At 64.9% G+C, this 43,271-nt stretch carries 43 protein-coding genes, 1 tRNA gene and 2 pseudogenes; 27 read left to right on the plus strand and 19 right to left on the minus strand.

What is annotated here, in order from left to right; translation table 11 throughout:
- Positions 1-53 precede the first annotated feature (53 nt).
- Together CF70_RS29230 and serA are read left to right on the plus strand one after the other, a co-directional pair.
- The gene (locus CF70_RS29230) at positions 54-974 is read left to right on the plus strand and encodes a S1C family serine protease (protein ID WP_051649193.1); all 921 of its coding nucleotides are present in this window, start codon (positions 54-56) and stop codon (positions 972-974) included.
- 232 nt (positions 975-1,206) lie between these two features.
- Complete coding sequence (serA, locus tag CF70_RS29235; protein ID WP_035873632.1) at positions 1,207-2,418, plus strand: phosphoglycerate dehydrogenase; 1,212 nt, start codon at positions 1,207-1,209, stop codon at positions 2,416-2,418.
- A gap of 29 nt (positions 2,419-2,447) precedes the next feature.
- Here the strand turns inward: serA and CF70_RS36795 are convergent, their stop codons facing one another.
- The gene (locus CF70_RS36795; RefSeq protein WP_414629486.1) at positions 2,448-2,624 is read right to left on the minus strand and encodes an H-NS family nucleoid-associated regulatory protein; all 177 of its coding nucleotides are present in this window, start codon (positions 2,622-2,624) and stop codon (positions 2,448-2,450) included.
- Here CF70_RS36795 and CF70_RS36800 point away from each other — a divergent pair.
- The 5 genes from CF70_RS36800 (at position 2,596) to CF70_RS29260 (ending at position 6,660) form a co-directional block, all read left to right on the plus strand.
- Entirely contained in the window at positions 2,596-3,297 is a 702-nt protein-coding gene (locus tag CF70_RS36800) for a hypothetical protein (protein WP_081862412.1), read from the plus strand. The genes CF70_RS36795 and CF70_RS36800 overlap by 29 nt on opposite strands.
- Before the next feature lie 304 nt (positions 3,298-3,601).
- On the plus strand, positions 3,602-4,357 hold the full coding sequence (locus tag CF70_RS29245; protein ID WP_035873634.1) for a cobalt ABC transporter substrate-binding protein: 756 nt from the start codon (positions 3,602-3,604) through the stop codon (positions 4,355-4,357).
- 13 nt (positions 4,358-4,370) lie between these two features.
- Complete coding sequence (locus tag CF70_RS29250; RefSeq protein WP_035873635.1) at positions 4,371-4,661, plus strand: DUF3649 domain-containing protein; 291 nt, start codon at positions 4,371-4,373, stop codon at positions 4,659-4,661.
- On the plus strand, positions 4,658-6,304 hold the full coding sequence (locus tag CF70_RS29255) for a PepSY-associated TM helix domain-containing protein (RefSeq protein ID WP_035873637.1): 1,647 nt from the start codon (positions 4,658-4,660) through the stop codon (positions 6,302-6,304). Before CF70_RS29250 ends, CF70_RS29255 begins: the two co-directional genes overlap by 4 nt.
- Entirely contained in the window at positions 6,301-6,660 is a 360-nt protein-coding gene (locus tag CF70_RS29260) for a DUF3325 domain-containing protein (RefSeq protein ID WP_035873639.1), read from the plus strand. The genes CF70_RS29255 and CF70_RS29260 overlap by 4 nt, the downstream gene beginning before the upstream one ends.
- A 7-nt stretch (positions 6,661-6,667) precedes the next feature.
- Here CF70_RS29260 and CF70_RS29265 read toward each other — a convergent pair whose 3' ends face one another.
- A complete protein-coding gene (locus CF70_RS29265; protein ID WP_051649195.1) occupies positions 6,668-7,141 on the minus strand; it encodes a hypothetical protein in 474 nt (157 codons plus the stop codon).
- Positions 7,142-7,308: 167 nt separating this feature from the next.
- On the opposite strand from CF70_RS29265, the gene CF70_RS29270 reads away from it, so the two are divergent.
- On the plus strand, positions 7,309-7,731 hold the full coding sequence (locus CF70_RS29270; protein ID WP_035873642.1) for a PaaI family thioesterase: 423 nt from the start codon (positions 7,309-7,311) through the stop codon (positions 7,729-7,731).
- Positions 7,732-8,017: 286 nt separating this feature from the next.
- Here the strand turns inward: CF70_RS29270 and CF70_RS29275 are convergent, their stop codons facing one another.
- Positions 8,018-9,439, minus strand: coding sequence for an MFS transporter (locus CF70_RS29275; RefSeq protein ID WP_035873644.1), 1,422 nt, complete (start codon positions 9,437-9,439; stop codon positions 8,018-8,020).
- Positions 9,440-9,699: 260 nt separating this feature from the next.
- Between CF70_RS29275 and CF70_RS29280 the strand changes: the two genes are divergently transcribed.
- The 3 genes and pseudogenes from CF70_RS29280 to CF70_RS35440 form a co-directional block, all read left to right on the plus strand.
- On the plus strand, positions 9,700-10,053 hold the full coding sequence (locus CF70_RS29280) for a response regulator (RefSeq protein ID WP_081862413.1): 354 nt from the start codon (positions 9,700-9,702) through the stop codon (positions 10,051-10,053).
- Between the two features lie 178 nt (positions 10,054-10,231).
- Entirely contained in the window at positions 10,232-10,390 is a 159-nt protein-coding gene (locus tag CF70_RS36805) for a hypothetical protein (protein ID WP_160172310.1), read from the plus strand.
- Between the two features lie 199 nt (positions 10,391-10,589).
- A pseudogene (locus CF70_RS35440) lies at positions 10,590-10,889 on the plus strand (Arm DNA-binding domain-containing protein); the annotation flags it as partial.
- Here CF70_RS35440 and CF70_RS37120 read toward each other — a convergent pair.
- From CF70_RS37120 to CF70_RS29300, 4 genes are read right to left on the minus strand one after another with little or no spacing between them, the layout of a single operon-like run.
- Positions 10,875-11,018, minus strand: a complete 144-nt coding sequence (locus tag CF70_RS37120; protein ID WP_200876834.1) for a hypothetical protein — start codon at positions 11,016-11,018, stop codon at positions 10,875-10,877. The pseudogene CF70_RS35440 and the gene CF70_RS37120 sit on opposite strands and share 15 nt — an antisense overlap.
- A 26-nt stretch (positions 11,019-11,044) precedes the next feature.
- The gene (locus CF70_RS29290; protein ID WP_035873648.1) at positions 11,045-12,217 is read right to left on the minus strand and encodes an MFS transporter; all 1,173 of its coding nucleotides are present in this window, start codon (positions 12,215-12,217) and stop codon (positions 11,045-11,047) included.
- Positions 12,214-13,287, minus strand: coding sequence for a zinc-binding alcohol dehydrogenase family protein (locus tag CF70_RS29295; RefSeq protein ID WP_235185254.1), 1,074 nt, complete (start codon positions 13,285-13,287; stop codon positions 12,214-12,216). Before CF70_RS29295 ends, CF70_RS29290 begins: the two co-directional genes overlap by 4 nt.
- Positions 13,287-14,477, minus strand: coding sequence for a serine hydrolase domain-containing protein (locus tag CF70_RS29300; protein WP_035873650.1), 1,191 nt, complete (start codon positions 14,475-14,477; stop codon positions 13,287-13,289). The genes CF70_RS29295 and CF70_RS29300 overlap by 1 nt, the downstream gene beginning before the upstream one ends.
- 116 nt (positions 14,478-14,593) lie before the next feature.
- On the opposite strand from CF70_RS29300, the gene CF70_RS29305 reads away from it, so the two are divergent.
- From CF70_RS29305 to CF70_RS29325, 4 genes are all read left to right on the plus strand, one after another.
- Entirely contained in the window at positions 14,594-15,526 is a 933-nt protein-coding gene (locus CF70_RS29305) for a LysR family transcriptional regulator (protein WP_035873652.1), read from the plus strand.
- 172 nt (positions 15,527-15,698) lie between these two features.
- The gene (locus CF70_RS29310; RefSeq protein ID WP_035873654.1) at positions 15,699-16,337 is read left to right on the plus strand and encodes a hypothetical protein; all 639 of its coding nucleotides are present in this window, start codon (positions 15,699-15,701) and stop codon (positions 16,335-16,337) included.
- A 650-nt stretch (positions 16,338-16,987) separates the two neighbouring features.
- On the plus strand, positions 16,988-18,064 hold the full coding sequence (locus tag CF70_RS29320) for a methyltransferase (RefSeq protein WP_035873658.1): 1,077 nt from the start codon (positions 16,988-16,990) through the stop codon (positions 18,062-18,064).
- A 42-nt stretch (positions 18,065-18,106) separates the two neighbouring features.
- The gene (locus tag CF70_RS29325; RefSeq protein ID WP_035873659.1) at positions 18,107-18,571 is read left to right on the plus strand and encodes a ferritin-like domain-containing protein; all 465 of its coding nucleotides are present in this window, start codon (positions 18,107-18,109) and stop codon (positions 18,569-18,571) included.
- A 206-nt stretch (positions 18,572-18,777) separates the two neighbouring features.
- On the opposite strand, the gene CF70_RS38400 is transcribed toward CF70_RS29325, so the two are convergent.
- On the minus strand, positions 18,778-18,951 hold the full coding sequence (locus CF70_RS38400; RefSeq protein WP_235185255.1) for a hypothetical protein: 174 nt from the start codon (positions 18,949-18,951) through the stop codon (positions 18,778-18,780).
- A 155-nt stretch (positions 18,952-19,106) separates the two neighbouring features.
- Between CF70_RS38400 and CF70_RS29335 the strand changes: the two genes are divergently transcribed.
- Positions 19,107-19,994 carry an NAD(P)-dependent oxidoreductase gene (locus CF70_RS29335; protein ID WP_035873665.1) on the plus strand — a complete coding sequence of 296 codons (888 nt, stop codon included), beginning with the start codon at positions 19,107-19,109 and terminating at the stop codon, positions 19,992-19,994.
- Positions 19,995-20,092: 98 nt separating this feature from the next.
- On the opposite strand, the gene CF70_RS29340 is transcribed toward CF70_RS29335, so the two are convergent.
- A complete protein-coding gene (locus tag CF70_RS29340) occupies positions 20,093-20,341 on the minus strand; it encodes a hypothetical protein (protein WP_235185256.1) in 249 nt (82 codons plus the stop codon).
- A 333-nt stretch (positions 20,342-20,674) separates the two neighbouring features.
- Between CF70_RS29340 and CF70_RS29345 the strand changes: the two genes are divergently transcribed.
- Positions 20,675-22,039 (plus strand): TAXI family TRAP transporter solute-binding subunit, encoded by a 1,365-nt coding sequence (locus CF70_RS29345; RefSeq protein WP_051649202.1) that lies wholly within the window; start codon positions 20,675-20,677, stop codon positions 22,037-22,039.
- 249 nt (positions 22,040-22,288) lie between these two features.
- Complete coding sequence (locus CF70_RS29350; protein WP_035873667.1) at positions 22,289-22,795, plus strand: lipocalin-like domain-containing protein; 507 nt, start codon at positions 22,289-22,291, stop codon at positions 22,793-22,795.
- 234 nt (positions 22,796-23,029) lie between these two features.
- Here CF70_RS29350 and CF70_RS29355 read toward each other — a convergent pair whose 3' ends face one another.
- The 5 genes from CF70_RS29355 to CF70_RS29375 form a co-directional block, all read right to left on the minus strand.
- A complete protein-coding gene (locus CF70_RS29355) occupies positions 23,030-24,001 on the minus strand; it encodes a quinone oxidoreductase family protein (protein WP_035873669.1) in 972 nt (323 codons plus the stop codon).
- 135 nt (positions 24,002-24,136) lie between these two features.
- Entirely contained in the window at positions 24,137-25,129 is a 993-nt protein-coding gene (locus CF70_RS29360) for a Bug family tripartite tricarboxylate transporter substrate binding protein (protein WP_035873671.1), read from the minus strand.
- 67 nt (positions 25,130-25,196) lie between these two features.
- Positions 25,197-26,255: a 3-keto-5-aminohexanoate cleavage protein gene (locus CF70_RS29365; RefSeq protein WP_035873678.1), complete on the minus strand. Its 1,059-nt coding sequence runs from the start codon at positions 26,253-26,255 to the stop codon at positions 25,197-25,199.
- A gap of 56 nt (positions 26,256-26,311) precedes the next feature.
- Positions 26,312-27,160, minus strand: coding sequence for a TauD/TfdA dioxygenase family protein (locus tag CF70_RS29370; RefSeq protein WP_035873684.1), 849 nt, complete (start codon positions 27,158-27,160; stop codon positions 26,312-26,314).
- Between the two features lie 155 nt (positions 27,161-27,315).
- The gene (locus tag CF70_RS29375; protein ID WP_035873691.1) at positions 27,316-27,915 is read right to left on the minus strand and encodes an RBBP9/YdeN family alpha/beta hydrolase; all 600 of its coding nucleotides are present in this window, start codon (positions 27,913-27,915) and stop codon (positions 27,316-27,318) included.
- 213 nt (positions 27,916-28,128) lie between these two features.
- Between CF70_RS29375 and CF70_RS29380 the strand changes: the two genes are divergently transcribed.
- Positions 28,129-29,166, plus strand: coding sequence for an AraC family transcriptional regulator (locus CF70_RS29380; protein WP_035873694.1), 1,038 nt, complete (start codon positions 28,129-28,131; stop codon positions 29,164-29,166).
- 174 nt (positions 29,167-29,340) lie between these two features.
- On the plus strand, positions 29,341-30,393 hold the full coding sequence (locus CF70_RS29385; protein ID WP_035873702.1) for a phytoene/squalene synthase family protein: 1,053 nt from the start codon (positions 29,341-29,343) through the stop codon (positions 30,391-30,393).
- Between the two features lie 44 nt (positions 30,394-30,437).
- Here CF70_RS29385 and CF70_RS29390 read toward each other — a convergent pair whose 3' ends face one another.
- From CF70_RS29390 to CF70_RS29405, 4 genes are all read right to left on the minus strand, one after another.
- Complete coding sequence (locus tag CF70_RS29390) at positions 30,438-31,862, minus strand: amidase (protein WP_035873706.1); 1,425 nt, start codon at positions 31,860-31,862, stop codon at positions 30,438-30,440.
- 78 nt (positions 31,863-31,940) lie between these two features.
- Entirely contained in the window at positions 31,941-32,438 is a 498-nt protein-coding gene (locus CF70_RS29395; RefSeq protein ID WP_051649206.1) for a MarR family winged helix-turn-helix transcriptional regulator, read from the minus strand.
- A 209-nt stretch (positions 32,439-32,647) separates the two neighbouring features.
- Positions 32,648-32,734, minus strand: a tRNA-Leu gene (locus tag CF70_RS29400).
- 218 nt (positions 32,735-32,952) lie between these two features.
- Complete coding sequence (locus CF70_RS29405) at positions 32,953-35,190, minus strand: NADP-dependent isocitrate dehydrogenase (protein WP_035873710.1); 2,238 nt, start codon at positions 35,188-35,190, stop codon at positions 32,953-32,955.
- Positions 35,191-35,748: 558 nt separating this feature from the next.
- Here CF70_RS29405 and CF70_RS29410 point away from each other — a divergent pair.
- The 6 genes and pseudogenes from CF70_RS29410 to CF70_RS29430 all read left to right on the plus strand — a co-directional run bounded on the left by CF70_RS29410 (position 35,749) and on the right by CF70_RS29430 (position 40,814).
- Entirely contained in the window at positions 35,749-37,158 is a 1,410-nt protein-coding gene (locus CF70_RS29410; protein ID WP_035873713.1) for an MFS transporter, read from the plus strand.
- A 94-nt stretch (positions 37,159-37,252) separates the two neighbouring features.
- Positions 37,253-38,311, plus strand: a complete 1,059-nt coding sequence (locus CF70_RS29415) for a porin (protein WP_035873716.1) — start codon at positions 37,253-37,255, stop codon at positions 38,309-38,311.
- Positions 38,312-38,450: 139 nt separating this feature from the next.
- Positions 38,451-39,410, plus strand: a complete 960-nt coding sequence (locus CF70_RS29420) for an AEC family transporter (RefSeq protein WP_035873719.1) — start codon at positions 38,451-38,453, stop codon at positions 39,408-39,410.
- A gap of 372 nt (positions 39,411-39,782) precedes the next feature.
- A complete protein-coding gene (locus tag CF70_RS38825) occupies positions 39,783-39,959 on the plus strand; it encodes a hypothetical protein (protein ID WP_349675127.1) in 177 nt (58 codons plus the stop codon).
- A 302-nt stretch (positions 39,960-40,261) separates the two neighbouring features.
- Positions 40,262-40,363: pseudogene (locus CF70_RS35445) on the plus strand (MerR family DNA-binding transcriptional regulator); the annotation flags it as partial.
- 223 nt (positions 40,364-40,586) lie between these two features.
- A complete protein-coding gene (locus tag CF70_RS29430; protein WP_035873720.1) occupies positions 40,587-40,814 on the plus strand; it encodes a hypothetical protein in 228 nt (75 codons plus the stop codon).
- 78 nt (positions 40,815-40,892) lie between these two features.
- Here CF70_RS29430 and CF70_RS29435 read toward each other — a convergent pair whose 3' ends face one another.
- Positions 40,893-41,672 (minus strand): IclR family transcriptional regulator, encoded by a 780-nt coding sequence (locus tag CF70_RS29435; protein WP_035873727.1) that lies wholly within the window; start codon positions 41,670-41,672, stop codon positions 40,893-40,895.
- Positions 41,673-41,876: 204 nt separating this feature from the next.
- On the opposite strand from CF70_RS29435, the gene CF70_RS29440 reads away from it, so the two are divergent.
- Positions 41,877-43,247, plus strand: coding sequence for an MFS transporter (locus CF70_RS29440; RefSeq protein WP_035873737.1), 1,371 nt, complete (start codon positions 41,877-41,879; stop codon positions 43,245-43,247).
- The last annotated feature ends 24 nt before the right edge of the window (positions 43,248-43,271 follow it).

The raw sequence follows: 43,271 nt of genomic DNA on the forward strand, positions 1-43,271 counted from the left end.
ATGGCGAGGTTTCTCGGAGCTAATCTGATGAACGGGAATCGCCAGGCATCTGGGTGGTTTCCGTCTACGACGCGCAAGGCGTGCGCTTCGGCATGGGCAGCTCGGTCGTGATCGGGCCCGAGGAACTGGTCACCAACTGCCATGTGCTCAAGGGTGGCAGGTCCGTCAGCATACGGCGCGAGAAGATCACGCATGCCGCCAGCCTGCTGCATGCCGATGCCGAGCGGGATCTCTGTATCCTGCGTGCCAAGGGCCTGACCGCCCCGGCCGTGAAGATCGAGCCGTTGTCCGCGCTCAAGGTCGGGCAGAAGGTCTATGCCATCGGCGCGCCGCGCGGCTATGAGCTGACGCTCAGCGATGGCCTGCTCTCCTCCCTGAACAAGGATGAACGAGACCGCGTCGTCCGCCTCCAGACCACCGCGCCGATCTCGCCCGGCTCCAGCGGCGGCGGGCTGTTCAATGCGCAAGGCCAACTCATCGGCATCACTTACCTGATGCGGACCGACGCGCAAAATCTCAACTTCGCCATTCCCGCGCAGTGGATCGCCGAGGTGCCGGCGCGTTCCGCCCAGGCGCAGCAGTCCTACCGGAACGAGATCGTTGCGATGGCTGCCCCGGCGACCACGGCGGCGTCCCCGCCACGCCCCGCTGCCGGCCCGCAGGGCAGGCAACTGACCGGCGCCGAGCTGGCGAGCCACTTTACGCACCTTGGCCGGGTCGACGTCATCGCGCCCTCCGGCGCCACGCTCCGGATGCAAGTCCGGGAAAGTGGCAGCCTCGACGTCACCAATGCCCTCAGCCGAAGCTCGTCGCCGGGCCGTTATCGCGTCGATGTGCAAGCGAACCAGGTCTGCCTGGACCTGGCCAACCCGAAGTTCAGCGCAATGCAGGCGTGCTATGGCGTGACCGAGGCCAACGGGCGCTTCGTCATGCGCTCCGCCTCAAGCCCCTTTTACTTCTCATACACGAAATAGCAGGCGGGCGCGGGCCACGCCGCCTGCTGCCGGATTGGCATTGGCGGCAATGTGGGTGTTCGGCTGGCTTGCGCTGCCTGCGTTACCATGTCCGCGTACGTTTCGCATTGCGCATGCCTGCGCGCCGCCACTTGCGCAGGTTTTCAGCCCGGAGCCGCCGCGGCACGGGCTCGCGCTTCATCGCACCCTCGCTGCACCCACGCCGCGCCATCGCCGTCATCACCCAATCGCCATGACCTCCGCACTACTGCTTGAAAATATCCATGACACCGCCGTCGAGCGCTTCAAGGAAGCACAAGTCACCGTGGAACGCCGCACCGGCGCACTCGCCGGCGACGAACTCCATCGCGCCCCCGAAGGCCACCAGATCCTGGGCATCCGCTCGGCCACGCACCTGGGCGCCGCTGAAATCGAGGCCGCCAGGCACCTCATCGCGATCGGCTGCTTCTGCATCGGAACCTCGCAGGTAGACCTGGACGCCGCAGCCCGTGCCGGCATGCCGGTGTTCAACGCACCGTTCTCGAATACGCGCTCGGTGGCCGAACTGGTGATCGCCGAAGCCATCCTGCTGCTGCGCCGCGTTCCGGAGAAGAACACCCTGGCGCATGCCGGCAAGTGGGCAAAGGGCGCGACCGGATCGTTCGAGGCACGCGGCAAGACCATCGCCATCATCGGCTACGGCAATATCGGCTCGCAGGTTGGCGTGCTGGCCGAAGCCATGGGCATGCGCGTGGTGTACTACGATGTGCAGGCCAGGCTGTCGCTCGGTTCGGCGCGCGCGGCGCGCTCGCTGGCGGATGCGGTGTCGCATGCCGACATCGTGACGCTGCATGTGCCGGCCACCGCCCAGACCAGAAAGATGATCGATGCGGAGGTGCTCGGCCAGTTCCGGCGTGGCGCTATCCTGATCAATGCCTCGCGCGGCACGGTGGTGGACATCGACGCGCTGCGCGCGGCGTGCGACGCGAACCACATCGCCGGCCTCGCGATCGACGTGTTCCCCGAGGAGCCCAAGACCAACGCGGACCGTTTCACCAGCCCGCTGCAAGGCGTGCCCAACGCGATCCTGACGCCGCATATCGGCGGCAGCACCGAAGAGGCGCAGGAAAATATCGGCACCGAAGTCGCCACCAAGCTGATCGCCTTCCTGCGGACCGGCGACACCGTCGGCGCGGTGAATTTCCCCGAGGTCAGCCCCGGCCCCCTGACGTCGCCGGCACGGCTGCTCAACGTGCACGGCAATGCGCCGGGCGCGCTTGCCGCGCTCAACACGCTGCTGGCGCGCGACGGGGTCAACATCGTGGCACAGCATCTGCAAACCAGTGGGCAGATGGGCTATGTGGTGACCGATCTGGACAAGGTCCCATCGCCGGAACTGATTGCCGCGCTGGACGCGGAACCGGCGTTTATCCGCTGCCGCACCCTGCTCAACCCGCAGGCCTGAACAACGGCAGCGGCAACCAGCCGCTGCCGTCAACTCACCCGGAAGTGCTCCACCGACTGGCCCGCGTTCACCGCGCGCAGCAGCCAGGCCGGCATGGGGCCTTCGCCATCCCAGACCTGTCCCTCGGCGTTGCGATAGCGGCGCGCGGGGGCGGCCGCAGGCGTCTGTGAAGCCGCAATGGCCGGCGCCGGCGCCGGTGCCGGCATTGCGCGTGCCGATGCTGCCGGAGCGGATGCCGGAGCCGGAGCCGCAACTGGCGTCCGTTTCACGATTGTCCCCGCTTTCGACGCGGGCACGGACATGGTCACCCGCGCCGGCAACGGCAATGGCAATGGCAGCTGCACCGCTGCCGCTGCCGCTGCAGGCGCCGGCGCCGAAGCGGAAACGGGCGGCGTCACCGGATCTGCCGCCGCCATCGCCACCGACGTTGAATCAGGCGCGGGCACGGGCGTTGCGGCGGCGATAGCCGCCGGCGCGGCTGCCGCCTGCGTTTGTACGGGCGCGGTATCCCGGGCCGGCCCGCGTTTGTGGGCTGCCACTCTGCGCGATGGCTTCGGCGCTACCGCCGGCGGCGCCGTCACGGGGCCGGCAGGCAAGAGCGCCGGCGGCAGCACCGGCTCCGCCACCACCGTGGCCGGGACGGGCGCGGCGGCCGGGGCCGGGGCCGGCGCCACCACCCTGTCGAAACAACCTGCCGCCTCAAGTTCGTCCATGGAGATGCCGAGACGCTCTATCTGGACGCGAATCCAGACAATGGCAGCGACTTTCCTGACGTCGGCGGGAACTGAAGAAGGCATGGCGGAAGACACAATAAATGCGGGTAATTGGGGCGGGAAAATGGTCGAGGATGCGATGCTGGCCGCACACCGGTCATCCTGAAGCTCGCACATGATAGCCGAGCGCGGGCTCCGGCCCCGCAACCCTCCAGATCAGCATACTTCCAACAGGCCAAAAGCCCCACTCCGACCCCCTTCCAGACGCTGCAAACCGGCCTCCGGAGCGCCGCCGCCCGGTACCGCATCCAGCCCGGGCAATCCGTTGCCCTATTCCAAAACCCACACAATTCAAATGAGAACGATTATCATATGCGTCTTTCGCAAGGCGCTTTCCGGGTATCCGGCCGGGCACCATGCGCAACTCGGCGCCGCCACGCACCGCCTTACCTTGAAAGGACGCATAGCCAATGCATCGCCTGCATCGCCTCATTACCTCCGCCCTCCTTTGCAGCGCCGCGCTTGCCGGCACCGCCCGGGCCCATCAGGTCTGGCTGGAACAGACGCCCGCGACGGCCCAGCTGTATTTCGGCGAGTTCAACGAGAACCTGCGCGAGGTTTCGCCGGGATTGCTTGACCGCTTCGTGCAGCCCACCGCCACCCTGGTGACCGCCAGGGGCGAGCAACCGCTCAAGGCCGACAAGGCCGCCAATGGCTTCGTACTGTCGGCGCGTGCCGGCGCTGGCGAGTCCATCGTCGCGCAGGATGCCGGCTATCCCGTGCGCGAACGCAAGGAGGGCGACAAGGTGATCCGCACCGCCTGGACGCCGGCGGCCCGCTTGCTCGGCGCCGGCAGCACCGCCGCGCTGGCCCCCAGGCTCGCGCTGGACATCGTGCCGACCGGCCGCGCCGGCGAGTACCAGGTGGTCTACGCCGGCCGGCCGCTGCCGAAGGCCAAGGTGGGCGTGGCGGTACAGTCGGGCTGGGGCCGGGAGCTGCACACCGACGACCAGGGGATCGTGCGCCTGGCGCAGCCGTGGCAGGGCACCTACGTGCTGGAAGTGCACCACGTCGACAAGACGCCCGGCGAGCGCAACGGCAAGCCGTATGACATCGCCAGCTACGTCACCACCCTGTCGCTGACGCAGACGGATGGCCTGGCCGCGCTGCCCGCCGCACCGGCCGCCGCACCGGCCGCCGCACCGGCCGCCGCGCCGAACAAGTAAGGAAGGGGCCGACATGGGGCTGAGCCAGACCGGCCGCTATCGCCTGAGCGTTGTCTCGCGCGTGGTGGCCGCCATCGGAGGCGGTTACGTACTGGCGTCCGTAGCCACCGGCCTGCTGGCCGTGCTGCTGCCGCTGCCGCCCGCCGAGGCGGTGATGACCGCCACGCTGCTGTCGTTCTCGCTGTACGCGTGCGCGGTGCTGTGGGTGTTCGCCGCCGGCAGCGCGTTGCGTGCATGGACCGGCGTGGTCGTGCCCGCGATCGTGTTTGGCGCGCTGCTGGCTGCCTTGCGGAGCGCATCGTGAAGGCCGGTTTGCGTCAGTCGATGGCATGGCTGCACAGCTGGTCCGGGCTGCTGGTGTGCTGGGTCCTGCTGCTGGTGTTCTGCGCCGGCACAGCGAGTTACTTCAAGGACGAGATCACGCTGTGGATGCAGCCTGAGCTGCATCGCCCGGCGGCCACGCCAGTGTCCAGCGCCGAAGCGGCAAGCCGCGCGGTGGCATTCCTGCAGCACAACGCAGCCGATTCGCCGCGCTGGCTCATCGACCTGCCGGACGAGCGCAACCCCGCGGTGCAGGTGCGCTGGATGCGTCCGCCCGGCGCCGCGGCCTCCGGCATCGGGGGCGGCCGCGGACGCTTCGAGAGCCGCACGCTGGACCCCGCCACCGGCGCCTTCCTGCAACAGGTGCGCGACACGCGCGGCGGCGAGTTCCTTTATCGCCTGCACTTCGACCTGTATTTCATGCAAAGGATCTGGGCGCGCTGGATTGTCGGCTTCTGCGCCATGTTCATGCTGGTCGCCATCCTCAGCGGCGTCATCACGCACCGGCGCATCTTCCAGGACTTCTTCACCTTCCGGCCGCGCAAGGGCCAGCGCTCCTGGCTCGACGCGCACAATGCCACGGCCGTGCTGGCCCTGCCCTTTCACCTGATGATTACCTACACCGGCCTGGTGACGCTGATGTTCATGTACATGCCGTGGGGCATCCAGACGGCATACCAGGGCAGCCAGCAGGCCTTCTTCAACGATGCCTTCGGACGCGCGCCCCAGGCAAAGCCGAGCGGACAGGCAGCCCCGCTGGCACCGGTCGCGCCGCTGGTCGAGCAAGCCGCGCGCCACTGGGATGGCGCGCAGCCCGGCAGGATCGATATCACGCTGCCCGGCGACACCAACGCCACCATCAGGGTATCGCGCGGCGCGGGCAAATCACTGTCCTCCGACGAACCGTCGATGCGCTTCGATGGCGTCACGGGCGCCCTTGTCGCAACCGTGGGCGATACGCCCACGGCCGCCAGCCAGACCCGCGGCGTGATGGTGGGCCTGCACGAGGCGCACTTCGCTGGCCCCCTGCTACGCGCGCTGTTCTTCCTGAGCGGCCTGGCGGGTTGCGCCATGGTCGCCACGGGCGCGCTGCTATGGGGCGTGAAGACGCGCCAGGGCCAGGCCAGGGCGCTTGCCGCAGGCGCGCGCCAAAGCTTCGGCCTGCGGCTGGTGGATGCACTCAACATCGGTGCCATCGCCGGCCTGCCGATCGCGTTCGCCGCCTATTTCTGGGCCAACCGGCTGCTGCCGGTGTCGATGGCGCAGCGCCCCGACGCTGAGATCCATGCCTTCTTCATCGCCTGGGCCACTGCCGCCGTGCTGGCACAGTTACGGCCAACGCGCGGAATGTGGCGTGCGCAGCTGTGGGGCGGCGCGCTGATGCTCGCCGCCATACCGGTGCTCAACGCCGCCACCACCGATACCCACCTGGGCGTGACGCTGCTGCAAGGCCAGGGGCCTGCGGCCGTGGCGGGCTTCGACCTGACGGTACTGGCGCTGGGCATCGCGCTGGGCGCGGCAGCCTATATCCTGGGCCGCCGCTCGAAGGCGCGCACGCCCGCGCGGCGCGCGGCGCGAGCCGATGACGCGGGTCTGCAGGGCGACGACGCGAAGGGGGTGGCATGAACGCCAGCCTTGGCTTTTTCACCGCGCTAGCCTTGACCTATAGCGGTTTCACGGCGCTCAGCCAGACGCTTGACCGCCACTATGCCGATCGCCATGGCCGCGGCAGTTCCCCTTGCGCGTCGGAGCGGCTGCGGCTGCATGGGCTGGGCTGGGCCGCGCTGGCCCTTGCCCTGGCGGCTTGCGTGCGGCACGAAGGCTGGCCGATGGGCACCGTCTCCTGGCTCGGCACGCTGACGCTCGGCGCGCTGCTGCTGGTGTTGCTGCTTTCCTACGCGCCTGCAATCGCCGTACGCGCGGCCCTGTGGACAGGGGCGCTGGGCGGATGCGGGCTACTGGTCATGAGCGTGGCGGCCTGAGCCATGGCTACCGGCATTTCTTGTACGGCGCATACTCCTTGCCGTTCCAGCGCCAGACCGGAAAGCAGGTGCCCGGACCGCCCACCGCGATGTCGGGAAAGCCGAGGTTCTTCGACTTCAACGCCTCCGGCTGCCCCGGAAAGCCGAACTGCGGCTTCCACTGTCCGTTGGCATCCTTGATGTACAACTGCATGAAGACCCCGGCCATGCCGCCCACGCAAGTGCCGTAGAGGTTGGTGAACACCTCCGGCTGGCCATCGCCGTTCAGGTCGATCACGGTGGCGTCGTAATCCACGGATTCATTGCAGGCCTTGTCGAAGACCTTGCCCTTGAGCGCCTTGAGCTGGCCGTTGGTGGCCTCGACGACGATCCTGGCATCGGCGGTGGGCGCGGCCTGCACCACTGCGGGCGGGCCAAGCGCCCCGGCCACGGCAAGCGCCACGCTCAGCATGGTGGCCAGGGGCAGTGGATACCTGCGCATCGCGGTCTCCTTAGGGGTGGGGTATGCAACGCCGTTTCTACTTCCCCTTCACTCGGGAGCAGCGAACCTAGCCTTTCGATGATACGAAGAACCCGTGAAGGATGCCAGCCACGAATGCGGGGCTATCATTACGGCCATTCCAACTTATCGCCACCGGCCCGGTAGCCATGCCTGACAACACCCCCGCAAGCCAGCCCTACGCGCTGGAAAATCCCTTTCTCGAATCCCTGGATGTCGTCATCGAAGAGTGGCAGCCGGACCTGGTACGGATGTCGCTGGTGCCGCAGGCCGCGCACGTCAACAATACGGGCGTGGTACAAGGCGGCATCCTGGCCACGCTGCTGGACGCGGCGGGGGGCTACGCCGGCTTGTTCCCGGAGAACGGCGTGCGCCGCGCCGCCACGACCATCTCGCTGAACGTCAACTATGTCTCCTCCGCGCACGTGGAACCGCTGCTAGTGGTGGGCCGGCGCGTGGGCGGCGGGCGGCGGGTGTTCTTCTCCAACGCCGAGATCACGGATAGCCAGGGCCGGCTGATCGCCACCGCGCAGGCAGCATTCCGCCGGAAGGATCCGGTCTCGGTGTCCTAGGCAACGTGAAACACTCCCGCGCAAGGGACAGCGAGACGAGCGCAAGAGAATCCACCCGACGTTCAGGCGCCATCCAGAAAGGGGCTGCGCCTGCCGAGGCGCGTACCGAGGCTCGGGCCAAGCCAGCGCGACCGGTTCCGTCCGCGGCGGCGGCATGCAGCATGGCGCGCAAACCGTGCCACGCCGGGTGGCCGGGACCAGCGCGAATCTCCCCGTTTCAATGCACGCCTTACATGCCGGCCTTAGAAAACACGCAAGGATGCGGCGTTTGCGCTGGCGGCATTCACTATTTGCGCGCGGACAGCGGTGGTGCGATGTCCTCCAGTGGCCGTTTTTCCGCGCTGACGGCATAGCGCAAGGCGAACAGGCCCGCGCCAATCACCAGCGCCGCACCAATGCCATAGCCGCCGGCCACCGCCGCGCGACTGCCGGTTTCAATCAGTGCGCCGAACAGCAAAGGCCCGATAACCCCCCCGCTGCCCGTCCCCACTGCATAGAAGATGGAAATGGCCAGCGCGCGCGTCTCCAGCGGAAAGACCTCGCTAACCGTCAGGTAGGCAGAACTGGCCGCGGCGGACGCCAGGAAAAACACGGCAGACCAGCACAACGCCTGGCTGCGCGCATCGAGCCAGCCCTGCACGAAGGCCCATCCGGTCAACCCCAGGCCCACGCCTGACAGCACGTAGGTAAGCCCGATCATGCGGCGCCGTCCCACGTGATCGAACAGCGGCCCCAGCAGCAGCGGACCCAGCACATTGCCCAGCGCGAAGGGGAAGATGTACAACCCTACGCGGTTATCAGGCACACCGTGAAACCGCGTCAGTACCAATGCATAGGTGAAGAAGATGGCGTTATAGAAAAACGCCTGCGAAATCATCAGCGCCAGGGCCACCGCGCTGCGCAGCCGGTAGCGCTTTAACAGCACATGCGCAACCTCGCCCAGCATGGCCGCGCCGCACCGGGAAAACGTGACCGTGCCGGTTGCGGGTGGCAGCGTTCCGTACTGCGCGGTCACCTGCGCCTCGATCGCGGTGACGATATGGCCGGCTTCCTCGCCACGCCCATGCGAAAGCAGCCAGCGCGGACTTTCCGGCACATCCCGGCGCACCATCAGGATGGCCACCGCCAGCAGCGCGCCGAGCAGGAACGCGGCGCGCCAGCCCAGCGCCGGGCCCAGCACGCGCGGGTCCAGCAAGATCAGGCTCAGCCCCGCACCAAGCGCCGCGCCAACCCAGAAGCTGCCGTTGATGGCGAGATTGACTCGTCCGCGCAGGCGGGCTGGGATCAGTTCGTCGATCGCCGAGTTGATGGCCGCGTATTCTCCGCCAATGCCAACGCCCGTCAGGAAACGGCACACCGCGAAGAAGACAAAACCGGTAGAGAAAGCGGTGGCCAGGGTCGCGGCCATGTACACGGCAAGCGTCGCCAGGAACAACGTCTTGCGGCCCAGGCGATCCGCGAGCCGGCCGAACACCAGCGCGCCCAGGACCGCCCCGCCCACATACAGAGATCCAAGCCATCCCACCTGCGACGCATCCAGGCCCAGCCCGTCCGGGCGCTCCAGCACGCCGCCCAGCGAGCCCACCAGCGTGACTTCCAGCCCGTCCAGCACCCACGCCACCCCCAGCGCGATTGCCACCCGCCAGTGCCAGCGCGACCACGGCAGGCGGTCCAGGCGGGCCGGGATATCGCTTTCGATGAGTGGCATAGGCAGTTTCCGGCCCCTGGAGCCGTGGGTGAGAGAGGATGGCAGGCACGCCGCCGATGAATCCGCTGCGGCGTGCCACATGGATGCCGCAGACGCCACAGGCGTAGCCGCGCACGATGGCGAGAACGCACCAGCACGGCCATGCGGGCGCGCCCCCCTCATATTCCCTCTGGCATTCCCTCTGACCCGGCCCTTGTATGCATCCCGATCACCTGAGCGCGCTTCAGGCTCGAAGCCCGCCTCCATCATAGGCGGATCCCGTGCAGAGTCGCGTACATACCATTCTCGTAGTTGACGACGAACCTGGCGTAGCGGACGCCCGGGCCTGCGCGCTTGAGCAAGAAGGCTATGCCGTGGAAAGGGCGTCCGACGGGCTCAGCGCCTTTGCCCTCGCGCAACGCGTGCATCCCAGCGTGGTGGTGACCGACCGGGTCATGCCGCACGCCGACGGCGCACTGTTGTGCAATCTGCTGCCGGGCGAGCAAGCGCTCGGTGCTACGCCTGCCGTGATCTCGACCAGCGCAAGGCCGGAACCCGCGATTGCCAATGCCACGGTGCGCTACTGCCCCAAGCCCTGCCACCCGACGAAGTGGTGCGACTCGTGCACGCCCTGACCGGCGACGCCGACACCCTTTGTGTGTACAACGCACCGCCTGCTTGAAATGCTTACCGCTTGCGTGCCTGCCGCCCGCGGCCGCAGGGCGCACGCCGGGTCCGCCATTGATGCTTTCGCCGCCACTCGTCAAACCCGACAGGCCTACAATGAATCATGGCCACCGCAAAGGAGCCGCCATGACAACCTATATGCTCTTCCTCGGGGCAATCGTCCTGCTCTACGCTTTCATTATTCGCGCCGGCTTTTTCCACAAATCCCTGCTCTATCCGGAACACGCCCATCCCTTCCACTACTGGTGGGACCGCATCGTCCATCACCAGAAGAAGACCGGTTAGCGCCCTCGCAACACGGAGGGCTCGCAAAGGCCTCCCCGCCCGCCACCCGGCGGGTTTTTTTATTTCACGATGACTCCAGTGCCGCATTTCGCTGGACTACGCCAAAGCTCGATACAGCAGGTTTATCAACAGCTTAGGCAAGTTCACCATCTGCCGGTGCTTTCCGAAACCTGACCCGGCTTCCCCGCTGAAGGTCCCTATGAGGCTCTTGGGAATCGAGCCGTTCCAAGGAGTCATCACGGCGAAGATCAAGCTCACCAAGTCCGCAGTCGATGCGGCACAACCCCACGCGCAGGCCGTCGAACTCCGGGATACGCTGGTGCCCGGCTTCCTGTGCAAGATTACCCCGGCAGGCCGCAAGGTGTTCATGCTCCAGTACCGCACGAACGCCGGGGAACGCCGCAAGCCCGCCTTGGGCCAGTACGGGGAACTGACCGTCGAACAGGCCCGCTCGCTGGCGCAGGAGTGGCTGGCCCAAGTGCGCCTAGGCGGCGACCCCGTAGAGCGGCGTGGGCGAGTTCAACAGCATGAAGACCGCCGTGACCATCCACGCGGCTGTCCACATGCGGGCGGTGGCCGGGACGGCGCCAGCGGCCTGGGCGCCGCCGGCTGTGGGAGAAACGGACATGACAGCACTCCTGTACGATTCGCGGCTCACTCAAACGCAGCCGGAAAGCCACGGCGCTGGGCGGCCCACGCCACGAAGAACGTGGCCAATAGCAGCACCAGCAGCGCGGGCGTAAAAGCCGAGACACCGAGGCGATCCAGCAGCACGCCACCGGCGAGGCCGCCGCCGGCAATCGCCGTGTTCCATGCCGTGACCAGCATGGACTGCGCAACATCGGCCGCATCGCCTGCCGTCTTGGCCAGCGCGGTCTGGAACAAGGTCGCCGCACCACCGAAGGCCAAGCCCCAAGCGGCTACCGCTGCATAGATGGCGAACGGCTCGGTGCCAGCCACACCCAGCACCAGCGCCGACAGTCCGAACAAGACTGTGCTGGCAAGCGTCAACGTGCGCAAATGCCGGTCGATCAGCACGCCGATGATCCAGATGCCCACGAGTGCCGTGATGCCGAAAAGCAGCAAGACCAAATCCGTGCGCTGCGCCATGCCGGCCCTGACCAGAAACGGCGCGATGTAGGTGTAGAGGATGTTGTGTGCGAGCACGAAGGTCAGCACGACGAGCAACACAGGACGAATCCCCGGCAGGACGAATACTTGCCGCAATGGCAGGCGCTTGCCCGCGGCCTGGCCTGCGAAATCCGGCACCGCCAGACGCACCCAGGCCATCAACACGAGCGCCAGAGCGCTCATGCTTCCGAAGCAGGTACGCCAGCCTGCGAAGCTGCCAAGAAAGGTGCCGGCCGGCACCCCCAGCGACAACGCCAACGGCGTGCCGACCATGGCGACGGCGATGGCCCGGCCTTTCTGGTGTTCAGGCACCATGCGCGCGGCATAGCCCGCCAGCAGCGCCCACAGCAGCCCCGCCGACACGCCCGCCAGGAGGCGGGCCACCATCGTCAATCCGTAGTGGGTGGACAGCGCCGTCACCGTATTGGCGACGACGAAGCCGGCAATCGCCGCCAGCAGCAGGGGCCGGCGGCGCACTCCTTGCGTGGCCGCCGTCAACGGGATTGCCGCCACCAGGGAGCCGATGGCGTAAATGGTGACGGTCTGGCCGACCCAGGCCTCGGACACCATCAGGCCCTGCGCCATCTGCGGCAGCAGCCCGGCCGGCAGCGCTTCGGTCAGGATGGTGATGAAAGCGGCCATCGCCAGCGCCAGCAGCGACGCCAGCGGCAGGCGTTCATTGGTTGCGGCGTTCATCGTCCGGCCTCCCGCGCTGGTTGCGCGATGTCGTCCAGGGAACGGACCACGACCACCTTGCCGGCAACGCCACCGCCTTCCACCAGTCGATGGGCTTCGATCAGGCGTGTCGCATCGAGCGGATGCAGCACGTGGCTGGTAGTCGAGCGCAGCACACCGGCGTCGACGAGCGCCGCTACCTCGTCGAGGATGCGGTGCTGCGCGATCATGTCCGGTGTGCGGTACAGCGGGCGCGTGAACACCATCTCCCAATGCAGCGACACGCTCTTGGCCTTGAACGGCACGGCATCCAGCGTGTCGTGATCGTCAATGATGGCCAACCGGCCCTGCGGTGCGATCAGCACTGCCAGCTCGTTCAGGTGGTCAGCGGTATGCGACAGCGCAGCGATATGTGTGACGGGTGGCACCGGCAGCGCGCCGACCTGTGACGGCAGCGGCCGCCGGTGGTCGATGACGTAGTGGGCGCCCATGGCGAGGCACCAGTCGCGGCTTCGTGCGTGCGAAGCCGTGGCGATCACCGTCAGGCCGGTCAGCCGCCTCGCGAATTGGGTCAGCATCGAACCGACGCCGCCCGCGCCGCCGAGCACCAACAGGCTGCCGGCATCGGCCGGCTTGCCGGGCGGCACGCCCAGACGGTCGAACAGCAGTTGCCAGGCCGTCAGCGAGGTTAGCGGCAGCCCCGCCGCCTCGGCAAAGCTCAAGGTCTCGGGCATGCGGCCGACGATGCGTTCGTCCACCAGGTGCAGCTGTGCATTGCTGCCGCTGCGATCGAAGGAGCCGGCGTAATAGACCGCCTCGCCCGGCCGGAACAGCGTCACCGCTTCGCCGATGGCCTCGACAACCCCAGCGGCATCCCACCCCAGCGAGCGGACTCCATCGGGCGCCGCGACCAGGCCGGCCCGGATCTTGGTGTCCACGGGGTTGACCGAAACAGCGCGGACTGCCACGCGCAGGTCGTGCGGTCCCGGCTCCGGGCGTTCGGCGTCGATGTCGGTCAGGCAGTCTGGATCAGTCAGCGTGGAACCGCGGCGAAACGCGATGGCGGCCATAGGTATAGAAGCAGTCGTCATCACCGCACCTCCAGCGCGGCATAGACCGCATCACGCAGGTCGGTGACGAAGCGACCGGACATGCCCTCGTACAAGGTGTTGGTGAAGGCGACTACGCTGAGTCCTTGCGCCCGGTCCACGAACCATGAATGACCGTAGGCGCCGCCCCGACGCCAGGTTCCCTCGGACTCGGGCGATATCGCCAGTTTCCGGTCGCGCAAGACCGAGAAGCCCAGTCCGAAGCCAAAGCCCGGCGCATTGGGCAGTTCCCGACCACCCGTCTGATCTCGCGCCATCTCCGCGATCAGTTCGTTGGGCAGGAACGCGCCGCAGCCTTGGCGTAGCGCTTCCAGCAGCCGCAGGAAATCTTCGGCCGTTCCAGCCATACCCGCGCCGCCCGAAGGAAACGCCTGCGGGTCGAAGATGCGCGCAGGGCTGTAGGGGATGCCGATGGCACCCTCGAAGGACGAAACGGTTTCACCCTCCAGCAGCCGATGCGGCTGAGGCGCGTCATTCACGTAAGCGGTTGCCACGCGCCGGGCATCAAGTGCGACAAAGCCAGTATCTTTCATGCCCAGCGGGCCGGTCACGAGCTGGCGCACCGCTGCATTCAGCGGCTCGCCATGCACCCTCTCGATCAAGGCACCCAGCACGTCGGTTGCCAGCGAATAGCCCCAAGCCGTACCCGGTTCGTACAGCAGTGGGACGCTGGTGATGCGACGCAGGCTCTCTTCCAGGCTGATGCCGGACGCATCCATGCCGTCCGACACACCAGCCCTTGCATAGGGGCCATCTGCATCGGCCTCGAAGAAGCGGTAGCCCAGCCCTGCCGTATGGCTGAGTAGTTGCCGGACCGTGATCCGCACAGACCGGCCATCGGCCAGCCGCGGCCGGAACTCGGGTAGCCAGCGGTCGATGCTGTCATCGAGGCCAAGCCGACCTTGCGCCACGAGTACCAGCGCCGCAGTCGAAACAATGGGTTTGCTCACCGACGCCAGGCGGAAGACCGCATCCACGGGCATCGCCCAAGCGTTCTCACGATCCGCCCAACCGGCGGCCTGACTGTGGATCAGCTCGCCGCCGCGGGCTACCAGTACCACGGCGCCGACCAAGCGCCGATCATCCAGCGCCTGTTGGACTGCGGTCTGAATCCTGGCGGACAGATGTGCTGGCGGGACACCCGCGCGCAGCGGAAATGCAGGAATAACCATGGGAAATGCCTTTAGTCAATGAACATTCCCGTCACGATAGAAGGCCTGCTATTAAAGAAAAAGTAGGGTACAGTTCCTTTTTGAGCGGAACTTTATGTCCGTAATTAAGGTGCCCAATGGAAAGCCTCAACGGCTTCGTGGTGTTCGTGCAGGTGGCTGAGACACGCAGTTTCGTCGCGGCCGGTCGGCTGCTTGGGGTGTCGGCCTCTGCCGTCGGCAAGAGCGTCGCGCGGCTGGAAGAAAAACTGGGTGCGCGCCTGTTTCACCGCAGCACACGCAGCGTCACGCTGACCGCCGAAGGCACGTTGTTCCTGGAGCGCAGCCGCCGCATCTTGGCCGAAATCGAGGCAGCCGAACTGGAGTTGTCGCAGGCGACGGCTGCGCCGCGCGGCCGCCTGCGGGTCAGCCTGCCTCTGGTCAGTTCACTGGTGCTGCCCGTGCTCGGCGAGTTCATGCGCGAGTACCCGGAGATTGAGTTGGAACTGGATTTCACCGATCGACTGGTCGATGTGATCGAGGAAGGCTTCGATGCCGTGGTCAGAACCGGCGATCCAACCGACTCGCGCCTGTCTGCCCGCAGGCTCGGCTCCTTCCGTTCGATGCTGGTGGCGTCGCCCGACTATCTGGCGCGGCGAGGTACGCCCAAAGTGCCTGCCGATTTGCTGGAGCACACATGCTTGCACTATCGCTTTCCCAACAGCGGCAAGCTGGAGACATGGACGCTGCGCCGCGCTGCCGGGGAGCCTGAGCTGGCGCTGCCGACCTCGATGATTTGCAACAATATCGAGACGCGCGTGTGCTTTGCGTTGCAAGGCCTGGGCATTGCCTATCTACCTGAGTTCTCGATCAGGGAGCCACTGGCGGATGGACGGCTGCTTTCCGTTCTGGCCGATCACGCAGAACGCACGGGAGTTTTCCATGTGCTCTGGCCCGCCAGCAAGCATCCCTTGCCGAAGGTTCGGGCCTTTGTCGATTTCCTATGCGCTCGGGTATTCCCGGCTTCTCTGGACAAGACCAGGACAAAACCTCGGCGCCTGGTCAGCCGATAAAGGGGCCGCATGTCCGTCCAACTTCCCATGCACGCTGCCACCGCGCAGGCGAACAGGGCGCGAAGTCCGGCACCAACGGCGGATGGCGGATCCAAGCGCCCCTTGCTGCTCATGCCAGTAACCCAGGTGCTAAACTCGCGGCCTTCTCAATCAAGGCCCTCTCCTCCTGTTCATGCGCCTCACTCCATTCGCGTCGCTGTCGCTCTCCCTGGCATGCGCCAGCGCGCTGGCAACCCCGACGGCCCCCACTCCGGCCCAGGTCACCGCCGCCATCCAGCAGTTCGAAGCCGAGCGCATCAAGCAACTGGAACAGACCGATCCGGCCGCCGCCGAACGCGCCCGCTCGCCGGTCGTGGCCTCGCTGGTCGCCTCGATCAAGGCGCATGCGGTCAAGGGCTGCCTGCCGGCCAGCGCCGGCGAGATCGTTTGCATCGTAGGCGTCCGGGCTGGCCTGCGCGACGGCTATCGCGCACTGGCCTTTCGCGACAACCCCGAGCCGTGGGTGCTGGTGCGGCGTGAAACGCCCGACGTGAACGGGCCCGATGCCGCCCAGGCCACCGCCGCGATGCGCGAATTCGCCCGCGCGGAACTGAAGAAGAATCCGGCCGGCGAGCATGCCGCGGAACTGACTTCGATGGCCGAGTCGCTGGTGGTCAAGCAACTGAACCACTGCGGCCTGAGCCGCGACAGCGGCAATCTTGGCTGCGACGCCATGATTTCGGTTGGCGGCGCACCGGAAAAGCGCGTCACCGGATTCGCTTTCGCACTGGAACCCGCGGGTTGGCGCTTTCTGCCCCGCTCCACGGACTGAGCGCGCCGAGCCGCCAATGGCGAGGCCTTGCGGGGGCACAAGAAGTGCCCCTTAGCACACCACGGCCAAATCAATAGTCTTTCGCGATTACCCCGACACGGGGGATCGTTCGCGCGTCGCGCGGGTGCACAATGCGGCCAGCCCGCTACATGCGGATCTGCCTGTACCGCAATACCGTAATACCCGCCTTTGACCCTGACGCTTATGTTCCAGAATCCGAACGCAGATATCGCTGCAGCCCGACGCGCAAATATCTCGAACGAGGCAGGCACCGGCACGCTGCCGGCGTTGTCGGCACAGCCCGCGCAGGCGCGAGAAGCCACCGCTCAACAACTGGCGGAACGCCGGACGCGCGCGCTTGCCGATACGCTTGAAGAAGCCATCCGCAGCCGGCCGTCACGCGCCAGGGCTTCACGCTGACATTGCGCTTCGTGCGGTGGCGGACGCCGCCGAACGGCGGGCTTGCCGGTTTGCGCGGGCCCGGTGCGGCACGCGTCGGCAAGCGCCGGACCCTGGGCCTGCACACCTGCCCGATCGCCGCCGGCCGCCGGAATCGCTGGATTTCGCCTCTTCCGGCATCTAGAGTTACCAGCATCCTTCCCCACGCCCAGGCGCCCGGATGTCGGCCGGTGCCGGTGATGAGGTGACTTATGCAGAACGGAAAAGATGCCGCCCGCGACGCAACTGCCGCCAGCCCCTGGCAAGTGCCGGACCTGACGCCGGACCGGCTGTTGCAACTCGGCATGGGCTTCTGGGCCGCCAAGACCCTCCTGAGCGCGGTGGAGCTTGGCGTGTTCACTCAGCTGGCAAAGGCACCGCAGGACGCGGCGGCGCTGAGCGCCGTGCTTGGCCTGCATCCGCGTGGCGCGGTGGATTTTCTCGACGCGCTGGTGGCGTTGCATGCACTCGAACGCGAAGACGGCAAGCACGGCAATCTCTACCGCAACACGCCCGACGCCGAGCTGTTCCTCGACAAGGCCAAGCCCACCTACGTGGGCGGCTTGCTGGAAATGGCCAATGCGCGGCTGTACCCGAGCTGGGCGTCGCTCACCGACTCGCTGCGCTCCGGCCGCCCGCAAAGCGAGGCCGCCGAAGAGGGAGACCTCTTCGCGGCCATCTATCGCGACGAGCAGGCCCTGCGCGGATTCCTGCAAGCCATGACCGGCGTCAGCCTGGCCGCCGCCCAGGCCATGGCGCGCAAATTCCCATGGGCGGAATGCCAGACCTTTATCGACATCGGCGCCGCGCAAGGCGCGCTTCCGGTGCAGATCGCGCTGGCCCACCCGCACCTGCGCGGCGGCGGCTTCGACCTGCCGGCGGTTGGCCCGGTGTTCCAGGAATATGTCGCCGCGCACGGCCTGCAGGACCGCCTGGGCTTTTACCCCGGCGATTTCTTCACGGACCCTTGCCCGCACGCGGATGTACTGATCATGGGTCACATCCTCCACGACTGGGATATCGATCAGAAGCTTTACCTGCTGGAGAAGTGCTACTCGGCACTGCCGGCCGGTGGGCGCCTGATTGTCTACGACGCCATGATCGACGATGCGCGCCGGCAAAATGCCTTCGGTTTGCTGATGAGCCTGAACATGCTGATCGAAACGCCGGGCGGCTTCGATTACACCGGCGCGCAGTGCTGCGCATGGGCCCGGCAGGTGGGTTTTGCGCAGGCGCGCGTGGAGCCGCTCAGCGGGCCGGATTCCATGATGATCGCAACCCGGCAATAGCGGCGCAGCATCGCAATGCCGACACGACGGGAAGGACCTGCCATGGCTGAAATGGAAAAAGACAAGGTGGTAAGCGTGCTCAACCGGATCCTCGAAGCCGAGCTTGCCGGGGTGGTCCGCTACACCCATTACTCCCTGCTGGTGTTCGGCTTTGGCCGCATCCCGATCGTTTCCTGGCTGCGCGAGCAGGCCGACGAATCGCTGCTGCATGCGCAGCAGGCCGGGGAATGGATCACCACACTCGGCGCCTATCCGTCGCTGGCCATCGGCAAGCTGCTCGACAGTCATACCTTCGATACCGCGGCCATGCTGCGCGAATCGCTGGAGGCGGAGAACGCCGCCCTCAAGTTGTATCGCGAGTTGCTGGCGCTGGTGGAAGACCGCTCGGTGGCGCTGGAGGAGTTCGCGCGCCAGATGATCCAGATCGAAGAACTGCACGCGGGCGAAGTAGACAAGATGCTGCGCAAGCCAGGCCAATCCGCGGCCTTCGCGCCGCCACCTGCCTGACGCCATCCGTCGGCCAGCGGTGAGTCGCAGGCCGACCTGCGGTGCCTCACCGGCGTGCCGGCGGCCGGCGCAGTACGTTGCCCAGACAGCCCCGCGCCAGGCGCTGCGCGGCTATCCGGACATCGCCGGCCCCGAAGCCCTGGTCGGCTTGCCCGATACGGTCTACCGTATTCTTCCTATGCCATGAGTCCGCCTTGCGCGCGCCGTCAGGGTCGTGCGCCTGGATGGCGGCGCACATGGCCACGCGCACCACCGTACCGCTCAAGCCGTATTGCTCCGTATTGCTCGGTCATGAACTTCTCGATGGGCAGGCGCGCATCGACGGGATAGGTGCCCTTGCGGATCTGGCTTGCGGGCAACTCGGTGATACGATCTGCCACGGTCATAGCGCTTGGCGGCCTCCCGTGCGCTGCGGCGCGCTTTTGCGCCCCCGCCGGTCAGGCCTTCCGCGCCGGGACTACCTGAAAATCAATGACATCTGCGCCGGCGGCCCCGGCAAGCGCGCCGCAATACCCGGCACAAGAACGGAGACAGCATGAAGACAATCGGCATGATCGGCATCGGAATGATGGGCCATGGCATCGCCACCAATATCGCAAGGCACGGCCATCCGATGGTGCTGCTGGACCATCCCGGCAACCAGCCGCTGGACAACCTGCTGGCTGCCGGCGCCGCCACGGCTGCCAGCCCGGCCGCGCTGGCGCGTGCGGTGGAGGTCGTGATCCTGTGTGTCACCGGCACGCCGGAAGTGGAAGACGTGCTGTTCCGCCCGGATGGCGTGATCGCCGGCCTGCGCCCGGGCGCCGTGGTGATCGACTGCTCCACCGCCATCCCCTCCTCCACCGAGCGCATTGCCGCCGCGGTGGCCGAGGCCGGCGGGCGCTTCCTCGATGCCCCCATGACGCGCACGCCAAAGGAAGCCGCCGAAGGCCGCCTCAACCTGATCGTCGGCGGCGACCGCGCGCTGTTCGACGAATGCCGGCCACTGCTGGCCTGCTTCGCCGAGAACATCGTCTACGCCGGGCCGGCCGGTTCAGGCCACCGGCTCAAGCTGCTGCACAACTATGTATCGCTAGGCTTCTCCGCGGTGCTGGCCGAAGCCGCAGCCTGTGCCGGGCGCTCCGGCGTGGACCCGGCCGTGTTGGTGGAAGTGCTCGCCAAGGGCGGCGGCGACGGCGTCATCCTGAACCGCCTGCGCCCCTACATCGAGTCGCAGGACAATTCGGGCTTTCGCTTCTCGATCGCCAATGCGCTCAAGGACATGGGCTACTACACCACCATGGCGCAGGAACTCGGCGCCGCAAGCGCGACGGCGGAGGCGGTCCGGGATACTTACGAGCGCGCCAGCCACAGCGAGCGGGCGCAGCCCACAGTGCCGGAGCTGATAACCATCCTGGGCGGTCCCGCAGGGAAAACGCACTGAACGGCGTCCTGTCCCGGGGCCGGAGCGCCAAAAAAACGCTGCAGGGCGGCATCCATGCCACTCTGCAGCACTCGGTTTCACGCGTACGGCACACCCGGTCAGATGCCAAGGATCTTCTTGGCCTCGCCAAGCGACTTCATCGCCTCGTCATGCTTGCCGGCCTTGTGATAGGCCTCGCCGTCGGCGCGCAGCTTGGCCACCTTGGCGGCGTCTTCCGGCGATAGCGCCGGCTTGGTGGACAGCTTGGCGTCGATCGCCTTCATCTCGTTCGGGCAATTGTGGGCCAGCGCGAGGCTGCTTGTGCCTAGCAGGACAAGCGCGGCGAGAATGGAAAGGAACTTGCGCACGGCGGTCTCCTTCACGGGGCGGGGCAGATATTCAGGATAGTTCATCGGGAGCGGCAAGGCGCCTCCCGCCGGACTGGTGCGCCGGGCGGCAGCGCTTGTACGCCCATGGGTCAGTGTCTTGCGTTTTCCGGTGCCTCGGGGGGATGCCTGGCCCGGTTCCCGGTGCGCAGGGGCATTGCGGGCGCAACTGCATTCGTGGCGATGTGGATGTGACCGGTAATCGACCTGTGCACGCCCTTTCCGGCACGCCGGGCTCCGGCACCGCCGGGCATGGAAAGTGCTGCCTGGCGCGGGTGCTATCATCCAGCGGCTCTCCCCTCCGCAATCGTGCCGATGACGCCCGACCCCACGCCAGAAAAAACCAGACCAATCACTGCGCTCCCCGATATCCACCGATTGCGCGCCCGTTTCGTCGCCATTTCCTGGCGCGACCTGGCCGTGTCCTTTGGCCCCGCGCTTGTGTTCAGCCTCGCGGCGCTGTGGCTGGCGGTCTGGCTGGTGCAGCCGGCGCCACCGAACACCATCTCCATCAGCGCGGGCCCCAAGGGCAGTTCCTTCCATGACGCGGCCGAGAAGTACGCACAGATCCTCGCGCGCAATGGGATCACGCTGAAAGTGCTGGCCTCCGAGGGCTCGCTGGACAATGTGCGGCGGCTGGCCGACGGCAAGCAGGCGGTAGACCTGGCACTGGTGCAGAGCGGCATCTCCAGCGAGTTGGACAAGGAGGGACTGGTCTCGCTGGGCGGCATGTTCTATGCCCCCATCTCCGTGCTGTACCGCGGCAAGGAAATGCACAAGCTGTCAGACTTCCGCAAGTCGCGCATCGCCATCGGCCGCGAAGGCAGCGGCGCCCGCGTGCTGGCCCTGGCCTTGCTCAAGGCAAACGGCATCGAGCCAGGAGGCAGCGCCAGCCTCATCGCATACGATGGCGAGGATGCCGCCCAAGCGCTGGTCGACGGCGAGATCGACGTGGCCATGCTCACCGGCGATTCCGCCACGGGCCCGACCATGCGCAAGCTGTTCCGCACGCCAGGAATCCGGCTGCTGGATTTCGCCCAGGCCGATGCGTATACCCGGCGCTTCCTTTACCTGCAGAAGCTGGTGCTGCCCACCGGCGTGTTCGACCTCGGCAAGAACCTGCCCGCGCATCCCATCCGCCTGATCAGCCCGACGGTGGAACTGGTGGCACGCGACACCCTGCACCCCGCGCTGTCCGACCTGCTGATCGAAGCCGCGCGCGAGGTCCATGGCAAAGCCGGCCTGATGCAGAATGCCGGGCAGTTTCCCTCCGCGACCGCACATGAGTTCCCGCTGAGCGACGATGCCACCCGCTACTACGCATCGGGCAAGGGCTTCCTCTACCGGCATCTCCCGTTCTGGCTGGCGAGCCTGCTTGACCGCGCACTGGTGGTGCTGGTGCCCATTATCGTGATCCTGATTCCGGCCTTCCGGCTGGTGCCGTCGCTGTACAGCTGGCGCGTCAAATCGCGCATCTATCGCTGGTACGGCGCCTTGATCGAAATCGAGCGCGTCGCGCTGGTGAACCCCACCGACGAGGAGAAGACCGAACTGGCAGCGCGCCTCGACCAGATCGAGGAGGCCGTGAACAGGATGAAGATGCCACTCGCCTACGCCGACCAGTTCTATGTGCTGCGCGAGCATATTGTCTTCGTCCGGCGCAGGCTGACCGGATCGTAGCAAGCGCATCGAGGCAGGGCCAACCAGCCGGCCCGGCGCCGAAGCGGGAAGGCGAGGCGAACCTTTACCTGTGCCTGGCAGGAATTGCGGTTCCAACGTGTGCAAGCGAACAGACGTCCAGGGACCCGGCGGCACTATGTGCGTGTGCGCAGCCTCTGCCCTGCATGAGGCGGCGGGACCAATCATTCCCCATTGTCCGCGGCACGGGGGCGCCGGGAACGAGTCATCCACTGACCCTGGAGGAGTCGAATGAACAGCATCCTTGTGAAGTGCTCTGCAATGGTGGCGATATTTCTGGGCGCGGCGCTCCCGGCGACTGGCGCGTTTGCTCAGGAAGCCTACGACATAGTCGGAACGTGGACGCTTGTCTCATCCGTTCTCGATAAGGACGGAAAGAAGATCGATCAGTTCGGTCCGGGCGCGAAAGGGATGATGATTCTGGATGCCCAAGGCCGGTTTATGCTAACCATCATTGGGGCGGATCTTCCAAAATTTGCCTCCGGTAATCGCGCTGCTGGTTCACCGGAGGAAAACAAGGCGGTAATCGGCAAGAGCGTTGCCCTCTTTGGCACCTACGCCTTGAATCCGCAAGGGAAGAGCCTCACCCTCAATATCGATAAATCAACCTTTCCAAACTGGGATGCAACCGAACAGAAGCGCTCCGTGGTCACGCTCAGCCGGGACGATCTTCAATACATGACTGCGCAAGCGTCCGGGGGCGGCTCCGCGACGGTAACCTGGAAGCGCGCAAGATAGACGGGCGTAATGGCAAATGCCAGGGATCGGTTCCGTTCGGCCTGGATTGGGGAGCTATAAGGAACGGCCGTTCAAGGCCGATTCTGTTTGCAAGGACTTCCCTCAAGAGTCAAGATCGGGGCAATCCGATCTGCGGCGTTTGCGGATGCAAGCGCCGAGATGGCGGTGACAAAGCGATATCGTCTTCATCACGCCATCTCAGGCGATCGCTTCTGCAACGTGACAATGCCTCTGTCAGGGTACCAGGACGGTGGACCCTACTGTCTTGCGCGACTCGAGCGCCCGATGCGCGTCGGCGGCATCGGCCAGGGCAAAGATCTGCTGGGGTTCGCTCGCGATGCGGCCGGCCAGCACGTGGCCGAACAATTCCCTGGCCATGTCCAGCATGTGTGCGCGCGGCTGGATATAGTGCATCATGGCGGGCCGCGTGAACCAGATCGATCCCTTCACGGCCAGCATCTGGGAGTCGACGATCACCGCTCCCGACGAGGTGCCGTTGCTGATCAGCGAGCCCCGCGGCTGCAGGCAGTCCAGCGAGGCTTCCAGCGTGTCCTTGCCCACCGAGTCATAGACGACCGGAACACCCTTGCCGTCGGTGATCTCCTTGACGCGCTGCACGATGTTCTCGCGCGAGGTCACGATGGTGTGCGCACAGCCGTTGGCCTTGGCGATCGCGGCTTTCTCGTCGGTACTCACGGTTCCGATCATGGTGACGCCCATTGCCCGCGCCCACTGGCATGCGATCAGCCCCACGCCACCCGCAGCCGCGTGGTAGAGGATGGTCTCGCCACCCTGGAGCGGGTAGACCTGACGGAACAGGTATTGCGCCGTCATGCCCTTCATCATCAGCGTGGCGGCGGTGCGGTCGGAGATGCCATCGGGCAGCGGGATCAGCACCGCCGCCGGCATCACGCGCACCTGGGAGTAAGCGCCCTGCGGCCCGATCAGGTAGCCAACGCGGTCACCCACGCGGATGTCCGTCACGCCGGAACCCACGGCCTCGACCACACCGACCGCGTCGGAGCCCAGCCCGCTGGGCAGCGCCAGCGGGTAGCGGCCGGTGCGGAAATAGATATCGATGAAGTTCAGCGCGATGTAGCTGTGGCGCACGCGGGCCTCGCCGGGGCCGGGCTCGCCAACCTCGACGTCCTCGAACTTCAGCACTTCCGGGCCGCCGGTTTCATAGAAGCGAATGGCTTTTGACATGTTTGTATTCCTGTGTATGTTCCGAGAGGTCCCACGCGGCCGACTCAGTTGATCGCTGACAGTCGGGCGATGGGTTCGTCGCCGGGCCAGGCACTGAATGCATCAACCCGCCGGGGCATGGCCGGGCCCTATCGCTCACTGGTTGAACTTGATGTTGTACGCCTTGACGATCTGCGCGTTGCGCTCGTACTCGGCATGCGTCATTCTGGCCAGCGCTTCGGGGTTTTCGCTGACCATCGGCGAGAAGCTGAGCCCCATCAGCTTCTCGCGTACTTTTGGCGTCGAGGCTACCTTGGTGACCACGGCATTGATCCTGTTCACGAGGTCGTCGGGCACCTTGGACGATACGATGACGCCCACCCAGTTCGAGAAATCGATGATCTCGGGGAAGCCCTGCTCCGCCATCGTTGGCACATCGGGCAGTTGCGCCAGCCGCGTCGTGGCCCCGACGCCGAAGGCCTTGAGCTTGCCTGCCTTGATCAGGGGCAGCGAGGTCACGGCACCGTCGAACATGATGTCGACCTGGCCGCCCATCACATTCTGCAGCGCGGGTGGCGAGCCCGGGAAGGGCACGTGCTGCAGGTCCAGCCCGGACTTGCTGGCAAAGATGGCGCCTGCGTAGTGCGAGCTGGTTCCCGCGGTGTAGGACGCATAGCTTCCCTGGCCACCCTTGGCGGTCTTGAGGTAGCCGATCAACCCTTTCAGGTCCTTGGCCGGCACCGTCGGCGTTGCCACCAGCACCATGGCGGAGCGGGCCACCATCGTCACCGGCTTCACGTCCTTGACCGGATCGAAGCCCGTCTTCATCACCAGCGGAATTTCGGTCAGGATGTTGCTTGCAATGACCATGATCGTCTGGCCATCCGGCGGCGCGAGATTCAATCCCTGCACGCCGATGGCGCCGCCGGCGCCCGGCTTGTTGTCGACGATCACCGGTTGGCCGATCTCGGTCGAGATGGCCTCGGACAGCACCCGCGCCACGACGTCCATCGTGCCGCCGGCGGGCGCCGGCACCACGACCCTGACCGGCTTTTGCGACCATGCGTTTGCCGCCAGAGGCGCCGCGCACAGGGCGAAGGCGACCCCGAGAAGCGTCGCGCGCTGGCGGTACTTGGTTGCTTGCTTCATCCTTGTCTCCTCGTTGTAGTTGTAGTTGTAGTTGTCGTTGTCGTTGTTAGCCAGGGCGTGGCGGCGCTCAGGCGACCTTGCGCAGGTGGCCCTGCTGGCGACCGATGCGGTTTGGCGCGAAGCCGTTGGCCGCCAGGGACTCCTCCACGGTATCGTAGAACACGCCGATCTTGGAAATCTCGCGTGCCTGCCGCGCAGTGGCGATCGGACGGCCGAACTCGCGCGAAATGCGCACCAGTTGCTCGATCTGCTGGACCGTGCTGAACTTCCTGGTGCGCTGCTGGTTCCAGAGGTTGTCCTCGATGCCGCAGCGCACATGCAGGCCCATGGCGATGCCCATCATGTTGATCGGCAACACGTTGAGCACGGAGCTTTCCACCGTCAGCACCGCGCCATCGGGCACGGCGCGCACGATGTTGGCCATGTTGTAGATGTTGGGCGCGTCCATGCCGCCGCTGATGGCCACCCAGTTCATGACCAGCGGGCCTTTGTAGATGCCCCTGCGCATCAGGCGCTCGACCGACTCGAAGCTGTTGATGTTGTAGCACTGGAAAGCGCTTTGGATGCCGGCGGCCGACAGGCGGCGGATGTGCTCCTCGACCCAGCCAGGCTGCGAGGGCACCGTCATTTCCTTGTACGCCTGAAAGGTGGCCGGATCTTCCATCGACGTGCCGCGCAGGTCTTCGTAATCGAAGTGCTCCAGCACGTTCATCTGCGAGGTGTTCACGGTCACCGTGACCTGGTCGGGCTTGGGATCGAGATCGGCGAGCATGTGGCGCGTATCGTCGGATAGCCACTTGGCGGCAGCGCCATCGGTCTCCGGCGCGAAGGAGATCGAACCACCCACCTGGATGATCATCTCGGGCACGGCCTTGCGCACGCCGGCGACCAGCTCGTTGAATTTGGACAGCCGCTTGGAGCCGCGGCCGTCGAGTTCGCGCACATGCAGGTGCAGCACCGTGGCGCCCGCGTTGTAGCAGTCCACCGCCTTCTGGATCTGCGCCTCCATCGTCACCGGGATGTCCTCGGGAAAGTCAGAAGGGACATAGGACGGCGCGTAGGGTGCGGCCGTGATGATGAGCGGCTGCTGGTTTTCGGGGAACAGGTGTCCGTCGAGAAAGTTCATGGCGTGTCTCCTGGGTGGGAAAGGAAGAAGGGCGATAGGGTTGGCGGGATTGGGGGTCAGAACACCTTGTCGCCGACGATGCCGGCGCGCTCCATCTTGCGATGGCAGGGCGGGTAGTCCATCACGGCGTAGTGCTGCGTCGAGCGGTTGTCCCAGATGGCGATGCTGTTCGGCTTCCAGCGCCAGCGCACCTGGTACTCGGGGATCAAGGCCTGGCCGATCAGGTACTGCAGCAGCGCCGATCCGCCTTGCGTGTAGTCCTGGCCGTAGCGCACGTTGGCCGACGTGTGGAAGTTCGTGAAATGGGTGGCGAAGCCGTTGACGAACAGCACCTTCTCGCCGGTCTCGGGATGGGTGCGCACCACGGGATGCTCGGCATCCGGGTACTGGGCCTTGAGTGCCAGGCGTTTCTCGATCGGCATGGCCGCACCGAACGTGGCTTCGATGCTGTGCCGCGCACGCAGGCCAGCGATCTGGATCTTGACCTGCTCGGGCAGCTTGTCGTAGGCCAGCGCCATATTGGCCCACATGGTGTCTCCGCCCACCGGCGGGCATTCCACGCAGCGCAGCACGCAGCCCATTGGCGGCGACTCGCGCCACGTGGCGTCGCAGTGCCAGCCGTTCTCGTAGCGGTCGTTGGGGGCGTCCGGCGACTTGTAGATGCGCACCAGGCCCGGGTGATCCGGGTCGCTGCCGGCCACGGGGTGGTCCTCGAGTTCGCCGAAGCGGCGCGCGAAGCCCACATGCCCGGCGCGCGTGATGTCCTGGTCGCGCAGGAACAGCACCTTGTGCCTGAGCAGCGCGGCCCTGATCTCGGCGAACAGGCCATCGTCATGCACGGCGTCTGCCAGGTTCACGTTCACGAGCTCGGCACCTATGGCGCATGTCAACGGTTCGATATGCATGGCTTGTCTCCTTGTTTTTTTTGTTCAGATCACCAGGACGAACGATCCCGTGGTCTTGCGGGACTCGAGGTCGCGGTGAGCATGGCCGCTACATGCGGCGCATAGCACTGGTCGGGCCGCTCTTGCGTTGAGAGCTGCCGCTGATGCTTGCCTGGTCAGTGGTACAACGTGGACTCGGCGCTGCTCGAGAGACGCCCGGCCTCAAGCCGCTCGATCAACTGCGTGGCCATCGGCCAGGGGCCATAGCCAGATGCCGGGTTCAGATGACCGACCTCGCCCAGGTCCACCGTGTCACTGCCCCAGGCCTGCGCGAGTTCGATCACCCTCGGCAGTTCGCCCAGCGGATCGTTCTGGCTGGTTGCAACCAGGCTTGGAAACGGGAGCCGCTGGCGTGGGACCGGGAGCCAGCCACTGGCGTGGATCGCGGACAGTGTCGGGTAGCCTTCCGGCATGGGGCGCTCAAAGTCGGGCGGACACGCCAGCAATGCGCCCTTGATGCGTGCCGCGTGTGCGGTTGCCAGGGCCCAGTGGGCAAGCATGATGCAGCCCCCGCTGTGGGCGACCAGCAGTACAGGACCGGCAATGTCCGCCACCGCCTGCTCAATTGCCGCGACACGGCGATAGCAGTCCAGGTTCTCGCGCCCCATTGGCGGCACTGTGCGGGCATTGGGCAGTCGCTCGGCCAGCAATGTCTGCCAATGCTCGGCAACCTGGTCACGCAGGCCGGGGACGATAAGCACAGTGGATGTTGTCATGATCGAATTCGATTTGAGGTGATGCTGCGACCCGGGTCTGTCAACAGCTCGCTTTTGCGCATGAGGTCCGGCGTAAAGACTGAAGCCACGCTGCGCGCCATTGACTTCGCCCTGCCGGGCGTCGGGGATCGGATCCACATCAGAAGACTATCGCTGCAAGATCGAATGTGATGTATTATTTGGGACATTCGATGTCTAAATTGGGACATTCCCATGCCCGGTTACACGCCCTTGATCCGAAGCGCCAGTCTTACCGGTTACACGGAACTGGCGCGCCACCTTGGACTCAACCCTGAGGCGATGCTGCGCAAGGTGGGGTTGAGTCCCCGGAGCCTTCTCGATCCCGATATGCCGGTCAGTACCATGGCGGTACGCCAGCTGCTTGAGGACAGTGCTTTGATGGCAGGCGTGGAAGACTTCGGCTTGCAACTGGCCATGGACCGGCGGCTGGCCAACCTGGGCCCGATCAGTTTCGTGATGCGCGAAGCGCCGAATGCCCGGCAGGCACTGGACAACCTGTGTCGCTATATGCGCCTGATCAATGCGTCGCTGCTGACTCGCATCGAAGACTTCGGCGACGCCGTCTTGATTCGCGAAGAGATCCTGGCCACCGGCAAGCACCCGGTGCGGCAGTCCATTGAAATGGCCGTGGGCGTGCTATACCGCACGATCCAGGAACTATTGGGGCCAGCCTGGCGGCCCCGAAGCGTCTGTTTCGAGCATCGTCAACCGCACGGTGCCACGTGTCACAAAGCGCTGTTCGGCTCGGCGGTTGAGTTCAATGCAAGTTTCAATGGCATCGTCTGTGCCGCAAAGGACCTCGCCGCGCCCATGCCGGCCAACGACTACCGCATGACGCCATATGTCCGTCGCTTTCTCGATCAGGCCCTGTCCGGATCCGATGAAAGTGCGACGCACACCGTACGGCAGGTCGTGGTCGCCATGCTGCCCGGGGGCAGGTGTACATCGGACCAGGTGGCAAAGCACCTTGGCGTGGATCGCCGGACTTTGCATCGCCATCTCGCCGCGGAAGGCACGGGCTTTTTGTCGCTGCTCCAGTTGGTCCGGTCTGAACTCGCCGCCCGCCAGATCCTCGACAGCGATAGATCCCTCGCCGAACTCGCCGATCTGCTCGGCTTCTCGAGTCCCAGCGCTTTCGCTTTCTGGTTCAGAAAACACTTTGGCATGACGGTTTCGAGCTGGAAGCAAACTTCACAGGCTGCCGCAAATGCACCGCCGCAACGTGGCTGATCTTCGCCTCCCTCACTGCCACCTCCGCACCGAGGTAATTTACGGCACAGAGAGTTGATGAGAAATAGCGCCGATCCGCCCTGGATGGCCACTCGCTACGCATCACCGGCGGCATCGTTGCCGGATACAATTCGGCAGCGCCTGACCCGTCCAATACCGACCTGACCCCAATCCATGCCTAACCCCACCCGGGCTTTCCTCCTCGGCCCGCTACTGAAAGGCGTTTCGCGTTCTTTCTACCTGACGCTGCGCGTGCTGCCTGCCGGGATGCGCGATCCCGTTGGCCTGGCGTATCTGCTGGCCCGCGCCGCGGACACGATCGCCGACACTTCGCTCATTCCGCCGCGGCAACGGCTGGATCTGCTCCTGTCGCTGCGCGATCAGGTCAACGGCGGCGCGGACGACGGGACGTTCCTGCGACGCATGGCGGTGGAAGTCGCGGGGCAGCAGACGCAGTCCGACGAGAAGGTCCTGCTCGAGTCGCTGGGGCCCGCGCTGTCGATATTGTCCCAGTTGAGCGAGTCCGACCGGGAGGCGGTGCGCGAGATCGTGACGACCCTGACGACGGGCATGGAGTTTGATCTCCGTACCTTCCCCGACGAATGCTCCGGGCAGATCGTCGCGCTTCGCGAACCGGAAGAGCTTGACCGGTACACCTACCTGGTTGCGGGATGCGTGGGGGAATTCTGGACCAAGATGACCTATGCGCACATGCCGGGAACACTCAAGGGTAGCCCGGAGACCATGCTGCACCGTGGCGTGCGCTTCGGAAAGGCACTGCAGTTGACGAACGTCCTGCGTGACTGCGGCAAGGACCTGCGCATTGGCCGCTGCTATCTGCCAGCCACGATGCTGGACCGGTTTGGATTGACGCCGCAGGATCTCTTGCTGCCGGCCAACGCCCTGCGCGCCCAACCGCTCCTGTTCGAGCTGATCCGCGAAACGCTGGATCACTTCCGGGAGGCGGTTGAATACACGCTCGCCATCCCGGCGTGCTCCATCCGGTTGCGGCTGGCGTGCCTGTGGCCGGTCCTCATCGGCCTGGAAACCCTGCTGCTGCTCGTCAATAACGACGATTGGCTCGACCCCGCAAAAGTCTCCAAGGTTCGGCGCAACAAGGTGTACCAGATCGTGGTGGCATCGGTGCCGCTGGTGGTCTCCGACAAACTGCTGCGTAGCTGGGTTGACGGGCTGACCGGGAAGATCGAAGCCCGGCTGGGTAGCTGACGGGACGCCGCCTCACCGGGCGACGTCCTCGCTGCCTGACGCGCTCAGGCTGCCGTCCGCGGCGGTTGCGGCCAGGGCCGCTGCGCGGGACGCATCTCCTCCCAGGCCCTGGCCATCTGCAGGACGCCCAGATCGTCGAAACGCCGTCCGGCAATCTGCAGGCCGATGGGCATGCCGTCCGCCGCGTACCCGCAATTGACGGATGCCGCGGGCTGCTCGGAGAAGTTGTAGACGATCGTGAAGCTTGCCTGGTGAATCGGCTCGACGCCCTCGTATTCCACATGCGTCTGTTCCGCGCCAAACGCAGGCTGCGGGAAAACGGGCGAGAGCACATAGTCGAAATCGCGCGTGGCGGCCACGGTCGCCGCGCGCAGTGCCAGGCCTTGGGCGTGCGCCTTGTATAGCTGCTCGGCGCTGACCTCCTGGCTCTTTTGCACCGCCCACTGGATAGCTGGCGACGCCTTTGCGCGCCGCGCTTCGGGCAGCGCGGAAAGGTCCATGCGTGTGCGCATGGCCCAGAAGCGGCTGATACCTTCGAGCATGCCCGGCTCGATCCACGGCCGGATCGGTTCAACGACCGCGCCGGCCGCTTCGAATGCCCTGGCCGCCCTCTCCACCGCTTCGCGCACATCCGGATCGAGCGCGATGCCGCAGTCAAGCTCAAGCCACAAGCCGATGCGCAGGCCCTTGAGGCTGCGATCCAGCCGGTTCCACTCAATTGCCTGGCAGGGCAAGCTCATATGGTCGCGCGCATCGGGCTGCGACAGCACACGCATCATCAGCGCCGCATCCGCCACGGTACGCGTCATCGGACCGGCGACGCGCGCCGCATAAGGCGGGTCGATCGGAATGCGGCCAAGGCTCGGCTTGAGCCCGAAGATGCCGCAGAAGCCGGCCGGCCCGCGCACCGAGCCACCGATGTCCGTGCCGACATGCAGGGGACCATAGCCGGCCGCCGCTGCCGCGCCCGCGCCCGAACTGGAGCCGCCCGTATTCCGGCTGAGGTCCCATGGATTGCGCGTCAGCGGGTGAAAGCTGGACATGGCCGCCCCAAGCATGCCGAGGTCCGGCATCGTGGTCTTGCAGAGGAACACAGCGCCGGCTTCACGCAAGCGCGCCGCCGGGGGCGCATCCTTCGCGGCCGGAACCAGCTCGGTCGCGGCGCAGCCCAGCGGGACGGGCACCCCTTGGGTGGCGATGTTCTCCTTGATCGTCACCGGCACGCCGTCCAGCGCCCCTTGCGGCGCGCCGCGCTGCCAGCGCGCCTCGGACTCGCGTGCCATCGCCAGCGCGCGCTGCGTGTCGAGGGCATAGGCCGCGTGGATATGCGGCTCCCATGCTTCCATTTGCGACAGCACGGCCCGGGTCACCTCCACTGGCGATAGCGCCTTGCGGGCATAGAGGTCGAGCAGCGTCGTGGCGCTCAGTGCATTAAGGGCGGTTGTCTCGTTTGTCTCGTTTATTGTCATTGGGCCATCCATGGGTGAAGGTGCATCAGTGCATCAGCCAGCACCGGATTCGCGACCCCGGCACGGGAAACGAAGAATCTATGCGGCCCGCTTGGGCTTGACCCTGGCCGCGCCTTCATGGCCGGCGTCCCTCGCACGGTGCTCGAGCGTGTCCGTCAGCTTGTCGATGCAGCGATTGAACGTCTTGAGTTCCGCCTCGGTCAGCGTGGCCAGCAATGCCTTCTCCAGCGTATTGCCGCGCTCGTAGGTTCGCTTCACCATGCTCTCGCCCTCGGTGCTCAGGAACAGATTGATCTGCCGGGCATCGAGTTCGCCGATCTGCCGGCTCAGCAGCCCTTGCCGCACCAGCGCGCTGACCAGCTTCGACACCTGTGTCTTTTCGAGCAAGGAGAGTTCGATAAGCCGGCTCAGGGTCAGCCCCGGCTCCAGCGCAACCAGGCGAAGCACGCGCAGGTCCCGCACCGTGACGCCGAACTCGTTTTCGTAGAACTGCGAACCCGCCGCCTTGCTCAGCTCGCTCAGCCGATCGAGCCGGAACGACAGATATTCGAGGATGGGGTGGTCGGAGGATGGCATGGCAGGCTTCGGAGAATTGGTCGAACTCGACAACAGATTCTCGTTGCAATAGTTTCTTCGTGCAACTAAGCACAAATACCTAGGCCTTTGCCTTGAAGCGACAAGGGGTCGCCTTTCACCTTTCACCTTTCGCCTTTCGCCTCTCGCTTTTCGACGCGAAGCACCAAAGCAAAAGGCCTGCACGAATGCAGGCCTTTTGCTTTCTATCTTGGTGCCCAGGAGAGGACTCGAACCTCCACAGTGTTGCCACCGCTAGGACCTGAACCTAGTGCGTCTACCAATTTCGCCACCTGGGCTAGGTGAGGAGGCGCATTTTACCTAACGGATCGGAATTTGCAAGTGCTCCGCATAGCGAACCGGAAGAAAAATATCGCCTTGTCCCGAAGCGCATCGTGCAACTGCTGCCATCAACGGGACGATAGACAAAATCCCTCCCGGCCATGGGCCGGAAGGGAGCGGTCAGGGAGAGCGCGGCAGGTACAACCCGCCCCGACCGGGAGGCTGCGGAACTTCCTCAGGCCTTGGCAGCCGCCAGCGCCGCGTTCAGCGTCTTGCTCGGGCGCATCACGGCATCCAGCTTCGCGAAGTCGGGCTTGTAGTAACCGCCGATGTCCGCTTCCTTGCCTTGCACGGCCGACAGTTCCGCCACGATGGCCTGCTCGTTGTCGGTCAGTTGCTTGGCCAGCGGCGCGAACTGCGCGGCCAGGGCTGCATCTTCGGTTTGCGCCGCGAGTTGCTGGGCCCAGTACATGGCCAGGTAGAACTGGCTGCCGCGGTTGTCCAGTTGCCCGGTCTTGGGTGACGGGTTCTTGTTGTTCTCCAGCAGCTGGCCGGTGGCGGCATCCAGCGTCTTGGCCAGGATCTTGGCCTTGGCGTTGCCGGTCTTGATGCCCAGGTCTTCCAGCGACACGGCCAGCGCCAGGAATTCACCCAGCGAGTCCCAGCGCAGGTGGTTTTCTTCCACCAGTTGCTTGACGTGCTTGGGCGCAGAGCCGCCCGCACCGGTTTCGTACATGCCGCCACCGGCCATCAGCGGGACGATGGAGAGCATCTTGGCGCTGGTGCCCAGTTCCATGATGGGGAACAGGTCGGTCAGGTAGTCGCGCAGGATGTTGCCGGTGACCGAGATGGTGTCCAGGCCGCGGATGACGCGTTCCAGCGTGTAGCGCATGGCGCGCACCTGCGACATGATCTGGATGTCCAGGCCGGTGGTGTCGTGGTCCTTCAGGTAGGTCTCGACCTTCTTGATCATCTCGGCTTCGTGCGGACGGTACGGGTCCAGCCAGAAGATCGCCGGCATGCCGGAGTTGCGGGCGCGGGTAACAGCCAGCTTGACCCAGTCGCGGATCGGCGCGTCCTTGACCTGGCACATGCGCCAGATGTCACCCTCTTCCACGTTCTGCACCAGCAGCACTTCGCCGGTGGCGATGTCCACGATGCGGGCTTCGCCGGCTTCGGGCACTTCGAAGGTCTTGTCGTGCGAGCCGTATTCCTCGGCCTGCTGGGCCATCAGGCCGACGTTGGGCACGGTGCCCATGGTGACCGGGTCGAAGTTGCCGTTGGTCTTGCAGAAATTGATGATTTCCTGGTAGATGCGGGCGAACGTGCTTTCCGGGATCACGGCCTTGGTGTCCTTCGGGCGGCCGTCGGCGCCCCACATCTTGCCGCCGATGCGGATCATGGCCGGCATCGAGGCGTCCACGATCACGTCATTGGGGGCGTGCAGGTTGGAGATGCCCTTGGCCGAATCCACCATCGCCAGTTCCGGGCGATGCTCGTGGCAGGCATGCATGTCGCGGATGATTTCCTCGCGCTTGGAGCTGGGCAGGCTTTCCAGCTTGTCGTACAGGTTGACCAGGCCGTTGTTGACGTTCACGCCCAGTTCGTCGAACAGCGCGCCGTGCTTGGCGAAGGCTTCCTTGTAGAAGATCTTCACGGCGTGGCCGAACACGATGGGGTGCGAGACCTTCATCATCGTGGCCTTCACGTGCAGCGACAGCATGACGCCGGTCTTGCGCGCGTCTTCCATCTGCTCTTCGTAGAAGTCGCACAGCGCCTTCTTGCTCATGAACATGCTGTCGATGATCTCGCCGTCCAGCAACGAAACCTTGGGCTTCAGCACGATGGTCTTGCCGCTCTTGGTGACCAGCTCCATCTTCACGTCGCGGGCGCGGTCCAGGGTCATGGACTTTTCACCGTGGTAGAAGTCGCCGTGCTTCATGTGCGCCACGTGGGTACGCGAAGCCATGCTCCACTCGCCCATGCTGTGCGGGTTCTTGCGGGCGTAGTTCTTCACGGCGGCCGGTGCGCGGCGATCCGAGTTGCCTTCGCGCAGCACGGGGTTCACGGCGCTGCCCAGGCACTTGGAGTAGCGCTGGCGGATGGCCTTCTCGGCATCGGTCTTCGGGTCTTCCGGGAAGTCAGGCACGTTGTAGCCCTTGGCCTGGAGTTCCTTGATGGCGCCGACCAGCTGGTGCACCGAAGCACTGATGTTGGGCAGCTTGATGATGTTGGTGTCCGGCAGCAGGGTCAGGCGGCCCAGTTCGGCCAGGTTGTCCGGGACGCGCTGCGCTTCGGTCAGGAATTCCGGGAATTCGCCCAGGATACGGCCCGCCACCGAAATATCGCTGGTGGTGACGTCGATCCCGGCCGGCGCGGTGAAGGTGCGGATGATCGGCAGGAAGGCGCTGGTCGCCAGCAGCGGCGCCTCGTCGGTCAGCGTGTAGATGATGGTGGGTTGCTGGGTACTCATTGCTTCTCTCAGGGTCAAGAAATGGGTTGGAGAACGCCACCGGCTGGGTCGCAGCCCGGCAGTAACGTCGAATTTTGCCTGATTTTGCTTCGGGGGGCTCAAACACGAGATGGCTTTTTGCATTATGAAATGCACAAAGCGCGCTTTGCCTGCCCGGCTGGTATCCCGGTACGGCCTCTTCTGGCTGCCTGCGTCCAGCGCGCAGCGTCTGTGGCAGCCTCGTGCGCGGGGCGCTACGGCGCCGCCAAGCGCCTTGCCATCGGCCTTCGGCCGGCCAGCAGTCTCGCCGATTTGGTGTGCCTCTATGACCACTTTTCCGCATCGCGCCAACCGCCGATACGTACGCATCGACAGGAGCTCGAGTGCAGCGCGCACCTTGCCGGCGCCGTCGCCGCAGTTGACGCCGACGCAAGTCCCGGAACCGCCTCTCGCTAGTAAAAACCCGATTTTCGGGCGTCTAACGCGCACGTCGCGCGATTAGCGCGCAAATTGCGCGAATTGAGCTTGTCCGGAGCATGGAGATCGCTTAATTTTCAGGCACCAAATACAGGAGACAACATGGCTACCACCATCGACCGTGACACACACGGCGCACGCCAGACGAAGAAGGCGACCGCGAGCGGCTGGATCGGATCGGCGCTCGAATACTATGACTTCTTCATCTATGCGACGGCCGCGTCCCTGATCTTCCCGCAGATCTTCTTCCCCTCGGGCAACCCCAAGATCGCGATCGTCGCCTCGCTGGCGACTTACGGCGTCGGCTACATCGCACGGCCAATCGGCGCATTCTTCCTGGGCCACTGGGGCGACACCCACGGACGCAAGACCGTGCTGGTCCTGTGCATGTTCCTGATGGGTTTCTCGACGATGGCGGTCGGCCTGCTGCCGACGTATCAGCAGGTCGGCATGCTTGCCCCGGTGCTGCTGGTCGTCCTTCGCCTCATCCAGGGTTTCGCGGTGGCCGGAGAGATTTCCGGCGCCAGTTCGATGATTCTCGAGCACGCCCCGTTCGGCCGGCGCGGCTACTACGCCAGTTTCACGCTCCAGGGCGTGCAGGCCGGCCAGATCCTCGCCGCCGCGGTATTCCTGCCGCTGGCCTACTACATGCCCGCCGATGCCTTCAACGCATGGGGCTGGCGCATTCCCTTCCTGCTGAGCGCCTTCGTGCTTGTCGCCGGCTTTATCATCCGCCGCGAAGTCAATGAAACACCGGCATTTGCCCAGGAAGCGAAGGGCAGCGCCGTGCCTCGCTCACCGATCATCGAAGCCTTCAAATACAGCTGGAAGGACATGATCCGGGTGGTATGCGTAGCCCTGATGAACGTCATCCCGGTGGTCGCCACGGTGTTCGGCGCGGCTTACGCGGTGCAACCGGCCTATGGCATTGGCTTTGAAAAGAGCCTTTATCTGTGGATTCCGGTCGCGGGCAATATCCTCGCCGTGCTGGTCATTCCGATTGTCGGCAACCTGTCCGACAAGATCGGCCGCCGGCCGCCGATCATCGTCGGAGCGCTGGGCTCGGGGCTGCTCTCGTTCGCCTACCTTTACGCCATCAGCATCCATAACGTGCCGCTCGCGATCGTCTCGTCGCTGCTGATGTGGGGCGTGGTCTACCAAGGCTACAACGCGGTGTTCCCGAGCTTCTACCCGGAGCTGTTCCCGACGCGCTCCCGCGTTTCGGCCATGGCCATTGCCCAGAACATCGGCACCGCCGTCACCGCCCTGCTTCCGGCGCTGTTCGCCATGGCAGCGCCTCCGGGCTCGGCCAACATCCCGCTCACCGTCGGCGCGATCACCCTGACCGTCACGATCATCGCCGCGATCGCCGCATGGAGCGCACGAGAGACCCATCGCATCCGCATGAGCGATCTCGGGGAGCCCGGCGCGGCTCCCATGGACAAGCAGGACTATGACCGCTTGCGGGAAGAGACCATGGGCGAAGCGAAAGCGATCAAGGCACTCGCCTGAGGCCGCCTGCGGCCCATCAAGACAAATCAAAAGATATCAATAAATAGCAATAGATATCCAATAAATAGCAAAAGCCAACCGGAGAAATATCAATATGAAAAAAGCCGCCGCCCTGCTTATCCTGGGGAGTGCAGCATGGCCAGCATTCGCGCAACAATCCGGCGTCACCCTGTATGGCCTGATCGACACCACGATTCGTTTCTCCACCCACGAGAATGCTGCCGGCAACAGCAAATGGCAAATGACAGACGGCGAGCTGACCGGCAGCCGCTGGGGCCTGCGCGGCACCGAAGACCTGGGCAACAACCTGAAGGCCTTCTTCATCCTGGAGTCGGGCTTCAGCCCCGATACCGGCACCAGCCAGCAAGGCGGCCGCCTCTTCGGACGCACGGCGGTGGTCGGCCTGGACGGCGATCTGGGCAAGCTCGCCCTCGGCCGGCAGTACACCCTTGCGCACGAGATCCTGTCCTCCTACGAGGCCATGGCTTTCGCCAACAACTCCATCGTCGGGTACCAGGGAGGCAACTACACCGGCCTGCGCTACGACAACACCATCAAGTACATCAAATCCTTCGGCGGCCTGCAGGTGGCCGGCGCCTACACCTTCGGCGAGGTCGCCGGCAGTACCTCCGCCAGCAACGCCACTGCCGGCTCGCTGGTCTACAGTTCCGGGCCCATTGAGGTTGGCGCCGTCTACCAGGTCACGCACGACGTCTCCTCCGCCTTCTTTGGCGCCGTGCCCGCTTCGCAGGCCAGCAAGCAGACCGTCTGGGGCCTGGGCGGCACCTGGAAGGCCGCGCGCGCGCAGTATTACCTGGGCTATACCAACAACCGCCTCGATGTCGCCGACTATCGCAACAACGTCGGCTATGTGGGCACCCGCGTCAACCTCACCGAAGCCCTGAGCCTGATCGGAACCTTCCAGTACGACTGGCTCAAGCACGCCGGCGAAAGCGGCAAGCGCCTGACCACCGCGGCCATGCTGGACTACAACTTCAGCAAGCGGACCGATGTCTATATGGCGGTCGATTACACCCACCTGAGCGGCGCATGGATCCCGCTGAACAGTTCCCCCACCTTCATCAACAGCGGCAATACATTCGGCAACAGCACACGGCTGGGCGTCATGGCCGGGATACGCCACAAGTTCTGAGCGCTGCCAGCGCCCCCTCCAGTTACACGAACAAAAGCCAAAACGCCGCCCGCATGTTGTGGTTGCCCTCCCCGGCGCTGCGGCATGAAGGCGGCGTTGCGCGCGCCAGCCTTAGCTGACGCCTTTCGGAAGCCACATAATGCTCGACATCCTGGCCATCATCGCCCCGATCTACATCGCCATCCTGATCGGGTACTCGATGACCCGCGCGGGGATCTTCGCCAAGGCCGACATGCGCGTCTTCGGCAGGTTCGTGATCAATCTGGCGTTGCCGGCGCTGTTGTTCCGGACGTTGTCGCAACGGCAGCTCGGGGAGATCCTGAATGTCAGCTACCTGCTCGCCTATTTCCTCGGATCGTGGGCAATGGTTGGCCTGGGCTATCTCTGGTGCCGGCGGGCTGCCGGGCTGAATCCAGCCACCAGCGCTTTCTACGCGATGGGCATGTCGTGCTCGAACAGCGGTTATGTCGGCTATCCCATCCTGCTGCTCACCCTCGCCCCTGTGGCCGGCGTATCGCTTGCACTCAACATGACGGTGGAGAACCTGCTGCTCATCCCCTTCCTGCTCTGCATGGCCGAGAGCAGGCAAGGCGGCGCCGGGCAATGGCGTGCATTGGGAAAATCGCTGATGCGGATGGCCTATAACCCGCTGATTATCGGCTTGCTCGCGGGGCTCGCCGTGTCGATACTCGGATTGAAACTGCCCGGGCCGGTGGTACGCACGGTCGATATGCTGGCGACCGCCTGTAGTGCCCTTTCCCTCTTTGTCATTGGCGGCACGCTGGTCGGGCTTCCCATGCGTGGACACGGCTCGCGGATTGCGCCGATCGTTGCTGGCAAGCTGGTGCTGCATCCGTTGCTGGTTTTCGTGGCGATCACGACGGTGCCGATGCTCGGGCTTGGGGAGATCGAGCCCTCGCTGCGGATGGCGGCTGTGCTGATGGCGGCCATGCCAATGATGGGAATCTATGCGACGTTGGGGCAGGTCTATGGGCAGGAAGATTTCAGCGCGGTGACATTGCTGGTGACTACGGTTGTATCGTTCTTTACGCTGAGCGGGTTGCTTTTGGCATTAGGAAGATATTGGAGTCTGGCGTGACGGCCGGACGGATGTGGGCAACCTGATTGCCCGCGAGGTCGTCCGCCGGGGAGCAGCGGAGCCGGAATCAGGCAGACAGATCTAAAAGGACATAAGAAAAAGGCGGATAACGCCCTCCCGCTTCGCCTGCCACGTACGGCCGAGGTGGCCGTACCCGGGAATGCCAGGACCGATTCGACATCCCGGGAAGGGCATAACATTAGCTCAACTCCGTCATACATATCGGCATAGGACGTTCCGGCATATCGCTTACTACACTACCGGGATCTCAACGGCAGGCTCGACTATGCACCGCCGGTCGCCGACCTTGCGGCGCGGGGATTTCCTCTTGCCGGCGGCCGGGTCGACTACGTAGGCCATCGCACCGTTGCGGTGTTGATTTACCGCTACGCGTTGCACCAGATCGATCTTTATGTGTTCCCGGCGGGAGTGGGAGAGTCCGCCTCCGCTGCCTATTCGGCCGACGGCTATTCGATGGCCCGCTGGCAACAGAACGGCATGACCTTCTGGGCCATCACCGACGCTGAACCGGAACACCTGAACACCTGAACACCTGAACACATTCGTGCAGGCGATGCGGAAAATGCAAGGTGACTAGCGTATTGCACCAAAAGCAACCGGACTTATTGTTCGCGGCCTGCTCCCATCCGTCCGGGATGGCTGGAGCGATTCCAGGTGCGGGAAGACACTGCGCTGCCCTGATTTGCACATCCTGGCGACGGCTCACCCCTTCTTCCCCAGCCGCGACGCCATACGAGCTTGGGCTGTCATCCGCCGATTTTCTTGAAAATCGCTTGACCCTCTCGTAGCGTCACGGTTTACGATGCCTTTCACTTGAAGAGAGGGAAGGCATGCTTCTGAAGATTGGCGAACTCGCCCGGCGCACGGGCCTGACCGTGCGCGCGCTGAGGCACTACGATGAGATTGGCCTGTTGGTGCCGCAACGGCGCGCGGGATGCCAACTCAAACCGGGGTAGTCCGACCAGTACAGGACAGCGTGGCGCGCCACGCCAGCCTGCGGGAATAAGCCGGGCGTTCTTGCAGTTCTACAAGTGCATGGCGAACCAGCTCTCGGGAATGATCGATGTCCGGGAGGCCGGGCCGGCATGCAAGCCCGGACGCAACCATCGACGCAATGCGCCCCGGAGGCTTCCCCTACTGCATTTGGAGATCGTCATGAAAATCCTTATTTCGGCGGCTGTCGCCGCCTTGGCATCATTCGCGGCCCTGGCCCAGGCATCCGGCATCCCCGCGGATACCGCAATCGCAGACAGCAAAACCCACATCACCGGGCCGCGCGACCCCTACGCCGATGGTGCGAAGGCAAGCAAGTTCGATGTCTATGCGGACGGCGCGAACACTACGGATCGCCGCGATCCGTTCACGGACGGCGCGCACAACTGAAACACAGCGCGAAGCGCAGGCGGCTTGACGGGAAACGGCGGGCTGCGGCCCGCCCCGTTTGCGTTTGCGCTTGCCCGGCTAGGAAGTCCGATTGAAAAGCGCGGAGGCGTGGCTAGCCGCGGCCAGTTCCGCAGCGGCACTAAGCAGCGCCGGGCCCAGCTCTTTCATGCGTGCCTCGCTGAGTCTGCTAAGGGGGCCCGCAATGCTGATCACCCCAATTGCGGGATACCCCCGGCGCTGAACGGGCGCCGCCATGGCCGTCATTGCCGGGGCGAACACTTCATTGATGGTGGCATAGCCGCGCTCCCGTGCCTTGTGGATGAAGCCCAGCAAGGCTTTGACGGTGGTTGGCGCATTGGGGCCATATTGCCTGGGCTGGCCGAAGCCTTGCTTCAGCACCAGTTCAAGGGCGCGTTCATCCGTCATGGTCTGCATCCAGGCATGTCCGGTTGCGCTGCAGGAAAGAATGGTGTCCATGCCCATGTCGGGGTCATAGCGCAGCCCCCTCAGCGCCCCTTGCGCCTTGGCCACCCAGGTCAGGCGGTCCCCGTCGACGATGGCCAGGCGAACGAGTTCGCCCGACGTTTCCGCCAGCCGGTCCAGCCTTGTCTGGGCAATATCGACAATGCCGGAAGTCGCGAGAAAGCCCAGTCCCATCCCCACCAGCTTGGTCGTCAGTATGTAGTCGCCGTGGTCCCGTAACTGGCGCACATAGCCCGCGTTCTTGAGATCGACCAGCAGGCGATGGCACGCGCTGCGCGGGATATCGAGATCATCGGCGATGGCGGCCAGAGGAACGGCCTCGACCTGGGTACAAAGGTATTCGAGGATTCCAAGTGTGCGCAGTACGCCTGACATGGTGAGCTCCCTGCCAATGCAATATATAGTTTTTTACTATTCAACAAAAAATCCAATACGTCAAGTTTGGAATGACATTCCTAAACCGCTGCTAGCATGCATTCACCGCTCCAACCGGCACGAAGGCAACGATGTTGGACGGATTCATACGGCACCGGATGGCAATGCTGCATCCATCCCCGGCAAGAGACGACAGGAGACAAAATGACTGAAGAGACACCGCGCCACGCCGATGCGGCAATGCGCACGCGCGCCGTCGCAGCCGCCACCATTGGCACCGCACTAGAGTGGTTTGATTTCACGCTGTACGGGGCGTTGGCGGCTACGATTCTGCCCAAGCTGTTCTTTCCCGCGATGGAGCCGACATCCGCGCTCCTCGCATCGCTGGCCACGTTCGGTGTCGGCCTGGCGGCGCGGCCTTTGGGTGCGATCATCTGCGGCCATCTCGGCGATAAGCTGGGGCGCCGCAATCTGCTGCTAGGCACCGTCACGATCATGGGTCTGTCTTCCGTGCTGATGGGCTTGCTCCCCACCTACACACAGATCGGCGTCTGGGCACCGGTGTTGCTGGTACTGCTGCGCGTTCTGCAGGGCTTCGCGCTCGGCGGCGAATCGACCGGCGCGCAACTGATGGCAATCGAGCACGCCAGTCCGGACCGGCGCGGCAAGTATTCCGGTTTGCTGGGCCTGTGCTCGCCATTGAGCCAGATCCTTGCCAACGGCGTATTGCTTCTCCTCGCCTCCACGATGTCAGCGGAATCCTTCGAGTCCTACGGATGGCGCGTGCCGTTCCTGTTGAGCTTCGTCCTGGTGATCGTCGGCGTGTATATCCGCCTGAAAGTCAATGAAACGCCGGCATTCGTGGAGCTCAGCAAGAACAGGGTGGCGCAAGCCGGTAATCCGCTGCGCGACGCGTTCCGGTTCCATTCAAAAACGGTGCTGCGCTGGATGCTCTTCTTTTGCGGACCCGCGGCGATTTTCTATCTCATCGTGGTGTTCTCGCTTAGCTACATCACCAAGACGCTTGCCGTGCCCAAGCAGACCGGCTTCCTGCTGCTGATGGGTGCCAACGTCTGCGCGATTTTCGGTGCGCTGGCGGGCGGCATGCTTAGCGACAAGATCGGCCGCAAGAAGGCGCTGGCCATTGGCTCCATTGCGACGCTGCTGATCCTGTTCGTCTATTTCCAGATCCTCGACACCAGGAGCTTCCTGCCGATGCTTGCCATCATGGGGCTTTTCCTCGGCTTCACCCAGTTCCAGAGCGGCATCCAGCCGGTCGCGTTCGCCGAAGCATTCCCGACCAATGTCCGCTACTCGGGATCCGCACTAGCCTACACGGGGGCAAACCTGATAGCCGGCGGTCCGATGCCGGTCGTTGCGGTATGGCTCCTGTCAGTCTGCAATGGATCACCGTGGGGCGTCGTAGCGGTGTGCGTCGCGTTCAACCTCATTTCGCTGGCCATGATTCTGACGGCGCCCGAAACGCGCGGCATCGACCTGAACCGCGCGGAAGCGCCGGGCAACATGGCCGCTGACGCTCCTTTCCTCCCAGTTGGCACCAGCCAGTCCCGCTAATCCACGACGCCCCCCGCCCCCCCC

Origin of the sequence: Cupriavidus sp. SK-3 (assembly GCF_000611145.1) — a bacterium.
Classification (GTDB): Bacteria; Pseudomonadota; Gammaproteobacteria; order Burkholderiales; family Burkholderiaceae; genus Cupriavidus.

Coding starts and splice junctions, on each gene's coding strand:
- CF70_RS29385 (WP_035873702.1), top strand. CDS start 29,341: ATGCCTAACCCCACCCGGGCTTTCCTCCTCGGCCCGCTACTGAAAGGC.
- CF70_RS29265 (WP_051649195.1), bottom strand. CDS start 7,141: ATGCGCAGGTATCCACTGCCCCTGGCCACCATGCTGAGCGTGGCGCTT.
- CF70_RS29410 (WP_035873713.1), top strand. CDS start 35,749: ATGGCTACCACCATCGACCGTGACACACACGGCGCACGCCAGACGAAG.
- CF70_RS29405 (WP_035873710.1), bottom strand. CDS start 35,190: ATGAGTACCCAGCAACCCACCATCATCTACACGCTGACCGACGAGGCG.
- CF70_RS29430 (WP_035873720.1), top strand. CDS start 40,587: ATGAAAATCCTTATTTCGGCGGCTGTCGCCGCCTTGGCATCATTCGCG.
- CF70_RS29290 (WP_035873648.1), bottom strand. CDS start 12,217: ATGAACGCCGCAACCAATGAACGCCTGCCGCTGGCGTCGCTGCTGGCG.
- CF70_RS29435 (WP_035873727.1), bottom strand. CDS start 41,672: ATGTCAGGCGTACTGCGCACACTTGGAATCCTCGAATACCTTTGTACC.
- CF70_RS29250 (WP_035873635.1), top strand. CDS start 4,371: ATGGGGCTGAGCCAGACCGGCCGCTATCGCCTGAGCGTTGTCTCGCGC.
- CF70_RS29390 (WP_035873706.1), bottom strand. CDS start 31,862: ATGACAATAAACGAGACAAACGAGACAACCGCCCTTAATGCACTGAGC.
- CF70_RS36805 (WP_160172310.1), top strand. CDS start 10,232: ATGACAACCTATATGCTCTTCCTCGGGGCAATCGTCCTGCTCTACGCT.
- serA (WP_035873632.1), top strand. CDS start 1,207: ATGACCTCCGCACTACTGCTTGAAAATATCCATGACACCGCCGTCGAG.
- CF70_RS29300 (WP_035873650.1), bottom strand. CDS start 14,477: ATGGTTATTCCTGCATTTCCGCTGCGCGCGGGTGTCCCGCCAGCACAT.
- CF70_RS29375 (WP_035873691.1), bottom strand. CDS start 27,915: ATGACAACATCCACTGTGCTTATCGTCCCCGGCCTGCGTGACCAGGTT.
- CF70_RS29395 (WP_051649206.1), bottom strand. CDS start 32,438: ATGCCATCCTCCGACCACCCCATCCTCGAATATCTGTCGTTCCGGCTC.
- CF70_RS29305 (WP_035873652.1), top strand. CDS start 14,594: ATGGAAAGCCTCAACGGCTTCGTGGTGTTCGTGCAGGTGGCTGAGACA.
- CF70_RS36800 (WP_081862412.1), top strand. CDS start 2,596: ATGGCCGGCGCCGGCGCCGGTGCCGGCATTGCGCGTGCCGATGCTGCC.
- CF70_RS29345 (WP_051649202.1), top strand. CDS start 20,675: ATGACGCCCGACCCCACGCCAGAAAAAACCAGACCAATCACTGCGCTC.
- CF70_RS29360 (WP_035873671.1), bottom strand. CDS start 25,129: ATGAAGCAAGCAACCAAGTACCGCCAGCGCGCGACGCTTCTCGGGGTC.
- CF70_RS29325 (WP_035873659.1), top strand. CDS start 18,107: ATGGCTGAAATGGAAAAAGACAAGGTGGTAAGCGTGCTCAACCGGATC.
- CF70_RS29355 (WP_035873669.1), bottom strand. CDS start 24,001: ATGTCAAAAGCCATTCGCTTCTATGAAACCGGCGGCCCGGAAGTGCTG.
- CF70_RS29295 (WP_235185254.1), bottom strand. CDS start 13,287: ATGACGACTGCTTCTATACCTATGGCCGCCATCGCGTTTCGCCGCGGT.
- CF70_RS29260 (WP_035873639.1), top strand. CDS start 6,301: ATGAACGCCAGCCTTGGCTTTTTCACCGCGCTAGCCTTGACCTATAGC.
- CF70_RS29270 (WP_035873642.1), top strand. CDS start 7,309: ATGCCTGACAACACCCCCGCAAGCCAGCCCTACGCGCTGGAAAATCCC.
- CF70_RS29350 (WP_035873667.1), top strand. CDS start 22,289: ATGAACAGCATCCTTGTGAAGTGCTCTGCAATGGTGGCGATATTTCTG.
- CF70_RS29440 (WP_035873737.1), top strand. CDS start 41,877: ATGACTGAAGAGACACCGCGCCACGCCGATGCGGCAATGCGCACGCGC.
- CF70_RS29380 (WP_035873694.1), top strand. CDS start 28,129: ATGCCCGGTTACACGCCCTTGATCCGAAGCGCCAGTCTTACCGGTTAC.
- CF70_RS29245 (WP_035873634.1), top strand. CDS start 3,602: ATGCATCGCCTGCATCGCCTCATTACCTCCGCCCTCCTTTGCAGCGCC.
- CF70_RS29415 (WP_035873716.1), top strand. CDS start 37,253: ATGAAAAAAGCCGCCGCCCTGCTTATCCTGGGGAGTGCAGCATGGCCA.
- CF70_RS37120 (WP_200876834.1), bottom strand. CDS start 11,018: ATGTCCGTTTCTCCCACAGCCGGCGGCGCCCAGGCCGCTGGCGCCGTC.
- CF70_RS36795 (WP_414629486.1), bottom strand. CDS start 2,624: ATGCCGGCACCGGCGCCGGCGCCGGCCATTGCGGCTTCACAGACGCCT.
- CF70_RS29320 (WP_035873658.1), top strand. CDS start 16,988: ATGCAGAACGGAAAAGATGCCGCCCGCGACGCAACTGCCGCCAGCCCC.
- CF70_RS29365 (WP_035873678.1), bottom strand. CDS start 26,255: ATGAACTTTCTCGACGGACACCTGTTCCCCGAAAACCAGCAGCCGCTC.
- CF70_RS29335 (WP_035873665.1), top strand. CDS start 19,107: ATGAAGACAATCGGCATGATCGGCATCGGAATGATGGGCCATGGCATC.
- CF70_RS29420 (WP_035873719.1), top strand. CDS start 38,451: ATGCTCGACATCCTGGCCATCATCGCCCCGATCTACATCGCCATCCTG.
- CF70_RS29310 (WP_035873654.1), top strand. CDS start 15,699: ATGCGCCTCACTCCATTCGCGTCGCTGTCGCTCTCCCTGGCATGCGCC.
- CF70_RS29275 (WP_035873644.1), bottom strand. CDS start 9,439: ATGCCACTCATCGAAAGCGATATCCCGGCCCGCCTGGACCGCCTGCCG.
- CF70_RS29370 (WP_035873684.1), bottom strand. CDS start 27,160: ATGCATATCGAACCGTTGACATGCGCCATAGGTGCCGAGCTCGTGAAC.